We start from the raw sequence: 57,671 nt of genomic DNA on the forward strand, positions 1-57,671 counted from the left end.
CCAGCTCCCCTCAAGCGACTTCAACATGCTCCGGCTCCTGTGTGCGGTGGGGCGGTTCGGGGAACGTGGGCGGTTTGGGGGGAGACACGCACGACGGCGACGTGCCCGGCACCGGTCGCGCAGACGACCAGCCGGCCGGCACCGTCGCCCACGGTGACGGCGTGTGCCACGGCCAGGGCGGGGCCCAGGCAGCCGGTGCGCGGGAGCCGGTCTGGTGGGGAGCCATGGGCGGGGGCCGGGGGGCCGTCGGCGGGACCGGGGCCTGCCGGGGAACCGGTCGGCGCCCCGTCGGCTGGCTGGCGGGCGATGACGGCGACGACCGCCGACGCGACCGCCTCAGCAACCGGGGAACCGTCCAGGTCCAGGTGCACCCCGACGGACGGGTCCGTCGGCGCCGTCAGCTCAGCCAGAGCCGCGGTGAGCATGCGGTCGGCACGGGACCGCCCCGCCGCGTCCGCCAGTGCCGCGGGCGGTACGAACAGCGAGCGGGCCCGCAGCGTCGCCCGCACCGCCGAGCCGCGTGCCCGGGCCCCGGCAGGTGACTCCAGCGTGAGCACCGCGGCGCCCTGTTCTCCCCCACCGCCCCGGCCGTCCGGAACAGGTTCCTCGGCCGCCGCCAGCACCAGCGAGTCGGCGCGGCCCGACGCAAGCACGAGCGCCCCGGTGGACAGTGCGTCCACGGCGGCCGTACGGGCCGTGGCAACGGTCAGCGCGAAGCCGTTCAGGGCGAGTTCGACGGCCAGCCGGTTGCCGAGGACGTTGACCGCGAAGTACGGGGCCGAGGCGGGAGAGATGCCCGCCGCGCCCGACTCGGCGACGGTGGCGTCCATGGCCTCGAAGAGCCCGGCAAGCCCGGCGTTGGTGGCGAGCAGCAGCCCGCGCCGGTCGGCCGGGACCGCGTCGGGCCGGCCCCTGTCGGCGAGCGCGCCCCGGGCCGCGGCGAGGGCGTACTGGGCCGCCGCCGGAAGGTACTTGTAACCGCGCGGACCCAGCCGTTCCCGGTGGTCGAACCAGTCACCGGCACGAGGCATCGGTGCCCCACCCGCCGCCGAGGCCACGTCGGCCGTGTCACCCCAGGGCGAGACCACGCCCACCCCGGTGACGGCGAGTTCACCCACGGAAGCTGCGCTCACGCCGCCTCGCCTCCCTTACCCGCTTCTGGGCTCACCGGAGCGCCGGCCAGCACCACCGACGCGTTGTTCCCGCCGAATCCACAGGCGTTGACGAGCACCCGCCGGGCCGCCGCGGGTAGCCGCACTCCCTCGCCCTGCGGCAGAAGCACCTCGCACTCGTGGTCCTGCTCCCTGAGCGGGACGTTCGGCGGGACGGTGCCGTGGCGCAGGATGAGCGCCGCGGCCACGGCGGCCAGCGCGGCGGACGCCCCGCCCGCGTGGCCGAGGAGCGCCTTGAGGCTGTACAGCGGCACGTGCGCGGCCCGCTCCCCGAGGACGCGGTGCAGGGCCCGGCTTTCCAGGACGTCGTTGAGCCGGGTGCCCGTGCCGTGCGGCACCACGCAGCCGATGCCCTCGGGGGCGCCGCCCACGGCCTCGCGCATCGCCCGCACGATCTGCTCGCCGTCGGCCCGTGGGGCCGTCGGATGGTCTGCGTCGCAGCTCCACGCGACCCCGGACAACCGCAGCACGCCTTCTCCGTCACCGGTCAGGGCACCCCGCGCGCGGGCGTGCGCAGCCGACTCCACGATGAGAATTCCCGCGCCCTCGGCGAACACCGTGCCGCTCCGGTCGCTCTCGAAGGGCCGACAGTGCTCCGCGTCGACGGCACCGAGCCGGTTGAAGCAGCCGAGCGCCACCCGCGAGTACGCGTCGGAGCCGCCGGCGAGCACGACGTCCGCTGCGCCCGCGCGCACCAGGTCTGCCGCGATGCCGAGGGCGTACGCCCCGGCCGCGCAGGCGTTGCCGATGTTGTGGACCGTGCCGAACAGCCCGAGTTCGGCGGCGAGCGCCGTGGCCAGGCGGAACGGCGGCGTCCAAGCGCCGTCGTCGCCCCGCCCGCGCTCGTTGGTGCCGGGCTCGCCCATGCAGCTGCCCAGCACGACGGCCGTACGGGTAGCCGCGAGCGCCGCCGCGTCCAGCCCGGCGTTGGCCAGCGCCTCGGCGGCGGCGAGCGACGCGAACCGCGTCGCCCGGTCGGCCGCCAGGTCGGGGTCGGGCACCAGGCTGATCAGCGGCAGGTCCATGCGGGCGAGCGGGTCCGCCGGCCGGTCGGGCAGACGGGCGTCGGCCGCCGTCATGGCCTGCCACAGAGTGTCGGCACCCACACCGTGGCAGGTGACGGCGCCGACCCCGGTGACTACGACCTCGACCCCGCGGTTCATAGCGCCCGGCCCTCCAGGGCCGCGTTCATGCGGTCGTCGAAGGGCACCAGGGACCAGTCGCGGCGGTTCTCGATCACCGCGTAACCGTGGGTGATCCGGCCGGTCGCCGTCTGTACCAGCTTCCCGTCGCGCACCACGTAGGTGTCCATGCGTGAGTCGTAGGTGATGCCCTTGAAGACGTGCTCGACGGTTAGGACGACGTACAGGTCCTCCTCCATGCGGGCCTCGTCGAGGATCGTGATCCGTGAGTGCGGCACCACCGGGATCCAGTTCTGCTCGTCCAGCAGCGTCTTGATGGACACGCCGCGGTCGGCGACCAGCCGGTCCTTGGCCTCCTCCATTAGGCGCAGGTAGCCGGACATCTGCTGGCGCTCAGTGAAGTGGCAGTACCAGTACGGGATGCGGAACTTCCACGCGTACGCATTGCGCCCGGCCGTCAGCTCCTTGACCAGGTCGTCGGCGGCCAGGTCGGCCTCCACGAGCTCCGGCGTCCAGCCGGGCACCGCGGCGAGCCGGTCGACCGCGAACGGCGCGAGCGCGGTCGGCACCGGCTGCTCGCCGCCGCCGCGTGCGTCGAGGCGCAGCTGCACGCGGACGGTGGAGGTGACCGCCTTGAGCAGGGTCTCTCGCTGCACGTGCAGGGTGACGGCGAATAACAGCTCGTCGTCCTGGGCCCTACGGTGCGTCCTTACCTCGGCAACGGCCGTGTCGTCGATGTGGAATGCGTGCAGGATGCGGGTGTCGATGTCGACGATGTCGGTGCACAGGCCGTACATCTCGTAGATTGTGCCCGGGGCGATCCCGGACTGCCTGAGGTGGTTCAGTACGGCTTCCTCGACCAGGTAGTTGACATGCTTGAACCCGATCCAGGTGCAGATGTTGGAGCCTTCGTAGCGGGGGCGGATCTCCAGGGAACTGGGCTCCTTAAGGGCGAGGACCGAGGCCTCGAGGTCAGCGGTGTGGGTGGTCGTCACGTCGACTCCGGTGCGTAGTGGTGGGGCTGCGGAAAGGGTCGGCAAGGTGAGGCGGGTCAGAGGGCCGCGCGGGCGGCCGCCGTGCCCGGCACGAGGCCCGGGAATGTTTCGGCCAGCAGGGCGTGCACCGCGTCCGCGAACCTCCGCGGCTGCTCGGCCATGGCGAAGTGGCCGCAGTCGCCGAAGAGTTCGAACCGGCCGTCGGGCAGCGCCCCGGCCAGGGCGCGGGCGTCGTCCGGCGGGGCGGCGAAGTCCTTCGTGCCGGCCACCACGAGCACCGGCAGACGCAGCGAGGCGACGTCGAGGTCGGGGCTGCGCAGATACGCTCCGAAGAACTGCTGCCAGCCGTAGGGCCCGATCCGGTCCCGCACCCGCATGGCCATCGCGGCGCGCAGCTCGGGCGAGATGCGGTCGCCCGCGCCGATCCGCAGCCCCTCTTCGAGGATGCGGTGGAAGCCGCCCAAGTAGTACAGGGCGTCGTCCCAGGTGAAATCGCCCGGGCTGCGCCGGTGGAAGGGCGCGACGACCACAGCGGCGCGCGGCCCACGGCCGACGGCCCGGCGGGCCAGCACTTCCAGGGCCGGTCCCGCCGTGAAGGAGTGCACCACGATCGCGTCAACGCCGCCGGGCACCGCGTCGAGCGCCCGTTCCACGTGGTTCGCCGGGTCGTCGTGGACGCTCCAGCCGGGATCGCCCTCGGCTCCCCACGGCAGGACGCCCTCCCAGATCTCGATGCCGTCCAGGGCCAGTTCGTCGTACGGCCGCCACACAGAGGTGGAACCGGCCAGTCCGTGTAGCAGGAGCAGCCGTACCGGCGCCGGTACGGACCGGGCCGCGCGGCGCAGCCGGACGGAGGCCGTCCACCGTCCGCGCGGGACCGGCAGCCCGGTCACCGTGCCGCCGGTGCCCGGCCCGTCGTGCGTGCTCATCGCGCGCTGCCCACGGACTCGGCAGGCACCGCGCCAGGTGCGGACAGCAGCAGGGCGGCGCTCGCGTCGTCCCAGCCCGCATCTCCGGTACCCGCGCTGACGAGCACGAGGTCGGCGGGGTCGGGCCCGTGGCTGTCCAGCCAGACAGCCGCTGCCGCGCACTGCAGCACACCGAGCGCGCCCGAGGCGGGGCCGTACCGGGCGGACAGGTCGTGGACGGGCACGGTGCCAGCTCCGGCACCGAGGCCCGACGCCGGGGCCGTCACCCCGTCAGGGTGCTCCGGCGCGCACCACAGCCCGATCCGTCCGGCGTGCCGGGAGCGCACCTCGGCGACCGCGTCGGCATGGCCGCCCCGGCGGGCGTACGGGCCGACGGCGGCCAGTGGCGGTACACACCTGGCGCGGGCCGACGCGGCCGATTCCACGACCAGCGCGACTGCCCCGTCGAAGAGGTCGGGGACCGCGTCCGCATTCCCGGCGCTATGCCTCTCGGGTGTGCCCGTGACGTGCCGTACGGCGGGGTTGTCCGGCTCGACGCCGAGGACCAGGACGCGCTCGACCCTGCCGGCCGCGATCAACAGCCGGGCCCAGTTGACGGCGTCAAGGCCGGACGTCGGCCCGTTGCACAGCGTCAGGTTGGCGCCGCGCAGCCCGTGAGTGATGGCCACCCAGGAGGCCACGACGTTGCTGGAGGTAGCGGGCAGCATCATTGGGCTGGTCGCCAGGTAGCTGGATTCGGCGATGGTCTGCACGGTCTCGCAGACCGTGTCGGCGTTGCCGTAGTTGGTGCTGGCCACCACACCGACGCTCTCGCCGGGGACGGTGAGGTCTCCGGAGTCGTCGGTGAGCCCGGCCGCGCGCAGCGCGTCCGAGGCCGCCGCCATACCGAGCTTGGTGGCGCGGTCCTTGTAGCGCAGTCCGCGCCCCTTGAGCCGGGAGACGGGGTCGGATGCGCCCCGGTGGCCCGCGGGCAGCGGCCCGAGCAGGTCGCCCGGACCAGTCAGCCCACGCACGGCGGTGCCGAGCCCGGTGATCATGGCGTATGCCGTGCGTTCCGTACTCACTGGCCTCCTCCCTCGGGGTGCCGAGGGCCGGGGAAGTCCGCGACGCGCTCCACGACCGCGACCGCGTTGAGCCCCCCGAACCCGAACGAGTCGATCTGCGCCAGTCTCAGCGGCTGTTGCGGCCGCTCGGCGGTGCCCCGCACCAGGCGGAAGCCGGCCACGGCGTCCACGGGGTCGTCGAGATACACCGTCGGCGGGACTGTGCCAGTGCGCATCACGTCGACGGCGGCGATCAGGCTGTGCAGCCCGGAGGCGCCGGCGGTATGGCCCGTCATCGACTTGATCGCCGTCATGTACGGGGAGGGGCTCAGGCCCGCGAACACCGTGCCGAGCGCGGTCGACTCGGCCTCGTCGTTCAGCGGGGTGCCGGTGCCGTGCAGCATGACCAGGTCGATGTCCGCGGGCCGGACCCCGGCCCTGCGGTGCGCCTCCTGGACGGCGGCGGCGATGCTCTTCGCGTCCGGTGCCGACGGGTGGTATGCGTCGCAGTTGACCGCGACCCCGCGCACCCGGGTGTGCACCCGGGCGGCCGGTCCAGGCCCGTCGGCCTCCCGGCGTAGCACCACCGCTACCGCGCCCTCGCCCTGGAGCATCCCGCGCCGCTCCCGGTCGAACGGCCGGACGCGGTTGGGGGCTTCGGGGTAGCAGCGGTCGAGCAGCCCGTAGGTGCTCTCGGTGAGGGTGTCGACCCCGGCGACGACGACGGTGTCCGCCGCGCCAAGGTCGAGCAGGTCGGCGCCCAGCGCCAGCGTGTACAGCGACGCCGAGCAGGCGTTGGCCACGGTGTGGGTGTCCGCGGCGTTGAACCGGTGCCGCAGCATGGTCCCGAAGTGCAGGTCGGCCGCGTCGAACGGGATCCCTTCGCGCCACGACAGCTCCACCGAGCGCAGTTCACGCAGGGTGGTGCCCACCAGCACCGGCACCCCCGACAGGTCCTCGCCGAGTCCGGCGTCCGCCGCAGCGGCCGCCACCGCGCGTTCGAGCCAGCGTGTGGCCCGCAGCGGCTCGTCCACACCCGGTGCCGGACGGTCGTCGATCTCGTACGCCACCTGAGCGCGGAACTTCTCGCGGTCGTAGCCGCGCAGAGGGCCGAGCCCGCTGCGGCCGTTGACCAGCGAGTCGAAGATCTCCTCGACGCTGCCGCCGATGCTGGCGACGGCGCCCATCCCGGTCACGATCCAGCTCATGCCGCGCTCCCCACAGGCCCCGTACTCCCCGCGTCGCGGTACGCCCCGAGGATCAGTACGGCGTTGTTGCCGCCGAACGCGAGCGCGTTGTTCTGTACGACGCTCAGCTCTGCCTCCACGGCCTCGTTGGGCACGCAGTCGACGCCGCACTCCGGGTCGGTCTCGCGGTGGTTGACGGTCGGCGGGATGAAGCCCTCAGTGATCGCCAGGGCGCAAGCCGCCGCGGCGACCGCGCTGGCCGCGCCCATGCTGTGTCCGATCATCGACTTGATGGAGACCGTGCGCGGCATGGAGTCCTCGCCGAACACCTGGCGGATGGCGCCCGCCTCGGTGATGTCGTTGGCCTTGGTGCCGGTGCCGTGCGCGGAGACGAAGTCGATCTGGTCCGAAGTCACGCCCGCGTTGCGGTGGGCGATCCGGATCGTCCGCGCGATGCTGTCCCGGTCCGGGGCGACCGGATGCAGGGCGTCGCAGGCGAGCCCGTACCCGAGCACCTCAGCGTAGATCCGGGCCCCGCGGGCGAGCGCGGAGTCGAGGCTCTCCATCAGGAGGATGCCCGCTCCCTCGCCGGTGAGGATGCCCTCGCGGTCCTTGTCGAAGGGCCGGCACACCTCCGGGGCGATGGTGCCGAGCCGGTAGAAGCCGGTGAATGTCTTGCGGCAGGCCGCGTCTGCGCCGCCGCACAGGGCGATGTCGACGTCACCGCTGCGCAGGGCGTCGTAGCCGTAGCCGACCGCGTAGTTACCCGCCGCGCACGCGGTCGGGATCGTCACGGCCTCCACGTCCTCCAACTCCAGCTCGCGCATGATGCCGGCCGACAGGCGCCCGGCCGGGACGCGCCGGGCGACGGCCGGGTCGTACTCGCCGGGGCCGCCGCTCAGACCCGCGGCGACGAGTTGGTCGAGGTCGCGGGACTCACCGTCCGTGGTGCCCACCGACACCAAGGAGCGGCGGGCCCGCACGTCCGCCACGGTCAGGCCGGCGTCCTCGATCGCCATCCGCGCGGCGGCGGCCGAGAACTGGCTCGCCCGGCCCAGTTCCTTGGGGTCCTGCCGCGTGATCCAGCGTTCTGGCTCGAAGTCGGTGACCTCGCAGCCGTTGGCGTGGGCGAATCCGGTCGTGTCGAACGCGGTGATCGGCTTGACGCCGCTGCGTCCCTCACGGAGCCCGGCGGCGAAGGCCGCGACACCGATGCCGATGCTGGTGACCACGCCGAGTCCGGTGATGACCACCCGGCGGCCGACAGCCTCTGGGTGCGGGCGCCGGGGCTCGCCGTGACCTCTCTCGTCCGTGCTGATCGAAGCATTCATCGAAGCTCACCCATCTGGCGGTCGGGACGACGGATCAGCTCTGGGCAGCCTCGGCCACCACCGTGTACACGCCCTCCAGGTTGACCATGCGGCTGAGCTCGGCCTGGTCGATCGTCACGTTCTGGGTCCGCTCCAGAGCGGCGAGGATCTCGATTGCACGCAGCGAGTCCGCGTCGTGCTCCTCCTTGAAGAGGCTGGTCTCGGTGACCTCGTCCTCGTCGATCTCGAGAATGTCGCAGACGATTTCCTTGATTTGCTGCTTGCGGGCAGCGTCAAGGCCGTTCGTCAGGCTCACCTTGGTCATCTCGACTCCAATGGGGGATCGGTATCGGAGTCCGGTGACTCCGCCCATGTGATGAGTCGAGAGTGGAATCGGCTGCTATACGCGGCCTATACGGTCTCTGATCTCCCAGCCAGCCCAGCTGCGCGGCACGCAGGCCTGTCTGGAATCGGCTGCTGTGATTCCGAGGTCCGTAGTTGGTGTGGCGAGGACTGCTTGAGCTGGGGAGTTGGTGATTACCTGATAAGGAGTCCGGCGCTTGCGGGATGTTGGAAGCAGTGGTGATGTGGCGTCTGACCTGTGGTTGTTCGGGTTCGTTGATAACGGCGGTGTGGTGTTGGTGACGGTGTCCGGCATCTAAAGGGCTCACGCGTATTTGTTCTGGTCAGCGGCTTGGCACCGGGTCTGGTCTGCCGGTCCAGTACAGGGCGGTGTCGATGTGGCGTGCGGTCCAGCCGTCGGCGCGTGCTCCGCCGTGGTGCAGGAGGTCGTCGAGGAGTTGCAGGTAGCGGCCGTAGAGTCCCGGTGTGAGGGTGAGGGTGAGGGTGTCCAGGGCGTGTTGGACGCGGCGGTCGTAGACGGCCATCCGCTGTGGTGCCGCTGCGGTGAGGATGGCTGAGGCGAGGGCGTCGCCGGTGCGAAAGCCGGGCAGTTCCCAGATGATGCCGCGCCCTGCGCGGGCGACCTCGCTGCGCGGGAGAGTGGTGTCGCGGACGGCGGTGAGGCCCGCTCGGTGACTGCTCGTACCTGGGGGTCCGGCAGGGACATCAGCGCCGACACCCAACGGGTCTGTGCGGACAGCCGTTTCCAGACCACCAGGGCTGCGATGTCCGTCTTGCCGAGGCTGCCCGTGTGCTCGGTTCGCTGTGCGACCTCGTGGAAGACCTCGTCGTAGTGCGGTGAGACGCCGGCCAGGTAGCCGGAGCGGGCGGGGATCAGGACGTCCCATGCCCGGCCGCAGACAGCAGCGAACTCCTCCTGGGCCGGTGTACCCCTCATCTTCTTCACGTCCGCATCATGCCGTTGTCGCTGTTCGGCGGGTGCGGGGGCGTCTGTGTTCTTCGGCGAGGTGGTCGAGCTGGATGGCTTCGAGTGATTTTTTGGTGATGCGTTCGGTGCCGTCGCAGATGGCGGTGATGGCTGCGTGGCGGATGAGGCGGGCGAGGCTTCCGATGCGGCCGGCGGTGCGCTGGTGGAGGTAGGCGGCGTGGCGGGGGAGTGTGCCGGGTGGGTGCTGGGTCAGGTCGAGGGCGTTCTCCATGTCGGTGATGAGGTCGGTGAAGGGCCGGGTCTGGCCGTGGCGGGCGGGGAGGGGGCCGCAGGTGATGAGGCTGGCGCGGCCGGCGAGTTGGGCGCCGCGTACTCCGGCGAACAGCGGGGTTGAGGCGACATCGATGCCGGTGTAGACGAAGGTCACTCTGATGCGCTCGGTGAGGTCTTTCAGCAGGTCGGCGGCTTCGGCGCCGGTGGTGGTGCGCGGGTTGAGGCGGTGGATCTCGTCGATGAGGACCAGGCGGACGCCAGCCTGGGTGTAGGTGTGGCAGACGGCGTTGGTGATCTGGGCCTGGGTCATGCGGGTGGTGACGGGGATGCCGAGGTAGCGGGCGAATTCGGTGGCGAGGGTCTTGGCGGTGGCGCCGGGCGGCACCAGCAGGTACGCGACCGGTATCTGCTGGTGGGTGCGTCCGGGCGGGGCGGGGTGTTTGCGGGTGTGGGCGAGGTGGCAGGTGCGTCCGACTTCGAGGAGGGCGGTCGTTTTCCCGGCCGCGGCCGGGCCGGTGACGATCAGTGAGGGCCGGGCGGTGGTCTGCTGGTGGCGGCCGAGCAGCATCAGGGTGCGGACCTGGGTGGCGAGGGTGTTGATGGCGGGGGTGCGGACGGTGACGAACGCGGAGTGGTAGGCCAGGCGTTCATCCGTGCTGCGGAGTGCGTCGCCGGGTTGGGGCGGGGCGAGAGGCGGGGTAGTGGCGAAGTTGTGCCAGCCCTGCCAGGTGGTGATCGGCCACTGCGGATCTGCTGCGTGCGGGCCGGGCAGCGGTACCTCGGTGTCGGTGGTGGCGTGGTCGTTGCGTGCGGGGCTGGTCACCAGTTGAGGGCTTCCTGGGCGGGGTCGTAGAGGCCGAGTCCGGTGTACGGGACGGGCGCGTCGCCGTTGTCGACGGTTTCGTCGTCGCCGTCGGCCTGCTCCGGGTCGTTGGGCAGGGTGTCGAGGTCGTCGAGGCTGTCGTCGTCCCAGCTGTCGGCCTGCGGGTCCGGAGTGTGGGGAGGGCGGGTGACGGCCGTGGGCGGGGGTGTTTTCAGTGGTGCGGTGCGGGTGATCAGGCGCTGTTCGCCGGGGGTGGCGGTGCCGGTGTGGGCGCGGCGCATGAGCTGGTCGAGGGCGTCGGCGAGGTCGGCTTCGTGGGTATCGCGGTCGCCGTGGCGGGCGGTGATGGTTTTGATGTGCTGCCAGGTGGCGCTGTTGAACGGCTGGTGGATGTGGTCGCGATGGACCCACGGGATCTCTGCCAGGTGTCCGTCGGGCAGGCGGATCCAGACCTGGCGGGCGTCGTGGGGGTTGGTGTGGATCTCCCATTTGCCGCCGCGCGCGGTGACGGGGGAGGGCTGGCCGCGGTAGGGGGCGAGGATGTCCGCGTCGTAGGTGCGGTGGTCGATGCGGATGCCGCGTTCGGTGATGGCCTGCCAGCGCACCGGCAGCAGTTCGAGGTAGTCGCTGCCGCTCAACGGGAGGGGTACGTGGCCGGCGAGGGCGATGAGGGCGGCCCACATCTGGTTGGGGGTGAGCGCCTTCTTGGGCAGGGTGGGGTGGCACAGGCCTTCGTGGGGGCGGTGGTGGTAGTGGATCAGCCATTCGTCCAGCAGGTCCTGCAGCTGGGCGACGCTGAAGCAGGCCTCGGTTTCGGCGTCCGGTCCGCGGCGGGTGACGTCGGAGCCGGTGTAGCCGGGCAGGTGCTGGCACAGCAGGGCGTTGATGGTGCCGAAGGTGCGCTCGACGATGCCTTTGGCGGCGGGGGCGTAGGGCGGGGTGGGCTGGACGCTGATGCCGAGGGTTTCGCAGGCGGCGCTGAACGCCGTGGACAGGTAGACCTTGCCCCGGTCCACGACGATCGTCTCGGGCACCACGACCGGCCGGGCGGCTGCGCCCTGAAGGCGTTCGTCCAGACCCATCAGCCGCTGTAACTGGGGGAGTTGGGTGTGGGCGACGCGCAGTGCGTCGGGCCAGGTGGGGCGGGCCGGGTGGGGGACGGCCATCTCGGCGAGCAGCAGGGCGGCGTCGACGGCCTTGGTGCCGGCGGGCCGCAGGACGGCGGCGAGGATGGCGCGGGTGGCGACGTCGACGGCGATCGTGAGTTCGGGCCGGCCGGTGGTGCCGTCGTCGAAGACGGCCAGGACGTCCAGCCGCGTGGTGTCGACCTGAACCTGCTCGCCCGGCCGCAGCGCCACGGTCGGGGTGAACGCTCGCCTGCCGGCCGGGGTGGGGAGGGTGTTGGCGGGGCGGTGGGGGTGTTCGGCGGGACCGGCGAGCTGGTGGACGAGCCGGTAGAAGGTGGCCTGGGAAGGCATGGGCACCGTGCCGCGGCCGTGCCGGTCGGTAAGGATCTGCGCGACCAGGGGTGTCAGGCCCTTGACGGTGCCCTTGGAGCGGCCGCGCTGGCGGCGCAGTGCTTCCTCGATGGCGGCGATGACGCGTTCGTCGGTACGCCCGGTAGGGCTGGGACGGCGGGTGGTGCGGTGGTCGACCAGGCCCCACAAGCCCTGTTTGCGGTAGGCCAGGCGCATGCGCTGCACCGTGGTCCGGGAGACAGGTCCGAAGCCGATCGCGGTCAGCTCCGCCGCCTTGGCCTCCTCGCGCTGGGCGAGTGCGAACCGGTCGGGGTCGTATTCGGCCCGGGGCGCCCCGTCGCTGTCCGTCCCGCCGGGCAGGCCGGTCTCCACCTCGCGGATGTGCCGCTGCCAGGCCAGCGCCTTGCGCCGCGCGTCCTTGGGCGCGGTTTCGAACAGACCCCACTGCGTCACGGCCTGGGGCATCTCGGCGCCCACGATGGCGAAGGACGGGTCGGCGAACAGGTGTCCGGCCACGACCGTCTCGTCTTCGCCTGTTTCACCGGCGAGGTGGACCTGCTGCCCTGCCACAGCGATGACCTGCCAGACGCGGTCACGGAAGCGGACGTGCGCTCCGACCTGCAGCACCGGTCGGCCGCCACGCCGCACGCTCACCGCCCATCCCCGCTGCCCGGGCCGCCGCGGCCGTTCGCACCGCCGACGCCGGTACTGACGAGGACCCGCTCGTTAAGCGGTACGTCCAGGGGCGTGGTGAGGTGTCCGTGCCACAGGGCGTGGAAGACGGCAGGCAGGACTTCGATCGGGTCGCCCACCGCTTCGGCGCCCTCGATCAGCGGCCGCGGCTGTGCGAACACCTCACGTACGGCGGCCGCGAGACGGGGACGGCCGGCGTTGCGGGGATGGCGGTAGCCGGCCAGCCATTTTAGGTTCGCCGAAAGCGTCTTCTCCAGCAGCTCAAGGCGCCGGTAGCTCCAGCCGGCCTGCGCGCACGCCTCCTCCAGGACCGTCGCGGCCCGCTGCGCCCGCTCGCCGCCGGCCTCCGGGTGGCTGGGGCAGTCGGCCAGCAGGGCGGTGCCGTCGCGGTGGTGGGCGAAGAGCTGCGGCACCCACGAGCGGACCTGGCCGCGCGTGTCCCGCCACAGCAGACGGACCGGCCGTCCGGCCAGGCCGACCACCTCGGGGTCGCGGTCCAGCACCATCAGCTGCGTCCGCATCGCGGCCGACCTGCACGCCACATGCCGGCCGGTCGTGGCCGACCACCACTGGCCGGGCCCCCACCGCCGCCCCGGCACCACCGGGAACGCCGAAACCGGCTCCAGCTCCTCGAAGGCCACCGAGAGAACCGCGTCCGCCCACCGCTGCTGCACCACCTGCCCGATGGGGTCGACGAAGACCGCCTCCCACTCGGATCCGGTGTCCGTCTGCATGTGCTGTGAGCGGCCGCCCGATGCGGCCGCTGCGTCCTTGCTGCCCACGTGCCCCAGTCAAGCCCGTCCTGCCTGCGTGGCGGGCGGCTTCACGGATTTTGATCACGAGTGCAGGGCAATGAGGTATTGCCCTGCGGATGACGGTTCCGTGCACACCTCCCTGCCTCCTGGCACTTGTTCACCGCTCCTTTCCCGACCGCCCGTTGCGGTGGGCCGCGAGTGCCTCGGCCAGGACATCGGCCGGCAGGCGGATCCAGCGCGCCAGATCCTCCAGTGCCATCCCGGCCGTGAGGGCTGCTGCTGCGGTTTCCCGTACGGCCTGGTCGATCAGCGTGGCGGCATGGCCGAGGTTGCCCAGCAACTGCTGCGCGGCGTCGGCGGTCTTGCCGTACTGGGCACCGCGCAGCTGGGTCAGCTGCTCTTCGGCGTCGTTGATCAGGCTGGTGATCAGCGCCCGCTGCTCGGCCGGCACCGTAGAGCGCCACGTGGTGCCCGAGCCGGGCGCGTTGCGCTCCTTGGACAGGACGCGCAACTGTCCGGCCATGGTGGCGGGCTCGTGCTCCTGGCGCAGCCACCACGGATCGTTGCCGTAGCCGGGCGGGCCCCCCGCGCCGCGGCGGATGCGGATAACAGCGCCCATCCACGAGGTCAGCGGGCCGCCGTAGTCGGTGGCGGCAAGCGGCCCCAGCCACCCCCGCCCGACCAGCTCACCGAGCCGGCGGCAGAACGACCCATCGGCGGGCAGCGGCCGCGGCTGCTCGGCCCCGCAGTCCCTCCACACCAGCTCGGCCATGGCCGGGTCCAGCAGCGCGTCGGCCACGGCCACCACCTCGGGGAAGACGACCGCGTCCCGCCCCACGATCCGCCACCGCTCCAGCTCCGTCCCGGCGTTGCCGCCCGCGACCTGGTGCAGCCGCCGCGGCCAGATAACCTCCCGCTCCCAGTGCAGGGCCTGTTCCCACCACCGGGCGACCACCGCGTGCGCCAGCGCGAACACCCTCTCCGGATCTGCTCCGGCCCGTGCTGCGCGCCGCGCCACGCCCGTCCACCGCCGCTGCGCCGCGGCCACTTCCGGCACACCCCGCACGTCCAGGTGCTCCAGGGGCTGGTCGGCGTCCGCGTCCAGGAGCCACCGCCGGTGCCGGGCGCACACCCGCTCCCATCGCGGCGCGTACCGCACCACCCGCACGGCCGTCCCCGTGCGCCGGGCCGCGCACAGGCGGCAGCCGAAGGCGACCGGCCCGGCGACCGCGCCTCCGGTCCGCCACGCCGCCGCCGGCACTCCGTTGTTTCCGGCCGACAGCTTGACGTCCTCCTGTCCCCAGGACGGCAACGCCCGCGCTAGGACGTCTTCCTCGACGCCGCACAGGCCTGCCAGGAGCTGCCGTCCGGCTGCATTCAGCAGCACCTCGGCGTCGGCCCGCGCGCCTCCTCCGTCGTGCCCTGGCCGGTAGTTGCGCCACTGCCAGCACGACCGCAACACCTTCGCTTCCATCCCGTAGCGGCCTGCGATGCGGCAGATCAGCGACGAGGTCGTCTCCCCATGCAGGGGAGCTGTCCGCAGAAGGCCGGGATGATGGGGCACTCCACCACGGTCTCGTGTTCGGCGATCCGGGTGGGCGTTTCTGGGGAGCCTTGATCAGTTTCCGTCACCCGAACGGGTGAGCGGTGTATCGCTAACCGTAATCATGCGACAGGATGCCTGTCCGATTTACAGCCTGCCTGGTGGCGCCGACTTCTAACATGGCCTCAGGTACGGGGGAGCGAGTCTTGGGGAGGGGACGCGCGGGTGAAGGTTCTCAGGCCGACGCAGCCGACGAGCGAGCAGCTCACGGTGATCAACAATCACAAACCGGGGGTGTTCGTCGTACGGGGCGCCGCCGGCAGCGGCAAGACGACCACCGCCCTGTACCGGCTGAAGTTCACCGTCCGGTACTGGCAGCGCCGCCGCCGTGACGGCTTCATCGACGGCCCCGTCCGCGTCCTGGTCCTCACCTACAACAAGACCCTGCGCGGCTACATCGAGGAACTGACGAAGGAACAGATCAAGGGCAACGACGTCGAGCTAACGATCTCCACCTTCGCCAAGTGGGCCACCAACCGTGTGCCCTACGAGCGGATCCTTCAAGAGCACGAGCACAACGGAAAGCTGGACGCCCTGGCCGCGGCCCTGCCCCTGTCCGAGGACTTTGTACGCTCTGAAGTGGATTATGTCCTGGGCCGCTTCACGCCGGACCGCCTGACCGAGTACATCGAGTGCGAGCGGCAGGGCCGTGGCCGTTCCCCGCGCATGCCGGCCTCGCTGCGCCGTCGGCTGCTGGACGAGGTGATCGTTCCTTTCCAGGAGTGGAAGAAGGAACAGCAGGCCTGGGACTGGGCTGACCTGGCCAACGCCATGGCGGCCAAGCGCGCCGACGACCCGTACCACGTCGTCGTTGTGGACGAGGCCCAGGATTTCTCCGCCAACCAGGTCCGGGCGGTCCTCAACCACGTCACCGACGAGCACACCCTCACCTTCGTCCTCGACGCGGCCCAGCGCATCTACCCCCAGCGCTTCACCTGGGCTGAAGTCGGCTTGAGCGTGGGGCCGCACAACAGCAAGCTGCTGTCGAAGAACTTCCGTAACACCCGGCAGATCGCTGCCTTCGCCGCCCTCCTGCTGCGCGACGTAGAGACCACGGACGACGCCGCGATCCCGGATCTCTCCTCGTGTGGGGAGGACGGCGACAAGCCTTTGCTGGTCCAGGGGACCTTCACCCAGCAGATGGACCACGTGGTGCAGTTCCTCAACGACCTCGGCCCGGAGAACGACGAGTCCGTCGTCATCCTCCATGCCAAGGGCGGCGGCTGGTTCAGCGAGGTCAAGGCACGCCTGAATGCAGCCGGGCTGGCCTGGGTCCCGCTCACGCGTACCGGGGAATGGCCCACCGGCCCGGTGAACGTGGCGCTGTCGACCATGCACTCCGCAAAGGGTCTGGAGTTCGACCACGTGATCATCGTCGGCCTCAACAGCGAGGTCATGCCGCACGCCACCGAGCCCGGCGACAGCGAACGAGACGCCCACCTGCGCCTGCTGGCCATGTCAGCTGGACGCGCTCGCAAGACGTTGACCATCACTTACAAGCCCTCCGAGGCCAGCGACCTCATCGCCTGCATGGACCCGGACACCTATGACGTGAAGGCCGTATGACCACCACAAAGCCGAGTCCGCCCACATCGGACGGCGACATACACGCCGAGGGAATCAGCACGCTCATCCAGAAACGGAAGATCACCGAAGTGGTGCACTTCACCACCAACCGTGGTCTGCTCGGCATCCTCGTGCAGCGGCTGTGCAAAGCTCGGGCACTTCTTGCCAATGACGAGTACCTCGAGAACATCTACCACGAGAACACCAAGTGGCGTCGTGAGGATCCCAAGTACTGGTCGTACGTGAACCTCAGCATCAGCGAGCCCAACCACCGCTTCCTTCGCATCAGCAGCGAAGACTGGTGGGCGAACGAAGACCTGTTCTGGGCTGTCCTCAGCTTCGATCCAGTGATCATGACGCACCCCGGCGTCCTCTTCGCCCCAGGCAACATGGGATACGAAGGCATCACCCCCGTCGAGGGACTGCCCGGAGCCGAAGCCCTCTTCGCTGACCGCGTCCCTTATACCGGCACTACCACTGCAATGTTCGGGAAACGCAGGCCATGACGACAAGTACCTCGCCGGGCAACGACATCGCTCTTGGCCTGATCGCGCAGGACCTGATGTTCCTGCGACGCGTCATGCAAGGCGCCGTCGAGGCTGGTGATCGGGCGATCGTTCCCCTGATGTGCATGTACAACTACAGCTGTCTCATGGTCCACGAGTCCCATCGGGCGTTGCGGGCGATCGAGACAGACCTCGCCCAGACCCTCGTGTACGACTGCGCCGATGTCATCGAGCGCGCGCGTCACTCGGTGAAGCTCTTCGACGACACGCAGAAGAAACTGCCCGCCATCGGCGCGGACTTCGGACGTATCATCGAGGCTCATCGCGCAGAGTTCCTGGGCAACACCTGGCTGCCTCTGGCACGTCCGCTGGAAACGGACCTCGCCCTGTGGCGCTACCAGGGCAGAGTCATCTCAACCTCGCACGTCATGAACTTCTTCATGTCCTTCTCGCCCAGCCAAATCCACGACCCTCCCAGCCTTGGCCGCGAACTCCGCACCGTCGCCTCCGAAATATCGAGATACACGGCAGCAGCCACGGGCGAACTGGACTGGACAGGCACGTCCTTCATGGAAGTGATATCGAAGAGCCCGACGGCCAAGGACGTACGCGCAAAGAAGACCTATCAGAAGTCCTTTGATCCAGCTATCCCCGAAGAGATCAAAGCGGCTCTGACAGCATTCACATGCGCGCTCAACGTGGTCGACGTGCTCCTCGCGGAGGAGACCAACGGGCAGTCCGACGCCACCGTCGTGAAGCTGCGCTACGTCACACTGCATCACACCCTCTCGAGTCTGACTAAACTCGCCAACACCTATGGTTCGCAACTGCGGCCCTCCACACGCCAGACATTGGAGGCCATCCTCACCGCGCCGATGAGCCTGAAAATCATCCAGGCGAACCCGCAATTCCGTAACACGCTCGTCCATTACCGGCCTGACGGCCGTGTGCGGGACCAGCTGTCCCTTGACGCCCCGCTCTTTGGCCTGGTCAGCGCCTACTTCGGAGAAGACTTCACCTCCTTCACCGCAGGGCTTGCACAGCATGTGAGGTGTGTAGCTCAGCAAATGGAAGGTTGGTCGAACTGGTGAAGGCCTGACGGCAGCCGTATGACGCATGAGCCCCACTGGCTGCGGGAACACCGCTGTCCGGCCTGCATGCACTAGGACCTCGCCTGGCGGACCACCCGGTTGCCCTGGCTGGAGGACTGATGGCGCCCTAGCTTTATTGACCCGCAGGGTTGTTGACGCGGCTGATCGGTGGGTGGCCTGCGAGTGCGGTGTGGCTGCGGTGGTGGTTGTAGGTGTGGAGGAAGTCTGCCAGGGCTGCGGTGCGTTCGGTGTTGCTGGTGTAGGGCCGCTGGTAGGCCCATTCGTCGAGCAGGGTGCGGTTGAAGCGTTCGACTTTGCCGTTGGTTTGTGGCCGGTAGGCGCGGGTGAGTTTGCCGGTCGCGCCGAGGTCGGCCAGGGCATCGCGCCAGGCGAAGCTCTTGCGGTAGGGCCAGGCGTTGTCGGTCAGGACGCGTTCGATGGAGTCGATGCCGTGTGCGGTGAAGAAGGCTGCGGCCCGGCGCAGGAAGGCAGCGCAGGTGGCGGCCTTCTCATCTGCATGGATCTCGCTGTAGGCGAGGCGGGTGTGGTCGTCGACAGCGGAGTGGATGTAGTCGAAGCCCATGTTGCTGCGGGTGACGCGGCCGGCCTGGCGGCCCAGCACCTTGTGGCCGCCGCCGTCGGGGATGCGGCCGAGTTTCTTGACGTCGACGTGGATCAGCTCGCCCGGGCGGTCGCGTTCGTAGCGGCGGATGACCTGGCCGGTGGGCCGGTCCAGGAAGGCCAGGCGGTTGAGCCGGTGGCGGACCAGAATCCGGTGGGTGGTGGAGGCGGGCAGGCCCAGGATCGGGCCGATGCGGGCGGGACCGAGCTTGCGGTCCTGGCGCAGGCGGCACACCTGGGCCTCGGTCGTCGCCGGGGTGCGGTGCGGGGTCGTGCGAGGCCGGCTGGAGCGGTCGTGCAGTCCCTGCTCGCCTTCGGCCCGCCAGCGCCGGACCCACTTGTGGGCGGTGACGCGCGAGATGCCCATCTCGGCTGCGACATGCGCTACCGGACGGCCCGTGCGGACGCGTTCAATGAGAAGCCGCCTGCCGTGGACGGTCAGCCGGGCATTACGGTGGGACACGAAGACCTCCGTGCGGTGCAGTCCTAGACAGCTCCACCACACCGGAGGTCTTCGCCATGATCAAGCCCGGCCAGCGTTAACAACGCTCGTGATCAATACACCTAGCGCGCTGCAGCGGCGGACAGCTACCGCCATTGTCAGTGATGGGGCTTAACGTCACATCCACGACATCCCCGCCGCGCCCCACCGGACCCCACGTGGTCACTGACGAGCTTTGGGTCGGTGCGTTGGTCGCCCCCTTCTTCCAGGGGCCGCTACGAGGTGCATCGTTCGTACGACGGTCATGAGTTTGGCTCTGGCTGCTGAATCCAGTCGAAGTCGTTGCCTCACGTACGCAGGATCACCGAATCCATCGAGCCGGGGGCACTTCAAGTCCGCAGCGTGGGCGATACGAGCATCTACCCTTGTCCGGTGACTGATCAGCCTGAGGGCGGACGTTCCTTCGAGAGTGACATCCGCCGGATTAGTGGAGACGCCTTCGTCGACTGGATCCTCGCCGTCGAAAGCGGAAGCGGTGACCGAAGTCCGGAACAGCAACAAGTGATCTCGACGGTGCACCAGCTTGCGCAGGAACTGCCTGCGGACGTGTCTCTGCCAGCCCACTTTCGCTTGGCCCGTCTTCTGCATCCGAGCCCCGGTTCAGACACGCTGCTGGCCAATGACTTGCGGCTACTGGCCGGCGGGGCCCCACCGGTACTCCCTGAGCCAGCGGGCGATGCTGTTCTTGCCGCCCTTCAAGCGTGGGTAGCAGAGTGTTTCGGCGGGCTCCTCCTCGGTGATTCCGGGCTTGGGCTGGGTTGGTCTACCCCAGCCCGGGCCCGCCTCGATCGCATGGTTGCAGCTGACTCCACGCTGCCCTTCACGACTGACTCGACATCAGAGCAGAGTGTGTGGATCGACTCAAGCACCGGCGGGCAGACGATGCAGCTGGCAGGCGTTGGCCCAAGCATCGCAGTGGCCGCCTTCCGGCAGGCGGCATTGCGTAGGCCACCGCAGCTGGAGGATCTGCTGCAAGGCCTCCCGCAGGCACTCCGACAAGCACGCAACGCCTACGCAGAACAGGAGGTCCAGGCCACGGGTCTCGCGGGTCTGACAGGAATCCTCCTCCCGGACCAGAAACAGGAGATCATCACCAGTTGGGGGCGCGTGCGCGCCACCCGCAGAACCGACAACCTCCTCGCCCAACACGGAGGGGGAACTGCGGCCGCCGAAAGCCACCTTGACGACGGGACGGTGATCCGAAGCCAGGGCACCGGAGACCTGACCATCGAGTGCAGCGTGCCATGGGGCGCGAAGGTCACGCTGCATGCCGGGGACGAAACGCCCCCGATGCGCGCCACCACCCACCCAGGCAGCCACCAGGAGCTCGCGCGACGAGCCCAGCAGGTACGACTGGCCTTCACACTGACGATGAATAGTCCCAGCTCCCCTGCGCTCCTGCCTACCTGGTCCCTGATCGAGAGCCCGACTGCCCCCGCGAACGGCTTCTCCTACACCGAGCTTGCGCGGCTGCGTCACCGCACGCCTACACGCATCTCAGTCGAGCAGGCAGAGGAGTGGGAACGGTGGATCACAGCCCTGGATGCTGCCCCCCTTACGAACCTTGGGCACGCACCCCAACGACTGCTCAGAGCTGTCACCGAGCGCTTCGATTCCACCGACGCGCTGGTGGACGCCGTCATTGTCTGGGAATCCATCTTTGGCACCCACGCCGAAATCACCTTCCGGGTATGCGCCTCCCTGGCCCGCCTGCTCTATCCGACACTGGAAGAACGTCGTGCGTTCTTCAAATTGGCCAAAGGCGTCTACGACATGAGAAGCCGCATTGTCCACGGCGCACAAGACATCACGCCGAAGAAGATTGACGACGCTCGAGACCTGGCCATCACCACCGCCACGCTGGCTCTGCGCGAGCTCATCACAAACCGCCGTGACCTCCTAGAACTCCGCGACAGCCCCAAGCGCAGCGAACAGATCCTGCTCGAGTGACAAGGCGAGTTTTCTGGCCCAGTCAGGCAGCCCCCTCATGCCTGTTCTGTCAGCGCGTGGTGGACGGACTCACGGACCAGACGTGCCACGTCGGCTGCCGGGACCACCTGGTCCCACCGGTGCGCCTCCAGGCCGTGATTGCACGAGAGGGCCACCGATACCGAGCCGTCTGGTTCACTACGAGCATGACCGCGGTAGGGCTCCCACTCGCAGTCCGTATGCGCGTCGGGCTCGAGCAGGTCACGGACCAGCCGGGCCCGATGATGCGCGGGCAACGTGCTCTTGCGTCGGCAGTCGATGCAGCGCAGCAGGTGAGCCATCGCCCCGGGAGTCTGCAGGTAGTACCAGCCGCCGCTTTCCAGGGTGTTGCAACTGGCGCAGACCGGTCCGCGTACCTTTCCGTGCCCGGGCTCGTGGCAGTGGTCCCAGTAGTAGGCGCGGCGCGGTTCCTGGCACAGACAACACAGGTAGGCATCGGCCCGTGTGGCCGGTGACAGAGCGGTGTAGAGAGCATCTGATCACTGTTCACGCAGATGTGAGTGGGATGTCCGTTTCGATTCGCCAGGTTGGTACGGATTCTCCGGTCAGTTCGCGGGACATCTTGTTAGCCATCGCCCAGTGGATCATCGCCCGCGATCTCTGCGGTAGTGCTTCGTAGTCCCGTGCTAGACGGCGGTGCTGCATCAGCCAGCCAAAGGTCCGCTCGATCACCCACCGCTTCGGCAGCGGCTCGAACCCCTTCGCCCTTGGCCGCTGCACCACCTCGACATCGATACCCAGCCGGGCCCCGTGGTTGAAGATGCTGTTCTGGTAACCGCCGTCGGCCCAGACCTTGGTCACGCTGGGGTGTGCCGCGGACAGGTCGTCGAGCAGAAGCTTGCCGCCGGTGGTGTCGTGCACGTTCACGGCGGTGACGAGGACGGCAAGCACCAGACCGAGCGTGTCCGTGATCAGGTGCCGTTTGCGGCCTTTGATCTTCTTGCCGGCGTCGATGCCCTGACTGGTCTCGGGGACGTTTGCCGAGGTCTTCACGCTCTGCGCGTCCACCACGGCCGCGGTGGGTTCCGCACTGCGGCCGTGAGCCCGCCGGGTCTTGTCGCGTAACAGGTCGTGGACCTGCTGGGTGGTGCCGTCCGCTTCCCACTTCGCGTAATAGTCGTAGACGGTCTTGTACGGAGGGAGGTCGTGCGGCAGGTACTCCCACGGGATGCCGGTGCGGTTGACGTGGAGGATCGCGTTGACGATCTCCCGCAGATCGTGCACCCGGGCCGCGGTGCCCGGTCCATTCCGTCTCGCCCGCCAGGCGGTGAAGACCGGTTCGATCAAGGCCCAACGGGCGTCGGACACATCACTGCGATACGGACGACGAACACTCACGCCTCATCCAACGACCACCAACACCACCAGTCACAAAATCATCCCAGAACACCAACTACCTAGATCAGATGCTCTCTTAGCGCGGCTGACTTGCCCTTGGCGCTCTCGTGCGCAGCAAAGTTGCGCAGAGCGACCAGCAGGTTGATGGGGTCTCGATGCTGCGGGCTCTTCACGACCCTATAGAGGTAGTGCTCGGTGCCCACGACTTCCTTGATCACCTTGACGAGACCACCCTGGCCTCCCTTGAAGTCGAAGTATCCGCCCCCAGTGAGCAGGTACTCGCAGACCTCGTCGTTGAGGTGGCGCGGGAAGGGAACTCCGGTCTTCGCGCTGATCGTTGAGGTGTCATTGTTGACGGCCGTGATCAGGCAGTCGAGCATCAACTTCTCGAATGCCACCGCAGTCTTGACGAGGGCCGCTTCGTACACCCAGGTCAACGCCTGATCGGTCAGCTTGGCTTCCTCCGCCTCAAGCACAAAGTCCCAAATCCGCTGAGACGCCTGCATGAACATGTCTGCTGCGAGCTTCCCGCTCTTCTTCCTGGGCACACCAGGACGCTAGCCACTCCCACAGAAGCCCGCACGCCGTTCCCCGTCATGAACAACGGATACCCATCGTGGAAGGCCCCGTAGTTTAATTCTGGTCAACTTGTTCGACCCGTGTCGCGGCCGCCATCCCCCTGGGAGATGCAGGTGAACACGGGCCACTACCGGTCGAGCAGACCCGCCCACCGGCCGCACCGATGACAGGAATGGCATCTGCCGACGGGCGGGGCCGGTGCGGCCCGCTGAACGAGGAAGTCACCTTCAGCCGGTGACCAGCGACAGGCAGGCAGTGCCGCCCGTCCGTGAGGCGGTGAGGATGTCAACGTGCGATGCGGGCCCAGACCGTTTTGCCCGGGCCATCGGCTGGCACGGTGCATCCCCAGTCGTCGCTGAGGGCCTGGACGATGCGAAGTCCGCGGCCGGTTTCGGCGAGGAGATCGTGCTGTTGGGGGGCGGCGGGTACGGGGCTCGGGTCGGTGACGGTGCACAGGACTGCGTGGCGAGTGTGTGCCAGGCCGAGCCACCCGGCATCGTGTTCGTGGCCGGTCTGCAGGGTGTGGAGCAGGCAGTTTGATGCCAGTTCGCTGGCCACCAGGACGGTGTCATCCAGGCAGGTGGTCAGTTCCCACTGGCGGAGCGTCTGCGCGATGAACGTCCTGATGCGGACGAGAGCTCGGGGGTCGGAGCGGAAGCGGTGGGCGGCGAAAGCGGGGATTCCCAGGCCCATGGCCAGGCCCCAGTCGAGGGGTCTGGGGACGGGGTGCGCCGGCACATGGGCCTCCTCGCCTGCCGGGCTGGCGTGGTGCGCGGGGAGTGGTGTGCCATTTTCAGACACTGTGAAGAACACCCTTCCGGGGGACGGTATGTCGAAGCCTGAATCACTAGCATTCTCACCTACCGCCCGCCATGCAATTGCATATGGGATTGCATAGCGGGCGGGAGCTGAGCGTGGCCCGGGGGAGTGGCCTTGGGGAGGCTCCGGCTTTCGTGATGGGCAACGAGGCGTGAGGAGTGAGGGAACGGGATGCAGTACAGCAACGGCGTAGCGGCCGACCAGATTCCGGATGTCAGGTGGATCAAGGCCAAGGCGAGTACGGGGAGCGGCAACTGTGTCGAGCTTGCCTCCCTGCCGCAGGGAGAGGTGGCGGTACGCAATTCCCGACACCCCGACGGTCCCGCTCTGGTATTCACCCGCGAGGAGATCGCAGCCTTCGTGACCGGAGTCAAAGACGCAGAATTCGATCACCTGACTCCGTGATGCTCAGGGCATAGGTTGTTCAGCGGACATGCGGACCACACTCTGGGAGACTGGCCTCATCTGCCCATTCCCCTACAGGAGTTCGCATGTCCGCTGTCCACAAGGATCGTGAGTCGCCCGTCGCGCCGGTCCTGTCCATGCCGGGGCAGGACTCCAAGCGGGAGGCCGCGGCGCGCATGCTGGGGGACGAGCTGCGCAGGATGCGGCAGGAGCGGGGGCTGGCCATCAAGGACGTGGCGCCCGTCATCCGCGCCTCCATCTCCAAGATCAGCAGGATGGAGCGGGGCGAGAGCCCTCCGCGTGAAAGGGACGTTGTCGACCTCGCGCGGTTCTACGGCGCTGGCCGCGAGAAGCTGCTGGAGATCGAGCAGCTGCTGCGGCTGATGGAGGACAGCGCATGGTGGGAGCAGTACAACGACGTGACCCCCTCCTTCCTTAGGCGGCTCATCGGCCTGGAAGGCACCGCGGACAAGATCTACACGTACGAGAACCACGTCGTGCCGGGGCTCTTACAGTCCCCGGACTACGCCCGCGTGCTGGTGGAGGCCGCGATGCCCGGGGCGTCGGAAGAGGAGATCCTGCGGCGCGTGCAGATGAAGATGGAACGCACCAAGCTGCTGCGGAAGGGGCAGCCGCCTCAGGTGATCGCCCTGCTGGATGAGGGCATTCTGCAACGCCCCGTGGGCGGCGCCGAGGTGATGTGTGGTCAGCTCGAATACCTCAAGTGCGCCGCGGAGTCCAAAGGCGTCAACATCCGCATCCTCGAATTCGACAAGGGCGCCAGCGTGGCCCCGACGCACCCGATCACGCACCTGCGCTTCGGGGACGGCGGGCCGCCGGAACTGGTCTACATCGAACTGCTGGACAGTGCCTCCTATCTGACGAAGCCCGCGAAGGTGGACCAGTACCGGCACGTGCTGGCCCAGGTCAGCCACGCCGCCGCCTCGTGGAGCGACAGCAGAAGACTGCTGGACCAGGCGATTGCGCGCTACCGCCGGCTCGCCAGCGAAGAGCGTTGACCCCGGGCGCCTTGGACATCCCCCGGAAACGCACGTCCTGAAGAGCGGGTTTCCTTGATCGGATGGGCCAGTCCGGCCGGGGCACGGGGAACGTCACCTGAACGCCGTGCGGGCTCACGACACTCTGGCTCTGGTAGACCTGATGGCGTGCCTGAGAGAGATCCGGAACGCGTCGCTAACTTCGTCGTGCCCGTCGTCCGGGTGGAACGGCTGCCGGATCAGGTCAAGTACGTGGGTCTGGCGGGGACCGCGTTCCTCTTGGAAGGGACCGGCGGCCTCGCCATGACCGCCCGCCACGTCGCGGACGCCCTGGTGCTTGGTGAGGCCGCCGTCCTGTTCATTGGGAACGATGGAAGTTGGCAGCCAGCCGCAATCCAGGCAATCCACAAGCACCCCACGCAGGACGTGGCCGTACTGCGGCTGGAGCCAGGTGATTACCCCTCGCCCTTCACCCTGAGCCGCACCGACGAGCACGCGAGCCTGCACTACACCCTTTGGGGATATCCAGACGCGGTCTTGTACGAGATCGTTGGCCCCGATGACCGGGTGCTCCAGCGCCCCGACTTGGTGTACTCCGAGGGGTACATCCGTCGCCGGGTCTCCCGGACGCTGCCGGCCGTGCAAGGCGACCGCTTCTTCGAACTCAGCACCGTCTCCGGTGGAGGTTGTTCTGGGGCTCCGGTCATCTCGGGACGGATCGGGGACCACTGGAAGGTCATCGGGGTGTACGTCGGCCAGTGCCGCTCGCACACCAGCGACTTGGCCGTCGGCTACGCCGTCCGGGTCTCTGACCTCGACGCCGACGCGGCTGACTGGACAGCTCTGTTCAACGCCAGCGCTTAGAGATCGCGCGGATAGGTGCTCCGCGGCGCCAGAGTTCCCGGTGCCCGAGAAGCTCTGGCGAACGGGCCTACGAGTGAAGAGGTGAGATGTCAGGCAGGTGTCTGAGCCGGGTGTCTCTGCCCTGGTAGCGTTCACGGCATGTCTGCTGCTTCGTGTGCGGCCGCTTGCGCCGCAGTGACCAGGTCGTCCCGCTAGCGGCGGGACGTTCGACTCACACACTCTTCCTGGACGTCCAGCCGCTTCGTGATTCAGACCGGAGCGGCACGTTAGTGCTGCTCAGAACTTCTTCTGAGCGACGGAGCACCTGATGCTTCCAGGCATCCTTTCTCGCGGGCACAGCCCGTCCCCGGCACGCGCATGGCTGGTGCTGGGCGCGATGTCCATGCTGCAGTTCTTCATCGCGGTCGACGTGACCGTGGTCAACATCGCCCTGCCCTCGATCGGCGCTGACTTCGACGTCGACGAGCACGCTCTGACCTGGGTCGTGGTCGGGTACACGGTCACCGGTGGCGGGCTGCTGATGCTCGGTGGCCGGCTGGGCGACCTGCTCGGGCGCCGGCGCGTGCTGCTGCTCGGTACCGGCCTGTTCGGCGCCGCGTCCCTGCTGGCGGGCCTGGCTCCCACGTTTGCGCTGCTGGTGGTCGCGCGCTTGTTGCAGGGCGCCGGTGAGGCCATCGCGCTGCCTGCCGCGATGGCCACCATCGTCCTGATGTTCCCCGAAGGGCCACGCCGGTCGCGGGCCCTGAGCATGTGGGCGGCGGTGGCCAGCTGCGGTCTCGTGGTCGGGTTCGTCCTGTCCGGAGTCATCACCGCCCACCTGGGGTGGCGGTGGATCTTCCTGGTCTCGGTCCCGTTCATCCTGATCGTGCTGCTGGCGGCCGTCTTCCTGGTCGAGGGGGAACGGCCTGTGACCAAGGACGTTTCGCGGCTGGACCTTCCCGGCGCGCTGCTGCTGACCGCCTGCCCGCTGCTGTTCACCTTCGGCGTGGTCGAGGCCGGTGAACCCGGAACGCCCGCATGGGTGATCGTGGGGGCCTTGGCCGGGGCGATGGCCGCTGGGGCCGGGTTCGTGCAGATCGAGGCACGCTCGCGCAACCCGCTGCTGCCGCTGCGTTTCTTCGCCAACCGCACGCGTGTGGCGGCCAACCTGGCCACGATGCTGCTGAGCGGGGCGCTGTCGACCTCGTTCCTGCTGTTCACCTTGTATCTGCAGGACCGGTTGGGCATCGGCCCGCTGGGCGCGGGTCTGACGATGCTTCCTCTGGCCCTCTCGCTGATCGTGTTCTCCCTGCTCGTGCCCCGCCTGCTGGGCTGCTGGGGAGCACGCGCGTGCGTGCTCGCCGGCATCGGGTTCACCGCGGCCGCGATGGCAGTGATCGCGGCCATCGCGGCCCTGCGGGCAGACGGTGTAGCGATGATCCCGGCCATGCTCCTGATCGCGGCCGGGATGGGGTTTGGCCTTGTGGGGCTCCAGTACCTCGCGGTCAGCGGCGTCACTGAGGACGACGCCGGGACCGCCTCGGGCGTCCAGCGTGCGGCTGACCAGCTGGGCGGTGCGACCGGGGTGGCACTCTGCGTCGGGATCGGGTTCGCCCCGTCCCTGCACTCCCTCGATCCGTTCCTGGTCGCCACCCTGCTGGCCGCCATGGGGCTCGTGACCGGCGCGGTCGTGGCCTGGCGCATGCCCGCGCCCGCTCCCGCAACAGACCTGCAGGAACAGGCCGGGTGACTTTCGTCCCGCAAGGGTGTGCCGCCATGACAGTCGGGACGGCACACCCCTGCGGGACTTGCTGGTCAACGCCCTCTACGGCCGAACGAAGGTCACGTGCCCGTCCTGCCCGCATCCATAACCGACCCGTTGTGGGAGCAGTTCCAAGCCCTCCTGCCCAATCGGGCAGTGGCCGCTCATCCATTGGGCTGCCACCGCCCCCGCATCCCCGACCGGGTCGTGTTCGACAAGCTCCTGGCCCGCCTCGTGCTCGGAGGCACCTATCAGCAACACGCCGACCACACCTGCTCGGCAACCACGATGAGGGCCCGGCGGGATGAGTGGATCGCCCACAGTCTCTTCGAGCGGCTCCACCAGCTGGCGCTGGAGGCATACGACGAGGCCATCGGCCTCGACCTTGAGAACCTCGTTGTGGACGGGTGCATCGTGAAAGCCCCTGGCGGTGGCCAGAACACCGGACGCAGCCCGGTGGACCGAGGCAAGAGCGGTCTGAAGCGTTCGGTACTGGTCGACGGTGAGGGCTTGCCGTTGGGGTGGGTCCTGGCTGGCGCGAACCGCAACGACTCGCCGCTGTTGCGCCCCACTCTGGAGACCCTGCACCTGTTCGGATTCCGTCTGCCCCCGGCGATCACGGTGCACCTGGACGCCGGCTACGACTCACAGCCCACCCGGGCGCTGCTGGAAGAGCTGGGCTGCGCTGGGCGGATCACCCCGAAGGGGCAGTTCGCCCCGATCAACCACACCCACAGGTGGGTGATCGAGCGGACCAACTCCTGGCACAACCGGGGGTTCAAGGCGTTAGCGATCGTGACCGACCGGCTCGCGGTGGTGCAGAACGCATGGGTGGCGTTGGCCAGCGCGGTCATCGTGATCCGCAGGCTGCTACGCCGGGCCTGGACGGCCTACCGGTGGGATGCCCGCCCGGCCCGACGACCCTGACCTATCCGCGCGATCTCTTAGCCGCTGGCCTTTCACCTGTGGGCCAACACGCCATAGCAGGGCCAGCCTGCGCAGCCGCGTCGCGCCGCAGCAAGAGCAGGCAACGATGCAGGCCGGCAGCTGGTGTGGCACTGCCGGCAGCAGACCTCGGCGCTGCCTCGCCGCACGCGCGGGGCAGCCACGCACCCCCGCCGTCCATGAGCGTGGGACAGCTGCCCAGGCACAGGGATGGATCGAGCGGGTTGATGACGTGGGCCGCGCCCCGCTCGAGATCGTGGCCCTCCTCGGCGAAGGCTCCGGCGATGGTCAGCTGCCGGTGATCCTGAGGGTGTTGCAGCTCTGGTTCTAGAGTTGGGCGACCCCTCCCCACTCCATCCAGTCCTCCGGGCGCTGGTCTGGGGGAGGGGGCGGGGTGTCGGGGCGCCAGTCGACCACGTCGGTCAGCCCGGGCGGCAAGATCTGCATGCCGGTGAAGAACGCCTCGACCTCGCGCTGTTCGCGGACCCGGCCCCAGTTGCCGCCCGTGCTCTGCGCCATGAGGTCGGTTACCCCCTGGCGTACCGCCGGATTGTCGCTGACGAGTTGGCACATGACCATGAAGCTGCCCTTGGGTAGCTTGTCGGCGACCCTGCCCACCAGTTGTGCGGGTTCCTGTTCGCCGGGCAGGCAGTGCAGGACCGACACGAACAGGGCTGCCACCGGTTCGTCGAGGTGGATGAGCCGCTGGACCTCGGGATGCCCGAAGATCTCCTCCGTCTCGCGCATGTCGGCGCTGATGACGGCGGTGTTGCCGTTCTCTTCCAGGGTGGTGCGACCGTGCGCGAGGACGATGGGGTCGTTGTCGATGTAGACGACGCGGCAGCCGGGATCGATGTGCTGGGCGACCTGGTGCACGTTGTCCTGGGTGGGCAGCCCGGAGCCGTGGTCAAGGAACTGGCGCACCCCGTAGTCCTTGGCGAGGATGCGCACGACTCTGCGCAAAAAGGCCCGGTTGTTGAGGGCCAGCGCCTTGCTGGAGGGGGCGATCTCGAGTAGCTGGGCGCACGCATCGCGGTCGGAGGCGTAATTCTCCACTCCGCCCAGCAGCCAGTCGTACATGCGGGCAACACTGGGCGTATGGGCATCAATAGCGTGAGAAATCGGCTTCTCCCCGTGGACCATCCGCTCCCCTGGTTCTCTGCCGAGACTCGTCCGTTAGGTGGACTGACCATGCTAGAGAGCTGGTTTGGCGGGGACTAGTCCACGATCGGGCGATCTGGGGAGGGCGGGAGGGAAACTCCCGCCGGGGGAGAGAAACGAGCGCCCGCGCAACTGTGCAGGCCCTCTCGTGCGCCGCTGGAGAACCTGGGCGCTAGGGGCGGGGGGATGCGGCTTGGCGCAACAGGGCCCGGACCAACTGTGTGTCCAGGCCCATAAGGTCGGCCGCTGTGGAGATGGGAAGTTGCAGGTGACGGTGCAGCAGCACTGCGTCGTCCTGGCGCTGCTGCAGGCACCGGTGATCCGTGTCATCGGGGCGGCGCGGGCAGCGGCCGGTGCGGACGTCCAGGGCCTGGCACAGCACGTGCCAGGCCAGGGCCGCCGGGCAGGGGTGGCGCAGCATCTCGGCCCAGCGCACGGCGAGTTCAGCAAAGGCCGCCTCCACGACCTGCACCGCCATCGCACGGTTTCCGGTGCGGGCTTCGGTATAGCGGAGGTAGGCGGTGCGGTGCATCTGGCGGAAGGCCAGTTGGTCCAGTGGCAGGTCTCTGTCCGTGTCGCGCGCCGCCCGTGCGGGGGCCGGGTCCGGCGGCGCGGTCCGGTTCACGACGGCCTCTGCGTATCGTGCGCCGTGTCGTTGTCCGGTATGGGCGAGGGCATGCCCGCAGCGGGGAAGATGTCGTGCGAGACCAGCACGGCGTAGTGGACGTCCTCCCACAGTGGCCGGATCACGGCGGGATCGGCGGTCAGACGGCCCACGAGCAGTGCCGTGGTGGGCCAGTCGGGAATCAGATCACCGTCCAGGACCGCAGCGGCCAGCTGAGCCGGCAGGGTGGTTCCGGCACACAGCCCCTCCAGATCGGGACAGGCTGCAGCCAGGTACATCCCCCGCAGGGCCGCGTGCAGTCGGCCCGCTGCCGCCGTCACCGACTGACGTGAGGGATGCCGGATCCCCTTCGCGTCCTCCCAGAGGATCCTCAGTTCCGCCGGATCGCCGCCGAAGATCGTGGCCAGCATGTGCGCCACCGGCCACACGGGTGTGCGTTCACCGGCCAGGACCCGTGAGATGTAGGAGGACGACAGATCCGCCTGCCGCGCGGCCTCACTGATGGAAACCTGGCTCCGACGCTGCAGAAACGACAGGGCCGTTCCCAGGGCCCGGGCGGGCAGTAACGCACGGGGCGCCGCTCCAGGCCCGTCAGGCGTCAACTCCTGGTCGGGCACCGGGCGCTGGCGTCCGACCCGCTCGTGCCCCTGTTCTCGGGCGCGCCGTGACAGCAAGCGGCGCACCTTTGTCTCGCTCCAGTGCGAACTGGCAGCCTGCACGCCCACGCCCGCGGCCTGGGCCACCTCCTCCCAGCCCAGGCCCGAGCGGCGGGCGTCATGGACCGCCGCCGCGACGTAGCAGGCCACCTCGCGCTCCACGAGCGCGGCGCACTCCAGCAGCACCGGCAAGGAGGAGCGGTCGGCTTCCGCCGCGGCGAGCCGGGCCGTGAGCGCCTGCAGATCGCTGGCGATCTGCTGGGCCCACGGGCACAGCGCCGGCGGCAGGGGAACATCATGTCCGTCGCGCTGCCGCTGCGCTCGACGGCGGCAGGCGGCATCACAGTAGTCCCGGCGCCGTCCGGGGCCGGTCCGCTGCCGGAAGCGGCACCCGCAGAACCCGCAGCGGGCATAAAGGGGCGGTGGCATAGCTGAATCTCTCTCCCGCGTACCTGTCATGACGGTGCAGGGAGCACAAATCCCTGGGGACCTGTGCTCCCTGTGACATGGGTCGGCTGTGATCCGGGCCGAAGGCAGACAGCCTCCGGCGCCAGCTCACTCAGCCGTTCAGCTGCGGCGAACCCGCAGGTAGCGCAGCCCTGAACGCCGCGCGGCCACCATCACCACACCCGAGACCAGGCCAGCGCTGGTGGCCGGAATCGCTTCGGTAGTCATCACCCACACGAGCACCACCATGGTCATGACGAGACTCATGCACAGCCTGACATCCCAGACACACAGTGCGGTGGTTTCTGGTACCGCAGAACGCGGAATGCTAATTTCACGGGACGTCGAGGGCACTGTGAAGACGCCTCGGCTCTTTGAGTTGAACATTGATCCTCTTTTGTTTGGCTCGAACCGGCCCCGGGTTGCCCCCCGGGGCCGCCTGCATGTCCGGGCCAAGAAATGTGGGCCCTGCAGGCGGAAGAGAACGTACAGCCGTCATCCCGGCGTTCGCTACCGAAGTTGAAGTACCTGCAAAGCGCTGCGTCATGCAAAAGCCCTGGCCTCATTTCTGCCCGGCGAGGCATCCCGGAGCCGGCGACCTCCGGTCAATCAAGAACCGGTGCACATCCCGCAGAACACACAGCGGCGCTGATCGTTTTTCTCCAATTAAGCGAAAAGAACGGTCAGATCAGGGCTTTGTGTCCCTCGTGATGGTGATCTGTGGATACGCGCAGTCGGCTTGAGAGCGGTGCGACCCTTCACCCTAAAGAAGTAGATTAGAAGACCGGCGGAGCCTCTGATTCCGCAACGCTGCACGCGCAGATGCAAAACCAAAAGAGGTTGCAGAAGTAAATTGCTGCAATCTGCCGCGATTCGGCCCCAGGCCGATACGGGACGAGACGCTCTGGCGGCCCTTAAGCGGCACCCGCCCAACTCGGACGAACAGGTCAGCCCTTTGGTTCCGTTCGATCCCCCTTCTGCAGGGCCCCGCCGCATCACCAAATCCGCACGGCCCGCACACAGCCCGCTGCATCACGCCCGGGAGCGCCACGTCGGCGTCCATGGGCAACACGCCCTGCTTGCCCCCCCCCGGGCCGCGGTCCCCGTCTGCCTGCCGGTGCCCGCAAGGAGGGCTCCATCGATCGGCCGGCCCCATGGGGCAACAGTCCGTGGTGATGCCGCACATAGGGCAGGCGCCGCGGGCGAGAGACCGGACGTCAACCGACGGGACCGGGTAACCCCATGGAGTGGATGGGTCCATTCGAGCTGGTCACGTGGACCTTGCCGTCGGCAGGATGACGGAGCGCACTGTGCGGTACCCGCAGCTCGACCGGCACACGAGCCCCTGCCCGTGCACACCTGTCACCACCGTGCCGCCCAAGCCGGATACGTCGGCTTGCCCGCAGCACCGCACCGCGCTTTAGAGATGATCTCAATTGGCGTTGTGCGACGGAAGTGGCCGCCATGCTGGGGCCACTGGATGAGTCCGGTGGCCCCAGCCGGATGTGGTCAGCGAAGGTCGTTCAGGCGGCTGCTGATCTGTTCGTGGAGTTCGTGCGGCAGGTGGATGGCCCAGCGGTCGGCGGCCTCGGCGGCCAGGTCGCGGCTCCAGCGCCAGCTGTTGCGTGCCGCGGTGTGCACGTCCTGGTCATGGGCGGTAGCCGTGGTGGAGGCGTAGCGATGGCGGTCAGTGTCGGGCAGGTCCTGTTCGAGCGCGCGGCTAGGGCCTGTTCCGGAAGTGGGCCTGTAGAGCTGACTGCCGACCCGAGCGGGCGCCCGAGGGCGCCGCCCGGGAGGTGTCAGAGTTGACGGAAGTAGACCGTGAGTGGGTGGGGAGTGCACCCGAGCGCCTCGTAGAGGGCGCGAGGCGGTGCGTGGAACTGGTCTCCTCCGGTGCCGATCTCGACGACCTCGGCACCGAAGGCCCGCATCTGGTCGAAGGCGTGCTCGCACAGTGCCGTGCCCACATGGTGACGACGGTGCTGGGCGGAGACGGCGAGGATCGTGACCTCACCTTTCTTGCGGGCCGGGTTGACGCTCCACGCCACGTAGCCCGCGATGGCGTCTTCCGCTTCGGCGACGGCGACGTGCGTGTGCCGTTCGGGGGCGTGTAGTTTGGCGACCTGTTTGCGGTAGTCGTCGCGCCAGTTGCCGTGCTGAACAGCGAAGACGGTCTCGCCCATCAAGGGGCGGAAGGATTCCTCGTAGAACGGCCGGAACGTGTCGATGGTCAGTTCGGTGAGTGGTGCCAGATCGTGCTGGGTGAATGCGCGGATGAGCACGGAAGTGTGCCTCTCAGGCTGAGGGCTTGATACCCGGGCGGAACACGGACGTCGTTCGGCCTGCTCCCTGCCACAGATTTGGCGGTGAGACGGGCTCCTCAGCGACGTGTACGCCGGGCGTCAAAACACTCCATGGCCCGCATCGTAGGGCCTGGCGTGCACTCCCTCGATCACAGCCACTCTTTGATGGCTGCGATGAGGACGGTCGCCTCGTAGCGGACCGCCAGCTTGTCGTATCTCGTGGCAACGGCGCGGTGCCTCTTGAGGCGATTGATTCCGCACTCGACCGCGTGGCGATCGCGGTAGTCGAGCGGGTCGAACTTCGGCGGCCGGCCGCCGTGGGAGCCGAGCTGTTTGCGGTGACGCGCCTGGTCAAGCTTGTCCGGGATGATGCAGCGGATACCTCGTCTACGCAGGTAGGCGCGGTTCTTGCGGGAGGCGTACGCCTTGTCAGCACGCACGCGATCGGGGCGGATCCGTGGCCGCCCCGCCCCGACGCGAGGCACGCGAACTTTCTCCAGCACGGCCTCGAACTGCGGTGAGTCGCCACGCTGCCCGGCCGTCACCACGATCGATAGAGGCTTCTGGCCCTGCTCGACAGCCAAGTGCAGCTTGGTGGTGAACCCGCCGCGCGAGCGTCCCAGCCCGTGATCACGGGGCTCGGTAAAGACACCATCGGGTGGTTCCTTTTGCAGGTAGCCCCGTTTTCGGGCCCCGGCTGCATGCTGATGAGCGCGGCACACCGTGGAGTCGACACTCAGGTCCCACACGATCGCGCCCTTCGCATCGGCCAGGGACTGGAGCCGGGTGAGGAGCCGGTGCCAGGTGCCGTTCCGCTGCCACCGGCGGAACAAGTCGTAGACCCGGCCCCACGGCCCGTACTCGACGGGCACGTCCCGCCACGGAACACCGGTCCTGACCCGAAACCGTATGCCGTCGATCAACTGTCGCCGCGGCCAGACGGGCGGCCGCCCCGCCTTCGTCCCTGTCGGCAACAACGGCGCCAACACAGCCCACTGCTCATCCGTGAGATCTCCCCGCCCCATGAACCACGATCATTCACAGGTCAAGATCCACTTTCGATACACGGCCTAGCCGGCCACGTCACCGACCTGACCACCCCGATCAAGGAACTGACGGCAACCGCGACTGCCGACCGAGAGATCGCCGAACTGCTCCTGGGGACCCGCCTCCTCTCCCACTCCGGTGGGGCGATCGCCTACGTCACCACCCAAACCGCCGATTGAACCCAAGGCCCTGCAAGGGATCGTGATGGACGCACAGAGCTACACCGCCGCGCTCGCCGAACTGCGCACCGTGCGGGATGAGATCAAGAAGGCGCAGGCCGCACTGGCCAAGCTGGAAGCGGTGCGGGACAAGCAGATCACAGCGCTGGGCAGGTATGAGAAGGCGAAGGCGGAGCGGATCGCGCCCGCGGCCGGACTGAGCCTGGCCGAAGTTGTCACCCGGGCGCCCGCGCTGGCGCCCGACAGCCTCACCGTCGCCACCGACCCGGCACCCGGAACACCAGCGGCCACACCGGACCCCGCAGGCCAGCCCGCCGAACACACGCACACAGCGCCCCAATCTGCCGCTCCGGCCGAGGGCGCCCCGGCGCCCGCCATGCACCCCGCATCCCAGCCTGCCAGCCCACCGGCGACCGCCGTGCCCCCGCAGTCTTCCGCCCCGCCGCCCGCCGCCCTGGACGCACCGCGCACACTGCCCTCCATCCCCGAAGGCACTGCGGGGGACGGCTGGGTCACCCACACCAAGAACCTGGCCTCCACCCGCCCCAACTTCACCCAGCAGGCCCGCTCCACCGTCTTCCTCGACACCGACACCGCCATCCTGGTCCACCGCGACCAGACCCACCGCCTCGAGCTGGGATCCTGCTCGGCCGCCGAGATCCTCACCGCCGTCTTTAACGCGGTGCCCGCCGGGGCGGAGCGCATCTACATCACCGGCGGCGACCCCTGGCACCGCGACGTCGAGCGCTACCCCTACCTGCGCGACGCGGTCGCGGCCTGGCTTAACGCCCCCACGCCGGGCTGGCGCACCGACACCGGCCGCGGCAAAGACCGCATGGCCGGACACTTCGTCCACCCCCGCCACCCTGTCGCCCGCTACCAGCGCGAGAACGCCGAACAGCACGTCGAGATCCGCTCGATGGGAGAGTGGTTCGACCTGCAGGGCGACGAACCGGCCGTGGCCCGCGACGCGTTCGTCCTGCTCTGGCAGGCACTGCGCCGCCACTTCGACGACGCCGTCGTCATGGGCTCGCCCTCCCAGACCGGCCGAGACCTGTGGACGCGCACCATCCCCGCCCGCGGCCAGCACGCAGAGGGCTACCCCGTCCTCTCCGAGGAACTGCGCGGCCTCCTGCACGCCACCGCCGGCCAGGGCCGCACCGAACTGATCACCCCGCCCCGCGTGCCCGAACAGCTGCCCCAACTCGTGGAGTACGACCGCACCTTCGCCTACGCCAAGCACACCTGGAAGTCCCCGGTCGGCACCCCCCGGCGCATCACCGCTCAGACCTTCGCCTCCTGGTCCCACAAAGAGCAGACCAAGGCCCTGTACAGCTGCGGCCACTGGCAGGTGCGGGTCACCGTCCCCGACACCTGGAGCCACGTCGGGATCCTGCCCGCCGCCGCCCCCGGCGATCGCGCCTGGTACTACCCCAGCACGCCGGGGGCCACGTTCACGACCTGGGCGGGCGGACCCGAAATCCATACCGCCCTGTCCAACCCCATCCAGCCGTGGAAGATCGAAATCCTCGACGGCATCCTCTGGGACGACGGCAAACCCCTGGACGACTGGGCCAAAAAACTCAAAGAAGCCTGGACCAACCTCACCACCCAGGCCCACTTCCACACCGACCCGTCACAGGCCCGCGCCGCCCACCTCGCCTCCCGCGCCGTGCGCGCCATCCTCCTGTACGGGATCGGATCTTTTGCGCAGCGCCCCCGCATGGTCACCGGTACCACCCCCCGCACCCTGGAGCGCGAGGTGCCCCCGGATGCCGAAATCATCGGCTTCGACGACGAGCAGATCACCTGGCAGAAGCCCACCGGGTTTGCCCGCGACCCCAACGCCCACCCCGAATGGGCTGCTGCCATCTGGTCCGGGGCCCGCGCCGCCCTGCTCAGCCAGCGCCACCGCGAACAGGACACCTACGCCGGAGCGCTGCACACACCGCCCGGCAGTGTCGTCGCCTTCCGCACGGATGCCCTCTATCTCACCGGCGCCCACGACTGGCCTTACCAGCACCAGCCCGGCGACTACCTTCTGAAGGGGCACCTCACCGGCCCCCTGCCCGCACCCACCAGCGAAGAACAGCTCCTGGCCCTGCGCGATGCCGGACGCGCCGCCCTCACCCAGACCACCACGGGGACCTGATGCCATCGAGCAACCGCCGCCGCCCCGGCGCCCGCCCGGCGCCGGAGCTCAACGAGGCCGCCCAACTCACCGACCAGCTCCGGGGGATCGGCTACACCAAACGTGACATCGCTCGCATCATCAACCGCGATGCCTCCCTGGTCTCCCAGTTCTACACAAAACACAAAGGCGCCGCCTTCGTCCCCGCCCTGCGCCACGTCCTGGCCGCCGCCACCACCGGCGGCATCACCGAGGTGTCCGAACTCGCGGCTCTGGCCGCCCCTCACGTCACCCGCCGCACCACCGCCTCCGGCGCCCGCGCCCGGGTACGTGCCAAAGCCGTCCTGATCACCCCCACCGGCACCGGCACCGGCCGCGTCGCCGCCCAGGCCATCGCCTCCGGCTCCACCCGACTGCGCCCCCTGATCGCCGAAGCCGCCCGCCAGAACCTGCGCCTGGCCTTCACCGTCCGCCTCGCCAAGACCGGATTCGGGCACCCCTCCGGCAGCCGCACCGACTCACCCGGCATCCGCCGCGACGTCATCCAACGGGCCGACCACACCGAGGAACGCTCCTACGGATCGGCCACCACCGGCGGCTTCGACGCCACCGATTTCGCCCGGCGGGTGGATGCATCGGGCGGCGATGTCACCGCAGCCGTACACCAGTGGCTCGTGGAGAGCGGCCGCATCCACTCGGGCGCCCACATCACCCACCTTGAAGTGCGCACCTGGCGTCCACGCTGAGCTCCGTCGGCGCGCCGAGTCCTGTACTGCCCCGCATCGTGGGCTTCATGGGGTGGCAGTACGCGGGGCCCCTGTGCCACGCCCAGAATTGGCCAACTCGCCGCGCGAGTTGCAGGGGCGCTGAGTGGCGTGTGTGGGGTGTCGCACGGCCTGCTCCTCGTCCTCACCGGCATGCCCTGGTGAGACGTTCGCATTTGGAATGCTGTCGCCCTGTTCGCAGCGTGATGCCTGGGTTGCGCGCCTTGGTTGCGCAGGATCTCAGCCACACCGTGGACCCGGCCCCGTGCCAGGGAAACCCCTCGTGAAAACATCTGCACCGTAGGTAGCGTGTACAGCTCAGAATCCCCATAGCTCCTAGGAGTGCAGACGTGACTCGCCGTTTCCTGTCCGTTGCGGTCGCCATCACCGCAAGTACCGCGCTGCTGCTGACCGGCTGCAGCTCGGGCGGCGGTGACGACGACGCGCCCGACAAGATCAAGGGCGCCGGGGCAGACACGGACAGTTCAGCGTCCGCCGGCCCATCGGCGAAGCCGGGCGGAGCCAAGCGACCGGACATCACGCTGCCTAAGTCCTTCCAAGTCACCTTCGAGGGCTGGACGAACAGCGATCCGAAGCTGCAGGCCATCCTGGACGACGGCAAGGAGCGACTCCGTGCCTCCTACGCCGCGATCATCAACAAGGACCCGCAGGACGACGCCTTCACCTTCTACAGCGAGAGCGACGCGCTGCGGACCGGCACCGAGTGGGTCAAGGGGTTCACGGACAAGAACCTCGTCCTGATCGGCAAGGGCCGGGTCTTCCAGCCGCAGCCCCGCATCAGCCCGGACGGTTCCGGCACGCTCTTCTATTGCGTGGACGAGGGCAAGGGATCGACCAAGGACACCCAGACCGGCAAGGTCACCGCCACCCCCGCCGACGACGCCCTCGTGCTCTACCGCACCAAGTTGCGCAAGACCAAGGAAGGCGTCTGGAAGACCACGATGGTCCAGACGGAGCGCGGAGCCTGCAAGTGAGGAAGCTGCTCCCTCGCGCGGTGACGCTCACCGCAGCGTCCCTGGTGGTCACGCTGCTCACCCCCTCGGCCGCCTTCGCCTGGGGAACGGACCCGGGAGAGGGCGCCAAACCGCCCGCCGAGGACAGCGCCAAGGGCACGGCCAGCGGACCGGAACTGGGGGCCGAGGTCACCCGCACCCGCATCGTCGTCACACAGTCCGGCGGTGGCACGGCCAAGCCCTCGGCCGGCGGACTGACCGCTGTCGACCCGAACTGGAAACCCCCGGCCTGCTGGTACGAACCGCTCGCCACACCGCAGCAGCTCAAGGACGCGACGGAGAAGATGAAGAAGGGTGACCTGTTCTCCGTGAACTTCGGTCGCCGCTGGGGCAAGGACCTCCTCGTCGACGCGTTCGACAAGGGCGAGGCCACCTTCACCGACACCCCGACCAAGAACTACAACGTGGGCAAGAAGGGCATGTTCTGGCGCGCGGTGGCCCGCGAGGACCGCGCGAACGACCCCGAAATCCTGGACTGCTCGAAGAACTTGTTCTGGCAGAAGGCCGGCACCGTCCCCGACGACCCGAACGCTCCCACTCCCGCAGTACTCGCGGCCTACGCCTACGACAAGATCCGCGTCCCGGACACCAAAGTCGAGCTCAAGCCGCAGGGCAAGTCGACGGTGAACCTGCCCACCTGGGTGTGGCTGGACAAGGCCGTCTTCAAAGACGTCACGGTACGGGCCTCGCTGCCCCACACCGACCTGTACGCGGTGACGACCGCGAAACCGGTGGCCCTGCACCTGGACCCGGGTACCGGTGACGCGAGGACCTTCCCTGCCTCCGGCGACTGCCCGGTCAACGAGGACGGCTCCATCGGCACTCCCTACACCAAGGGCGCCGCCCAGCAGGACCCGCCGTGCGGCCTCGCCTACCTCCGCGCCACTAGGGACGAGCCGTACCAGCTGAAGGCCTCCGTCACCTGGGAGATCTCCTGGAAGGGAACCGGAGAGGCCCAGGGGAAGCTGCCCAACGGCACCTTCGAGACCACCCAGGACATCAACGTCCAGGAAATCCAGTCCATCAACCGCTGAGCGGTTATTCACCGCAGGCGCCCTGACCGTCAAGGGCCGCCGATCCAACCGGGGGATTTGAATCGTGTCGCACCGTCCGTCGGACTGGCATGTCCTGGATCTGGAGAAGGATCCGACGCCGGGTGATCCGCACCGGGTGCGTGCGCTGGCGAAGAGCTTGCATGACTTCGCCGACGATGTGAGTCGTGTCCTGCGGGACATCAAGGGGATGGCGGGCGAGGACGCGATCTTGCAGTGGGCGGGCAAGACCGCGGACGCGTTCACGGAGAAGTTCGAGGACGCCCCGGACAAGCTGAAGAAGCTCAAGAAGTCCTACGAGATGGCGGGCGACGCCCTGTCGGCGTACTGGCCGGAACTAGAGCGCGCCCAGACCCTGGCCGACAAGGCGCTGGTCAAGGGCCGCGAGGCCCAGGCCGATCTGAGCAGCGCCAAGTCCCGCCTCTCCTCGGCCGACTCCTGGGTGGAGAAGGCGGGCAAGGAGGCCGACAAGTACAAGGACGGCGGCTCCAAGGGCAAGGACGTGCCCAAGCCCGACGAGGACAAGGTGCGCGCCGCCACCCGCAACGCCGCCTCCGCCGAGAAGGCGCAGAAGTCCGCGCAGGGCGACGTGGATTCCGCCAAGAGCGCGCTGGACGCGGCGAAGAAGATGGCCGAGGACGCCCGCAAGATGCGGGAGGAGGCGGCCGGGACCGCGAAGCGGAAGATCGACGAGGCCTCCGACGCCGGTATCCAGAACCGCAAGTGGTGGGAGGAGATCGGTGACTGGGTCACCGACAACTGGGACAGCATCGTCGCGGTGTGCAAGGTCGTCGTCGCGGTGGTCGGGATCATTGCGATGATCATCGGTGGTCCGATCCTCGCCGCGATCGTCATCGTCGCGGGGGCGATCGTTCTGGCGGACACCCTCAGTAAATACGCGAAAGGCCAAGCAGGCCTGTTGGATGTCGCGTTCGCCGCCATGGACTGCATCCCCGGCATGAAGGGCATCACCACTGCCGCCAAACTCGGCAAGGGGTTGAAGGGGCTCAAGGGCTTCAAGTCGGCCCGTACCGCGCTGAAGGACGGTGCGAAGGGCGCATACAACCGGGCCAAGAGCAGGATCAAGGGCTGTGGTGACCCGGTTGATGTGGCCACCGGCCAGATGTACATGACCCAGATCGACGTCAGCCTGCCGGGCACCTTCCCACTGGCCTTCACCCGCCGGGTCGCCTCGGGCTACCGCAGCGGCGGCTGGTTCGGCCCGAGCTGGACCTCCACGATCGACCAGCGCCTCGAAGTCGACGATGACGGCGTCGTGTTCGTCACCGAGGATGGCATGCTGCTGGCCTATCCCCACCCTCAGGGCCCGGACACACCGGTGCTACCCGAGGCCGGGCCGCGCTGGCCGCTGGAGCGCCTAGAGGACGGCGCCTACCGCATAACCGACCCTCTAACCTGTCACCGTCGCCGCTTCGCCGCCCCCGCCGACGACGTGGCACTCCTGACGCAGATATCCGACCGCAACCACAACACCATCGACTTCATCTACGACGCCGAAGGCACACCGCAGGCGATCTGCCACAGCGGCGGATACCACCTGAGCCTCACTGTCGAGGACGAACGGATCACCAAGCTCAGCCTGGAGGCCGGCGCCGACACCGTGATCAAGCGGTATGGCTACACCGGCGGCAACCTCACCGCCGTCACCAACTCCTCCGGCTTGCCGCTGCGGTTGACCTACGACGAACAACTGCGCATCACGTCCTGGCTGGACACCAACCACAGCCGCTACGACTACCGTTACGACGACCAGGACCGCTGCATCGCTCAGGGCGGTGAGGCGGGCCATCTCGCCAACACCTTCACCTATGACGGCACCGATCCCGCCTGGCCCGGTTGCCGCATCACCGACGTCACCACGCCAGCCGGCTCCACCTTCCGCTACGTCGTCAACGACGCCTGCCTGGTCGTCGCGGAGATCGACCCGCTGGGCGCCAGCGTCGTCACGGAATACGACGCCCACCAGCACGTGATCGCTTCAACGGACCAGCTCGGGCGTACCACCAGACTCCAAAACAACGATCTCGGCCTGCCGGACACGGTGATCCGCCCTGACGGCGGCACCACCCGCTTCACCTATAACGACCTGAACCTCACCACGGCCGTGGAGCTGCCCGACGCCACCGTGTGGCAGTACACCTACGACGAGGTGGGAAACTGCACCGCCCTTACCGACCCCAACGGCGCGACGACGCGCTACGCCATCGGGCCGCGCGGCGAGGTCACCGCCGTCACCAACCCGCTCGGCGAGCAGGTGGAGGCAGTCTGCAACCAGGCCGGACTGCCGGTGACCGTCACCGACGCCTTCGGCACGGTGAGCCACCACCAGTACGACGCCTTCGGACGGGTGGTGGCAGTCACCGGCCCTACCGGCGGGGAGACCCGGCTGACATGGTCGGTCGAGGGCCAGCTCCTGTCCCGCACCAGCCCCGACGGTGCGACGGAGTCGTGGTCGTTCGACGGCGAGGGCAACTGCATCTTGTACACCGATCCGCTCGGCGCGACGCTCCGCTCCGAATACGGCCACTTCGATCGGCTGACGGCCCAGACCGGCCCGGACGGCACACGTCACACATTCAGCTACGACGCCGAGCTGAGGCTGACCGCTGTCACCAACCCGCAGGGCTTGATCTGGGCCTACCGCTACGACCCGGCCGGACAGCTCGTCGGGGAGACCGACTTCGACGGCCACACCAAGTCCTACGAGTACGACCCGGCCGGACAGCTCACCCGGAACACCAACGCCGCCGGGCAGGCCATCACCTACCGTTACGACTCCATCGGCCAGATGGTCGAGAAGGACATCGACGGCCAGGTCATCGCCTTCGAGAACGACCTGTGCGGCCGCCTGGTCCGGGCCACCAGCCCCGATGCCACCCTGCACTTCCAGCACGACGCCGTAGGCCGTCTCGTTGCCGAGACCATCGACGGCCGCACGCTCGCCACCTCCTGCGACGCCGCCGGCCGCCGCACCCACCGCACCACCCCCGTCGGCGTCACCACCGCCTATGCCTACGACAGGGTCGGCAACTACGAAGCCCTCACCGTGGCGGGGCGCGCCTTCTCCCTCCAGCACGATGCAGCGGGCCGGGAAATCCAGCGCAGCCTGGGCGACCGCTTCACTCTCGCCTTCGCCTGGGACGGGCACAACCACCTGGCCGGCCAGACCCTCACCGTGCCCGGCACCGCCCGCCCGCACATCCAGCGCACCTTCACCTACCGCGACGACGGACACCTGACCGCCGTCACCGACCAGGACACCGGCCGCCGCACCTTCACCCTCGACCAAGCCGGACGCGTCACCGCCGTCAATGCCGCCAATTGGAGCGAGACCTACGCCTACGACGACGCAGGCAACCAGACCTACGCCACGTGGCCCGACCACCACCCCGCAAACCAGTCCCGCGGCCCGCGCACCTACACCGGCACCCGCCTGACAAGTGCTGGCGACACCCGCTACGAATACGACGCGGCGGGACGCGCCATCCAACGGCGTAAACGACGCCTGTCCCGCAAGCCGGACGTCTGGCGCTACACGTGGGATGCCGAGGACCGGCTCACCTCCGTCACCACCCCCGACGGCACCCAGTGGCGGTACGTGTACGACCCGCTCGGCCGGCGTATCGCCAAACAACGGCTCACCGCCGACGGAAGCATCGCCGAGGAGACCCGCTTCACCTGGGACGGCAGCACGCTCACCGAGCAGTCGACCCACCTCGCCGGTTCCGCCGAACTGATCACCCTCACCTGGGACCACGACGGACTGGCACCCCTGTCGCAAACAGAGACGAAATCCCTCGCCCAGGCACCCCAGCAGGTCATCGACCAGCGGTTCTACGCCATCGTCACCGACCAGATCGGCACCCCCACCGAACTCATCGACGAAAACGGCCAGATCGCCTGGCGCGCCCGCACCACACTGTGGGGCACTACCGCCTGGAACCAGAACGCCACGGCCTATACCCCGCTCCGTTTCCCGGGCCAGTACTACGACCCCGAAACCGGCCTGCACCACAACTACTTCCGCCACTACGACCCGGAAACGGGCCGCTACCTCACGCTGGACCCTCTGGGCATCGATCCCGCGCCGAACCCGGCCGCCTACGTCGACAACCCGCACACCCAAGCCGACCCCCTCGGTCTCTCCCCTTGCGATGAAGCCGACGTCACCTGGGGCGGCCGCGTCCAGTACGGCGCACCCGGGCCGGGCGGTCGCGCCACCGGCATGCGCGCCCGCCTCGAGTCCGACATGACGGGTGGGACGACGAACCCCCCGGACAAGGTCCCCGGCTACGAGAAATACAAGAAGCTCAACAAGACCCACCTGCTCGGCGCCCAGATCGGCGGCTCCAACAAGGACCTGCGCAATTTCGTGACCATGCACCGGAACGCCAACTCGCCGGTCATGAAGAAAGTCGAAGACCAGCTCAGAACCGCAGTGGACGCGGGTGAGACCATCGACTACAAGGTCACGCCCGTCTACCGGACCAACGACCCCAGCGACGTCGTCCCCGTGGCACTCACTTTGGAGGCGCACGGCAACCGCGGCTTCTCCTTCACCCCCTACGAAGGCGGCAGCAGCACCAACAGCGTCACTATCTTGAATGTCCCCAAGCCCAAATAAGCACCCCTCAGGGAAAGGAAGCCGACCCCGATGCACCCCGCCGTGGAACGCCTTGCCGCTCTCGTTCCTCCCCCCGGCCCCCGCCGCTCACGAGACTGGGCTGCCGCCGAGCAGCGGCTCGGCACCGCCCTGCCGCAGGATTACAAGGAACTCGTTGAGACCTACGGAGGCGGGGTCTTCGACGAGACCATCTGGCTCCTGGACCCCGCTTGCCCGGACGAGGACTACAACCTCATCGACCAGGCCACGGAGCGGGCAGAAGTCCTGACCAACTTGTGGGAGACCGAAGCCAAGCCGGCACAACTGCAGGACGGCAGCCAGGCTCAGGTCCTGCCCTGGGCCTACATCGAGGGAAGCGGCGCCTACCTGTACTGGCTGCGACGGCCGGAGCAGAAGCCCGATGAGTGGGAAGTCATGTTCAACGAGGGCCGGGGACCGGAATGGGAATACCACCCCCACCAGTGCGCACCCTTCCTCCTGTCCGTTCTGACCGGAGAGGCGGACACGGTGTACTTCCCCGACTTCCCCCCTGCTGAGCATCAGTTCGACTCCAATGACGACATCCTCTAAAACCCCGGGGCCGCTCTGCCTCCCAGTAGCCGCAGTAAGGGTTGTCTGCTGGGCTCATCGAGTGATGTCCGGCTGCCGGCTTCACGGTGAGTCTGCTGGCCAGAGCGATGGGTCCACAGGCGGTGACCGCCGCAAAGCCGCAAAGCGGCAGCGTTGCGCGAGCGCGCTCAGGTCTGTTCCGGCAGCTGCCAGCACGTTTCGCCTGCTTCGGGGTCACGGCGCCAGGACGCCAGGGTGCGGATACGGGCGAGCTGGTCGAGGAGGTCCGTGCGAGGCCCGGGAGCGGTTGCGCACAACCAGGTGAGGTCGTCGGCGCAGGCGCGGCCGAGACTGGCCTCGGTATGGACCGCAAGGATCAGGGCGGCCAGCTGTACGGACGGCGGGGCCTCGCGAGGAACTGTCAGGGGGACGGGGTGCAAGGCCCAGTGAGCGGCCCGCGCCCGTTCCTCCCGGCCGGGCGCCTGGGCAAGCACCGCGGCGTCCGTCTCGTACCAGCTGCGGCACTGCACCTGATACTCCTCACCGGCAAGGCCCGCGAGCATCGCTCGTGCTTCCTCGGCGGAACGTTCCAGATCGATCAGCTCATCGGAGATGTCTGCCACGGACACGGATCCTAGGCCGGGCTGCTCGCTTTCCTGTTCGACGTGCTGGTCGTGTCTGACATCGTGCTGGCACGATCCGCCGGTACGACCTTTGCGCTCGCCCGGGTGACGCTCCATCCGAACCGCCCTCGTCGGCCGGCGGATCCCGGTATCACCGGACCGTGATCACCACCTGCATGCGCGCGGCTTTGGCCGCAGCCTTCCTCGCCCTGCCCCTCGCCACAGCGTCCCCGGCCTCCGCCGCCGACGCAGATCTGGTCGCGCTCCCGATGACGCTGAAGCAGGCGATCGCCGCTCTGCCGATGGCCGCGGAGTCTCGGGAGGGGTACCAGCGCTCCCGGTTCCGGCACTGGACCGACGAGGACCGCGACGGGTGCGACACCCGCGAAGAGGTCCTCATCGCCGAGTCCCGTACCGCCCCGACCATCGGAGCGGGCTGCAAGGTCATCGCCGGGGAGTGGTTCTCGTTCTACGACAGCGAAACCGTCACCCAGCCCCGCGGTCTGGACATCGACCACATGGTGCCGCTCGCCGAGGCCTGGGACTCCGGCGCCAGCACCTGGAGCGCCAGGCGTCGCCAGGCCTACGCCAACGACCTCGGTGACGAGCGGTCCCTGGTGGCCGTTAGCGCGCGCAGCAACCGCTCGAAAGCCGACCAGGACCCGTCTGAGTGGCAGCTGCCCCTCGCCGACGCCCGCTGTACGTACACCGCCGGCTGGCTAGCGACCAAGCTCCGCTGGAACCTGTCCGTGGACAAGCCCGAGCGACATGCGTTGCAGGAACTGGCGGCCGGATGCGGGCAGGAAACGGTGGAGTACGAGCCCGCTGACTGACCATCCCAAGACCTGCGTGTGCTGGCGGCAGGCACGGCGCCTCGTGGAGCGGACCACAACTATCCGGTCACCTTGTGGATGTTCCTGTGTGCGGATAGTGCAACGGCGGCACGAACTGAACGATGTCTGCGGCCTTAACTCATATTTGCACCGCTGACGGGAGGGGCTAGTTCCGTCCCGTGTAGTACGGGTGTTCGGGGGAAGCTCGCGTGATCTGTGCGGACCCTGTGGCAACTTGTGGGCGCCTCGTGACCGCTGGGGTCTGCGAGAAGTGTCTTCCTGTGGGGGGAAGCCTTGAATCAACGCACCAGTGGTGCGCGTATTTCGCGTGCCCGAAAGAGAGCCCGACTCGCCACGGCAGCTGCCTTGGCCACCACTGCCCTGACGGTGTCCCTCCTGCCGGCCGCCGGCGCCTCCGCGGCCGACGACCCAGGTTCGGCCTCGGGCAAGGACGCTCCGACCTTCACGATGCCCGCGGTGAAGGTCGGAGCGAACAAACCGGTCGCGCCCCAGGCCGAGCGCACACCGTCGGAGGAGGTGGCGGCCTCACCACGTACAAGTACAACAACAACGACATCCGCACCCAGACCTCCTACCCCGGCGGCACCGTGCAGAGTGTCGACGTCGACAAGTCCAGCCGCCCCGAGAAGATCAAGGCGACCTCCGGCGGCAGCACCCTGGTCGACCTGACCTATACCTACGGTTACGGCACCGCCGCCAAGACCGACGGCGACAAGATCCGCACGCGGACCGACGCGGTGACCGGCATGAAGACCAGCTACGCCTATGACGGCGCCGGCCGCTTCTCCTACGCCGAGGAGAAGAAGGGCTCGACCCTCAACTCCTCCTGGCAGTACTGCTACGACCTCGCAGGCAACCTCACCAGCCAGGGCACCGCCGAAGGCTGCCCGCGCGGCACCACCTACACCATCAACGACGCCCAGCAGATCACCGCGAAGAACGACTCGACCACGAACTGGTCCTACGACGCGGAAGGCCACGAAACGGCCGGCGCGTCCATATCCGAGGGCACCCGCACCGGGGAGAAGTGGTCGGATCACAGCCAGCTCACCTCACTGACCGTCGGCGGCAAGACGTACGAGGGCCGCTACGGCTCGACCGACCAGAGCGAGCGCATCAAACTCGGCGACACCTCCTTCCACAACGGACCGCTGGGCCTGTCGGCGACCTCAACGGCCAGTGTGGACACGGGATTCAACCGCGAGCCCGGGGGCACGTTGAACTCCATGACGCGGGACGGGAAGACGTACTTCTACCTCACCGACGCGCTCGGCTCGGTCGTCGCGGTCACCGACGAGTCCGGCGAGAAGGTCAACTCTTACTCCTACAGCCCGCGGGGCGTCACCCGCTCGGTGAGTTCCGAGAAGACTCCTCAGCCCTACCGTTTCGCCGGCGGCTACCAGGACCCGACCGGCCTCTACCATTACGCGGCCCGCTACTACGACCCCAACATCGGCCGCTTCACCCAGCGTGACCCCTCCGGCCAGGAGCAGAACCCCTACCTCTACGCCGAAGGCGACCCTGTCAACCGGATCGATCCGACCGGGTTGTTCAGTTGGTCGGATGTCGGTTCTTCGATTGGCGGTGCTGTTGCAGGCCTTGCTGCCGGAGCAGCTGTGGGGGCGGCCTGCGTAGGAACCGCTGGTGCTGGCTGTGTCGCTGCCGGTGTGGTCACGGGAGCGCTGTGGGGTGGGGCCGGGGCCGGTCTCGGAGCCAAATTGGGCGGCGGTGATGACGAGGACGCAAAGAATGCGGTACTCGGTAGCGTCATCGGTGGTCTCATCGGCGGGGCGAAGGTGTAAGCCCTACAACAACCTGTGGAGACAAGCTCCATGACGGAAAAGCATAAGAACGGGATCGGGTGGGGGTTCGTCCTTGCGGCCACTCTCTTGGGGGTCTTGCTGGGCGTGCTCTTCAGCTTGTTGTTCGGCTTCATCGGAGCGCCTTGGCAGGCAGCGCTTGTTCTTGGCGGCATCGGCCTCTTCGTTGGTGTCGTTCAACCATGGCTCAATGCAACGGCGAGACGTGCCATGCGGGACCAATAGGTTCTCTGCCCATGGCAGGCTGATCCTCATGTCCCACCGTCATGCCCGGCTGACCCTTCACGGCAGGCGGCTGCTCGTCGAACGTGTCCGCTCCGGGCGTCCCGTCGCGCACGTCGCCACGGAGATGGGCATCTCCCGTCCCACGGCCCACAAGTGGATCCGGCGCTGGCACCACGAGGGGCGAAAACGGACTCATCGACCGCTCCAGCTGGCCCCGCACGACACCACACCGAACCACCGCCACCATCGAAGCCCGTGTCTGCCGGCTGCGGCAGGAACGCAAGCTCGGTCCCGCCCGCATCGGCCCGACCCTCGGCCTGCCCCCATCGACCGTGCACCGCATCCTGACCCGCCACGGCCTGAACCGGCTGGCCTTCCTGGACCGGCCCACCGGCCAGGTCATCTGCCGCTACGAGCGCGAACGGCCGGGCGAGCTGATCCACATCGACGTCAAGAAACTCGGCCGGATCCCCGACGGCGGCGGCCACAAGGTGCTGGGCCGCCAGGCAGGCCGCGCCACCCGCAACAATGTGGGCTTCGACTACGTCCACTCAGCCGTCGACGACCACAGCCGCCTGGCCTACAGCGAGATCCACCCCGACGACCTTGAAGTACGCACCTGGCGCCCGCGTTGACCAAGTGCCCGCAGCGTTCGCCGTGAGCAGGCACGTATGTCGTTCCGAACGGCCGGTTCCCGGCTCGGAGTTATACCGAGCCGGGAATCGGGTGCTGCCGTGGTGGGGATGGGTTATTGGACGCTGATGCCGAAGCGGAAGCCCTCGTTGGGGATGCCGTCCTTGCCCGGCTGGAACACGGTGGTCGGCTCCTTCGGGCCGCTGGTCAGGGTGGTCCAGGGCAGGGAGTAGACCGCGCCCTTGGCGGCCGGACCGAACGGGGTGCCGATGTAGAGGCTGGTCGGCGTGGCCGTGAGCGTCGTGCCGAGGTACTGGTTGGTCTTCTTGGGGCCGGGGATGCCGTTGCTGCCGATCTCGATCCAGCGGTCGCCGTCGCCGGGCTTGCCGATGGCCGAGTAGGTCTGCACGGCGCCGGTGTTGCTGATGCCTTCGAGGTCCTCGCCGGGTGAGCCGACGGCCAGGACCAGGTCGAAGCGGCCCGGGATCTTGCTGGGGGCGCGGTTGGCGATGGCGACGCGCTCGCCGAAGTGGTCGTAGGTCTCGGCACCGCCCGCGGTGTCGGCCTCGTTCTGGTTGACCGTGTTCATCTGCGAGACGGAGGCCAACTGGCTCCCGCTGCCGTCGGCGGCGAGGCCCAGGATGTGAGTGTGTCCCGCTTCCTTCTTCTCCGCGCCGCCACCTGGGGGCATGATGCCCTCGCCCGGAGAGCCGACGGCGAGAGCGGAGGACGTGGCCGTCCTCTCACCCTCGCCCCGGTACGCGGTCATGGACAGGGAGTAGCCGAACTTATCGCCCGCCTCGGCGCCGCCGGAGACATAGCTCTTGTCCTGGTTGATGCTTGCCGTGTACGTGGGCTTGGTCCCGGGCTTGGCCGGGTGGCGCAGCACGCTCACATTGCCGGCGTCGGCCTTCGTGCCGATGGACTCGCCGGGGGCGCCGATGGCGATGTAGTTGGCGTCCGACGCGACTGACCAGCCGTGCTGGTCGCCGGCCTCGACGGCGCCCGCGGCCCCGCCGTTGCCCTGTGTGATGCCGAAGCTGGTGTCGCCGGTGATGTATACGGACGAACCGGCGTCCTTGGCCGCGCCGATGGACTCGCCGGGGGTACCGGCGAAGATGAACGGGTTGCCGGTGTGGGTGATCCCGGCCGTGACCGAGTAGCCGAGCATGTCCCCGGCTTCGGCGACGGAGCTCTTCAGGGCGCCGGTGCCCGCGCCCTGCTCGAAGTTGGTCGACACCCGGCCTTTGCCGAGGCCGGTGGGCGAGCCGTAGATCACGGACACCATCCCGGAGTCCGCCTGGCCCTTGAGGTCCTCGTAAGGAATGCCGACGACCAGATCGGTGTAGCCGTCCTTGTCGTAGTCGACGGTGGCCAGGGCGTGCCCGAACCGGTCGTTCGCCTCGGCCCCACCGGGCACGAAGGACAGGCTCTGGTCGATCTGAACGCTGCCCTTGCCGCCGCCGTACACGACGCTTACGGAACCGGCCTGCTTGATGCCGCTGACAGTGTTGTACGGGTCGCCGATGGCCACGTCCTCTACGCCGTCACCGTTGAAGTCGACGAAGCCGGCCTGGCCGGTCTGCTCGCCGACCCAGACGGCCAGGTCGTCGGTGCGGGATGCGATCGCCTTGGTGGACTTCTGGTCGGGGACGATACCGAAACAGCCCGCCTGATCGGAACGGGAGGCGACGGCGGCGATCTGCGGACGGTCCTCGCTGCCCACGGCCAGGGGCGCGCCGGCGTCGCCCGCGCAGATCGCGTTACCTGCTGTGCCGGTCAGCTCCACATTGGTGGCCTCGGGGGCGGCCGCGGTGAACGTGCCGTGGTGCACGTCCAGCGGCGACCAGTCGGTCTTGGTGCGGCCGTAGCCGGTGGTAGTCAGGCTCTGGCCCGCCTCTGCCGGGGCGGATGCGAGGGCCGCGGGGGTGACGTTGGTGACTGGCGCGGACAGCTTGGCCAGGACGACATCGCGATCGCTGCGGGGTACCAGCTGGACGACCTCGCGTTCGGACCCGGCCTTGCTGGTCAGGTCGGTGCGCCCGATGACGGCCTTGGTGGGCGACTGGGGGGCGCCTTCGGGGACGTCGATGGAGGCGGCGGGGTGCTGGGCGAAGCAGGACTTGGCGGTCAGCAGCCACTGCGGGGCGACGAGGGCACCGGTGCAGGCGCGGTCACCGCCCCCGATGTCCAGGCGCGCGGTGTAGGCGCGCAGGTTGTTGGGCTCTTTGCCGCCGGTGACGGGGTGGGCGGGCCCAGCGGCGGCGAGGGGAGTGGCGACGACGGCTGCCGCGATCAGGGCGGCAAGCCCGTTACGCCGGCGGGGAGTTGACTTCATGGGGTGTGCGTTCTCCGGCGAGCAGGGTTACTTGGAGGTGCGGATCTCGACGAGCATGTGTTCACGGCCGTCCGGGTCTGCGGTTTCGCCCACCGGGGTGAAGGTGTTCTTCGTGATGTCGAGGTTCTTCTCCCGGCCGCCCACGGTCATCGTCACGTCGGTGTCGTAGCTGTTGCCCTTGATGCCGAACACGGCAGGGATCTCCAGGCTCAGATGGCCGGTGTTGCCTATGACGCGGAAGCAGACCTTGTCCTTGCTGCGCGCCCAGATCTCCAGCAGGCCCTCCTGGCTGCCGCACTCGGCCAGCATGATGTGTCCATCGCCGCGCTTGAGCAGGATGCCCTTCTCCTGCTGAATTCTGTCCGCCTGCGGGTAGTTGAAGTCCTCCACCGCGTACCCGGGTGTCACCTCGGCGACGGAGGTTGCTGCGTTGGTCGACTCAGCCGGACCGGACACGGACCACGCTATGGCTGCGGCCGCAGCGACGCCTCCCGCCATAAGGGTGCGAGTGATGAGTTTCATGCGTTTCCTCTGCGTAGGTTAGATGCCACCCGCACTCGCCGTGTCACCCACAAAATAGGGCGCCACGTCATGGCGATAGGCGTTTCGAACAGCCTCAGTGGCACATGCACTTAGCCAGCCCGGCCCCATCGGGCGAATCAACTACAGGCAAAGTGCGAGCAAAGAAGAGCTGCTGGCCGATACTGCCCAGCCGCGTTCGGTGCGGCAGCGATGTGCGCTCCCCGCCCCGCCGCTAGTGCGTGACCTGCACATTCAAATCCACAGCATGATCACATGTCCAGAAGGGCATATCGGACTTATGTGATCTGAAGTGGGCATTACGCCTGGGTGAAGTGACGCAGATGGCGCCTGTTGTGTCGATTCGCACAACAGGGTCACTCAGGAGCTGAAATGCCTGTTTCGGGGGTTGGTCACGAAAGCGTCACGAATCCGTTGCGGCGCGTCGCTCGATATTTATTGAACGACCTTGCTGAATCGCAGGTGGCGGGCCTGTAATTGGGAAACGGGGCCTCTTTGGAGGCGAATTGAGACCCCGGCTTTACTTCACCGGAATCGCTGTGTGAAGATCCTTTGGGCGGCGCGATAGGCCTCGGGCAGGGACGGGCTCAGACGGAAACGCCACGGCCAACAGCCGATTCTGTCGTTCCAGGCGCAGACTGCCGAGACCCCCTAGAGGAAGAGGAGCGGCGGCCTTCTGTCTGTCAGGTTCGTGTCTGTGCAGAACTTCTGAGGGGATGGCACCGTCAGCCCGGGGGCAATGAGGTGGAGTTGACTCGTAGCAGGCCGTACTGCTTCACCGCCGACTGCGCTCTCAACGCGGCGCCTTCCCAGCTCCCGCATCAGCTATGCAGAGGGGCTGTCGCGTCAGTGATCACCGACCTGCCATATCGGCATGCATGACGAGGACAACATTCAGATGCAGACAACGTTTTGGAGCAGGCGCCACGTCCTTGGTGTCCTCGGCGCTGCCACCGCCATGGCAGCTTCGCCTCTGGCATTCACACCGCTGGCCCGTGCCGCCGAAGGCGAAGTGCCCGACCCGCTTGCGCTTCCGGACACCGAGCGCGCGAGAGCGGTCAAAGCATGGATCACGGGCGGCAGGGCCACCCGGGCCGCCGCAGCCGAGGTGCTGACCGGCAGTGACGCCGACATCCGGTCCTTCCTCACCGAGCAGCTGCCAAAGACGACCATCGAGGACAACCGCGTTGCCATCCTGACCTACCTGGCCAATGCCGGTAAGGGGATGCGCAGGGATGCCACAGCTGCCCTCGATCGCGGCGATTCGGCGATCGCTGCGTTCATCAAGGACGGTTTCAAGCGAGCTGTCAGGGAAGACCTTCAGGTGGCCACCGCAACCATCATCAACAACGGTGGCAAGGCGGTGAAGCGGGCAGGCGCTGCCGCCATGGACGCCGGTACCCAGCAGGCTCTCGAAGACTTCCTCACCAAGGGGCAGTTCACCGCTGACTTCGAGGACATGCGGGTGGAGATCACCAAGATGATGGTCGACGCCGGTCCTGAAGTGACAAAGTACGCGGATCGCGCGCTCAGTGGCACAGATGAAGACGTGTTGTGGTTCCTCAATACCGGGCAGCACATCGCCCGGGCCCGTGACCAGGAGAAGGCGACGATCGAGGAACTCGTCACGGTGGTGGAACGGGAAGGAAAGCGGGCGCGGGCCAAGACCGACCTGGCGGTCGAAGCCTCGGAGCGCGCTCAGACCGCCGCCCAGAAGGCGAAGGAGGCAGCCGAGAAGGCTGCGGCGGAAGCCAGGAAGGCCGAGAAGGACGTCGCGAAGTCCGGCGCGGCGGCGCGCAAGGCGGCCAACGCCGCCAGTGGCGCGGCGGACGCTGCCCGGACAGCCATCCGGGCATCCAACGCTGCCGTGGAAGCCTCCCGCCGCGCGTCCTGGGCTGCCACCGCCGCATCCCAGGCAGCCGCCACCGCCGGTTCCGCGGCTTCCCGCGCCTACAACGCAGCGATCGCCGCCTCGAAGGACGCCTCCCGGACCAATGCCGCGAAGAACGCGGCCCTCGCGGCGCGGAACGCGGCCGGCCGGGCGCGATCGGCGGCCAAGGCCGCCGATCAGGCCGCTAATGCTTCCGCGCAAGCCGCCAGCGCCGGCTTCGCGGCGGCCTCCGCTGCCCGCAACGCCGCTGCCGCCGCCAATGCATCCGCGCAGGCCGCGTCCGCCGCGGGCAGCGCCCAAAAGGAGGCAGCAGAGGCCAAGCGTCAGGCGGCCATCGCCTCGGCAGCGGCAAGCCAGGCCACCAACGCGGCGTCGGCGGCGCAGTCACTGGCCAACACGGCTGCATCTGCAGCACGTACCGCCCGCGATGCCGCCAACTCCGCTGCGGACCATGCGGACAAGGCGGCAGACGCCGCCGAGGAGGCCGTGAAGCACGCGGGGAAGGCCATCGACTACGCGAACAAGTCCAAGGCCTACGCAGCCGCAGCCATCAAGGCAGCCAACACCGCCACCAAGGCCGTTGAGAAAGCCCTCACCGTAGAACAGAAGGCCCGCGAGGCCGAGATGGCGAGCCTGGAGGAAGACCGCAAGCAAGGACTGCAGGAGGCCAGGGAACTCGCCCGTATTGAAGCGGAAGAGCTCGCAGCCACCCAGAACAAGCGCGCTCAGGCGGAGCAGACCAGCCAGGCCATCAAGGATCTGATCACCAAAGCCGAGCAGGCGCTGGCCGCCGACGACCTGGCCCTGGCCGCCACACTCGGCCGGAAGGCCGCCGTCGGCCTCCTGGACTCCAGGGGAGTATGGACCCGCGAAGCCGCCCAGTTTGCTCTGTCGGGAACAGACAGCGATGTCCACAGCTGGATAGACCTGGACCGGGCTCTTGCCGAAGGCCAGGACAACCGGGAGACCATCTTCTACATCGCCCAAGTATCCGACCCGGTCGTGGCGGATGCGGCAGCCAAGGCCCTCGGCAGCGACAGTTCCCAAGCCGAAGGGGACTTCATCACCTCGGGCGTGATCACGTCGAGAGCGGAAGAACACCGCGTCCAGATCTTCCGCATCCTCAACAGCAAGCCGGGCAAGGCCATCACGGCCGCAGCCAATGCCGCACTTACGGCTGACACCCCCCAGGCACTCCAGAGGTTCTTCGACCACGACCTCGCCGAGGCGGTACAGGAGGACGACGCGGTGACCACAGCAACGGTCATCGCCTCCGGAGGCGCGTACGCCAAGGCGTACGCGGACGTTGCCATGGAGGGCCCGACGTGGATGCGACGGCGGTTCGTCGACATCGTGCAGTACCAGGCCGCCCAACTCGACCTCGAATCCGCCGGCCACGCGGCGGCCATCCGGGCAGCAATCGCGGCCGCCGCGAAGATCGCCCATCAGGCGCAGAAGGACGCAGCACTAGCCTCCAAGGCAGCAGCGGACGCGTGGGATGCCGCAGCCGAGGCAGCAAAATGGTCCGACAAGGCGATCGCCTCAGCGCGCAAGGCCGACGACTCTGCCAAGGAAGCCAACAAGCACGCCAATACCGCGGACAAGTCGGCTTCCGACGCCCAGGCATCCGCGAACAAGGCCACCAAGGCAGCGGCCACAGCCCGTGGCGCATCGCGCGCGGCGAACTATTCAGCGAACAAGGCCCTCGACTCGGCCCGCAGTGCCAGCAACTCCTCCTACCGCGCCCGTGCATCAGCCGCGAGCGCGCGACAGTCCGAGATCCGGGCCGGCCAGGACGAACGGGCAGCGGCAGCCGCCGCCACTGACGCCCGACGGATCGTCATCGAGAAGCGAAGCGCGGAAATAGCAGAGGCCGCACGGGAAGCGGCGAAGAAGGCCGACGAGGACAAGAAGAACAAACGCAACCCTGCCGATTCCCCCAAGCACGACCAAGTGAACCCCAACGGGACCGGGGCCGGGAAAGAAAAGTGGTGGGAAGACGCAGGGTGGTGGGCTGACGCGTTCAACAACGTCAGCGCCGCCACCGGACTGGTCGCGGCAGGCCTCGGAGCGATCAGCCTTGCCTTCCCCCCGGCTGCCCCGGTCACCGGCCCGATCGCATTGACGCTCGGCGGCATCTCTGCCGTTTCCGCTGGTCTCGGAGCCATCTTCACCGGGGTCGAACACGGCTTCGGCAGCAGCGAGTTCGTCCACGGCGCAGGCGACGCAGCGTTGGGACTGCTGACCCGAGGAGCGGGCACAGGGCTGAGGATCGTGAAGAAGACACCCAAGGCAATCAAGAAGGTCACAGAGTTCGCCGGAGACGTCGCCTCCCCGATCATCAGAGCCCTGTCCTAGCCACAGCAACTGACACGACCACACCGGAAACCGCCTGGGTCCGCGGATCACAGCCTCGATCCCACCCGACGGCGGGAAACAGCCGCGACCGGCCCCCAGCTGCACTGCCACAGGCTGGCTGCCCGCATCGTGCCCAACGGCCGCGGGCAATCAGCCCGGTGATGCCGACGCCACGTAGTACGACAACAAGCCCTGCAGCCAGCCCTCTTTCCGGCCCGTCGCTCGATGCCGTTCATGTGGACCACTGTCCCGCAGCCCAGCGCCCGAGCGCTGCCTCAGTGGCCTTACGTTTCCCTTCCACCCACACCAGAGAGAAGAAATGACCTCACCACGCAGGTGGGCGTTGCCCGCCCTCCTCCTTACCGTGGTCCTCACCGGGACCAGCACCGCCGGCGCCGCTGGTAGTCAGACCGCACAGGCCCGTGCGTCTGTCACTGGGGCTGTGAGCGAGACCGCAGATTCGGCCCACCCCGCCGCTCCCTCAGCGATCTTGCAAAGTGCCGCCTTCACTGCCGAGGACTCCTGCTCCCGGCTCCCCGCCGGCGCCCGCGCGCAGGTGCCCAACGCTGTCACCGCGTGCGTGAGTGTGGACGGTACGCCCGGCAAGGCGAGCACGACAGCCCCCAAGCAGGCCGCTGCTGCCGCCCCCTCTGCCGACGAAGCGGCCGGTTCCGGCACCGACCCGGAGTTCGAGCCGGAAGGCGACGACCCCGAGCCGCCTCCGCCCTCGTGCGTGCTGACCAATCCGGGGCAGTGGAGTTGGAGTCGCACCGGCGGCATGTGCCTGAACGGTGCCGAGGTCACCTACACGCTTTACAATAAGTCCGGCAAGGCCGTGGGCACTGGTCTCATCGAGGTCGACTCCACACTCGCCACCTCGTACAAGTCGCTGGACCTCAACGAGACGATCACCGCCAGGCTGGTCCGGGTCACCGGCGATGTGAAGAGTCTTGTGGTGAAAATGCAGGTCAGCTGCGGCGCCGGGTGTACGACTAAGACGAAGCAGCCGTGGTTCGGCAGCACCCCCATGACGCCCGGTGGGGTGAAGACCGGAAAGACCAAGTACAGCGGTGACGCCTTCGCGGCGAACACCACCCGTTCTTCGTTCCAGACCAGCTACAAGATGTACGTGATGATG

The 57,671-nt window shown here is 68.3% G+C and carries 48 protein-coding genes and 3 pseudogenes (2 of these 51 running past the window's edge); 20 read left to right on the forward strand and 31 right to left on the reverse strand.

The genetic code is table 11. From position 1 onward, the window contains the following. From ACFVYR_RS20635 to ACFVYR_RS20700, 14 genes are all read right to left on the reverse strand, one after another. A protein-coding gene (locus tag ACFVYR_RS20635) for an SDR family oxidoreductase (RefSeq protein WP_384251013.1) crosses the window boundary here: on the reverse strand, positions 1-27 show its 5' end (the start). Its footprint begins 789 nt before the window's first position; the window shows 27 of its 816 coding nt (coding positions 1-27); its start codon is at positions 25-27; the stop codon falls past the left edge of the window. Then, complete coding sequence (locus tag ACFVYR_RS20640) at positions 21-1,133, reverse strand: beta-ketoacyl synthase N-terminal-like domain-containing protein (protein WP_384251016.1); 1,113 nt, start codon at positions 1,131-1,133, stop codon at positions 21-23. The genes ACFVYR_RS20635 and ACFVYR_RS20640 overlap by 7 nt, the downstream gene beginning before the upstream one ends. Then, the gene (locus ACFVYR_RS20645) at positions 1,130-2,335 is read right to left on the reverse strand and encodes a beta-ketoacyl synthase N-terminal-like domain-containing protein (protein WP_384251018.1); all 1,206 of its coding nucleotides are present in this window, start codon (positions 2,333-2,335) and stop codon (positions 1,130-1,132) included. The genes ACFVYR_RS20640 and ACFVYR_RS20645 overlap by 4 nt, the downstream gene beginning before the upstream one ends. Continuing rightward, positions 2,332-3,309 carry an acyl-CoA thioesterase gene (locus ACFVYR_RS20650; RefSeq protein ID WP_384251021.1) on the reverse strand — a complete coding sequence of 326 codons (978 nt, stop codon included), beginning with the start codon at positions 3,307-3,309 and terminating at the stop codon, positions 2,332-2,334. The genes ACFVYR_RS20645 and ACFVYR_RS20650 overlap by 4 nt, the downstream gene beginning before the upstream one ends. A gap of 56 nt (positions 3,310-3,365) precedes the next feature. Further along, positions 3,366-4,238, reverse strand: a complete 873-nt coding sequence (locus tag ACFVYR_RS20655; protein WP_384251023.1) for an alpha/beta fold hydrolase — start codon at positions 4,236-4,238, stop codon at positions 3,366-3,368. Then, positions 4,235-5,302: a beta-ketoacyl synthase N-terminal-like domain-containing protein gene (locus ACFVYR_RS20660; RefSeq protein ID WP_384251026.1), complete on the reverse strand. Its 1,068-nt coding sequence runs from the start codon at positions 5,300-5,302 to the stop codon at positions 4,235-4,237. The genes ACFVYR_RS20655 and ACFVYR_RS20660 overlap by 4 nt, the downstream gene beginning before the upstream one ends. Next, positions 5,299-6,489, reverse strand: a complete 1,191-nt coding sequence (locus tag ACFVYR_RS20665; protein ID WP_384251028.1) for a beta-ketoacyl synthase N-terminal-like domain-containing protein — start codon at positions 6,487-6,489, stop codon at positions 5,299-5,301. Before ACFVYR_RS20665 ends, ACFVYR_RS20660 begins: the two co-directional genes overlap by 4 nt. Next, a complete protein-coding gene (locus ACFVYR_RS20670; protein ID WP_384251030.1) occupies positions 6,486-7,799 on the reverse strand; it encodes a beta-ketoacyl-[acyl-carrier-protein] synthase family protein in 1,314 nt (437 codons plus the stop codon). The genes ACFVYR_RS20665 and ACFVYR_RS20670 overlap by 4 nt, the downstream gene beginning before the upstream one ends. Positions 7,800-7,833: 34 nt before the next feature. Further along, a complete protein-coding gene (locus ACFVYR_RS20675; RefSeq protein WP_384251033.1) occupies positions 7,834-8,103 on the reverse strand; it encodes an acyl carrier protein in 270 nt (89 codons plus the stop codon). Between the two features lie 361 nt (positions 8,104-8,464). Continuing rightward, positions 8,465-8,863 carry a hypothetical protein gene (locus ACFVYR_RS20680; RefSeq protein ID WP_384251035.1) on the reverse strand — a complete coding sequence of 133 codons (399 nt, stop codon included), beginning with the start codon at positions 8,861-8,863 and terminating at the stop codon, positions 8,465-8,467. A gap of 231 nt (positions 8,864-9,094) precedes the next feature. Continuing rightward, the gene (locus ACFVYR_RS20685) at positions 9,095-10,078 is read right to left on the reverse strand and encodes a TniB family NTP-binding protein (RefSeq protein ID WP_384251251.1); all 984 of its coding nucleotides are present in this window, start codon (positions 10,076-10,078) and stop codon (positions 9,095-9,097) included. Positions 10,079-10,161: 83 nt separating this feature from the next. Next, positions 10,162-12,297 carry a Mu transposase C-terminal domain-containing protein gene (locus tag ACFVYR_RS20690; RefSeq protein ID WP_384251038.1) on the reverse strand — a complete coding sequence of 712 codons (2,136 nt, stop codon included), beginning with the start codon at positions 12,295-12,297 and terminating at the stop codon, positions 10,162-10,164. Continuing rightward, the gene (locus ACFVYR_RS20695) at positions 12,294-13,118 is read right to left on the reverse strand and encodes a TnsA-like heteromeric transposase endonuclease subunit (protein ID WP_384251040.1); all 825 of its coding nucleotides are present in this window, start codon (positions 13,116-13,118) and stop codon (positions 12,294-12,296) included. Before ACFVYR_RS20695 ends, ACFVYR_RS20690 begins: the two co-directional genes overlap by 4 nt. 130 nt (positions 13,119-13,248) lie before the next feature. Continuing rightward, complete coding sequence (locus ACFVYR_RS20700; protein ID WP_384251042.1) at positions 13,249-14,655, reverse strand: DNA-binding protein; 1,407 nt, start codon at positions 14,653-14,655, stop codon at positions 13,249-13,251. A gap of 204 nt (positions 14,656-14,859) precedes the next feature. Here ACFVYR_RS20700 and ACFVYR_RS20705 point away from each other — a divergent pair, with 204 nt between their 5' ends. From ACFVYR_RS20705 to ACFVYR_RS20715, 3 genes are read left to right on the forward strand one after another with little or no spacing between them, the layout of a single operon-like run. Beyond that, positions 14,860-16,260, forward strand: a complete 1,401-nt coding sequence (locus ACFVYR_RS20705) for a 3'-5' exonuclease (protein WP_384251045.1) — start codon at positions 14,860-14,862, stop codon at positions 16,258-16,260. Then, a complete protein-coding gene (locus ACFVYR_RS20710; RefSeq protein ID WP_384251047.1) occupies positions 16,257-16,766 on the forward strand; it encodes a DarT ssDNA thymidine ADP-ribosyltransferase family protein in 510 nt (169 codons plus the stop codon). Before ACFVYR_RS20705 ends, ACFVYR_RS20710 begins: the two co-directional genes overlap by 4 nt. Further along, positions 16,763-17,857, forward strand: a complete 1,095-nt coding sequence (locus tag ACFVYR_RS20715) for a hypothetical protein (RefSeq protein WP_384251049.1) — start codon at positions 16,763-16,765, stop codon at positions 17,855-17,857. Before ACFVYR_RS20710 ends, ACFVYR_RS20715 begins: the two co-directional genes overlap by 4 nt. Before the next feature lie 133 nt (positions 17,858-17,990). Here the strand turns inward: ACFVYR_RS20715 and ACFVYR_RS20720 are convergent, their stop codons facing one another. Then, complete coding sequence (locus tag ACFVYR_RS20720; protein ID WP_384251051.1) at positions 17,991-18,941, reverse strand: IS481 family transposase; 951 nt, start codon at positions 18,939-18,941, stop codon at positions 17,991-17,993. A gap of 411 nt (positions 18,942-19,352) precedes the next feature. On the opposite strand from ACFVYR_RS20720, the gene ACFVYR_RS20725 reads away from it, so the two are divergent. Beyond that, on the forward strand, positions 19,353-20,930 hold the full coding sequence (locus tag ACFVYR_RS20725; RefSeq protein WP_384251053.1) for a hypothetical protein: 1,578 nt from the start codon (positions 19,353-19,355) through the stop codon (positions 20,928-20,930). Between the two features lie 35 nt (positions 20,931-20,965). On the opposite strand, the gene ACFVYR_RS20730 is transcribed toward ACFVYR_RS20725, so the two are convergent. The 5 genes and pseudogenes from ACFVYR_RS20730 to ACFVYR_RS20750 all read right to left on the reverse strand — a co-directional run bounded on the left by ACFVYR_RS20730 (position 20,966) and on the right by ACFVYR_RS20750 (position 23,624). Further along, on the reverse strand, positions 20,966-21,250 hold the full coding sequence (locus tag ACFVYR_RS20730; RefSeq protein ID WP_384251056.1) for a hypothetical protein: 285 nt from the start codon (positions 21,248-21,250) through the stop codon (positions 20,966-20,968). 48 nt (positions 21,251-21,298) lie between these two features. Next, a pseudogene (locus ACFVYR_RS20735) lies at positions 21,299-21,427 on the reverse strand (endonuclease domain-containing protein); the annotation flags it as partial. A 28-nt stretch (positions 21,428-21,455) separates the two neighbouring features. Then, on the reverse strand, positions 21,456-22,307 hold the full coding sequence (locus tag ACFVYR_RS20740) for an IS5 family transposase (RefSeq protein WP_384251058.1): 852 nt from the start codon (positions 22,305-22,307) through the stop codon (positions 21,456-21,458). A gap of 59 nt (positions 22,308-22,366) precedes the next feature. Then, positions 22,367-22,855: a hypothetical protein gene (locus ACFVYR_RS20745; protein WP_384251061.1), complete on the reverse strand. Its 489-nt coding sequence runs from the start codon at positions 22,853-22,855 to the stop codon at positions 22,367-22,369. Between the two features lie 316 nt (positions 22,856-23,171). After that, entirely contained in the window at positions 23,172-23,624 is a 453-nt protein-coding gene (locus tag ACFVYR_RS20750) for an ATP-binding protein (RefSeq protein ID WP_384251063.1), read from the reverse strand. Positions 23,625-23,876: 252 nt separating this feature from the next. Between ACFVYR_RS20750 and ACFVYR_RS20755 the strand changes: the two genes are divergently transcribed. The 5 genes from ACFVYR_RS20755 to ACFVYR_RS20775 all read left to right on the forward strand — a co-directional run bounded on the left by ACFVYR_RS20755 (position 23,877) and on the right by ACFVYR_RS20775 (position 28,640). After that, a complete protein-coding gene (locus ACFVYR_RS20755; RefSeq protein WP_384251065.1) occupies positions 23,877-24,110 on the forward strand; it encodes a DUF397 domain-containing protein in 234 nt (77 codons plus the stop codon). 86 nt (positions 24,111-24,196) lie between these two features. Next, positions 24,197-25,129: a helix-turn-helix domain-containing protein gene (locus tag ACFVYR_RS20760; RefSeq protein ID WP_384251067.1), complete on the forward strand. Its 933-nt coding sequence runs from the start codon at positions 24,197-24,199 to the stop codon at positions 25,127-25,129. Between the two features lie 147 nt (positions 25,130-25,276). Continuing rightward, a complete protein-coding gene (locus tag ACFVYR_RS20765; RefSeq protein ID WP_384251069.1) occupies positions 25,277-25,972 on the forward strand; it encodes a serine protease in 696 nt (231 codons plus the stop codon). Between the two features lie 376 nt (positions 25,973-26,348). Beyond that, positions 26,349-27,701 carry an MFS transporter gene (locus ACFVYR_RS20770; RefSeq protein WP_384251254.1) on the forward strand — a complete coding sequence of 451 codons (1,353 nt, stop codon included), beginning with the start codon at positions 26,349-26,351 and terminating at the stop codon, positions 27,699-27,701. A 96-nt stretch (positions 27,702-27,797) separates the two neighbouring features. Then, a complete protein-coding gene (locus ACFVYR_RS20775) occupies positions 27,798-28,640 on the forward strand; it encodes an IS5 family transposase (RefSeq protein ID WP_384251071.1) in 843 nt (280 codons plus the stop codon). Positions 28,641-28,985: 345 nt separating this feature from the next. Here ACFVYR_RS20775 and ACFVYR_RS20780 read toward each other — a convergent pair whose 3' ends face one another. From ACFVYR_RS20780 to ACFVYR_RS20810, 7 genes are all read right to left on the reverse strand, one after another. Then, positions 28,986-29,801, reverse strand: coding sequence for an SAM-dependent methyltransferase (locus ACFVYR_RS20780; protein ID WP_384251073.1), 816 nt, complete (start codon positions 29,799-29,801; stop codon positions 28,986-28,988). A 190-nt stretch (positions 29,802-29,991) separates the two neighbouring features. Then, entirely contained in the window at positions 29,992-30,444 is a 453-nt protein-coding gene (locus ACFVYR_RS20785) for a hypothetical protein (protein WP_384251075.1), read from the reverse strand. Next, complete coding sequence (locus ACFVYR_RS20790) at positions 30,441-31,529, reverse strand: helix-turn-helix domain-containing protein (RefSeq protein WP_384251078.1); 1,089 nt, start codon at positions 31,527-31,529, stop codon at positions 30,441-30,443. The genes ACFVYR_RS20785 and ACFVYR_RS20790 overlap by 4 nt, the downstream gene beginning before the upstream one ends. Positions 31,530-31,667: 138 nt before the next feature. Beyond that, positions 31,668-31,802 (reverse strand): hypothetical protein, encoded by a 135-nt coding sequence (locus ACFVYR_RS20795; RefSeq protein ID WP_384251080.1) that lies wholly within the window; start codon positions 31,800-31,802, stop codon positions 31,668-31,670. A 1,254-nt stretch (positions 31,803-33,056) separates the two neighbouring features. Then, positions 33,057-33,389 (reverse strand): hypothetical protein, encoded by a 333-nt coding sequence (locus tag ACFVYR_RS20800; protein WP_384251082.1) that lies wholly within the window; start codon positions 33,387-33,389, stop codon positions 33,057-33,059. Beyond that, positions 33,347-33,829: a GNAT family N-acetyltransferase gene (locus tag ACFVYR_RS20805; protein ID WP_384251084.1), complete on the reverse strand. Its 483-nt coding sequence runs from the start codon at positions 33,827-33,829 to the stop codon at positions 33,347-33,349. The genes ACFVYR_RS20800 and ACFVYR_RS20805 overlap by 43 nt, the downstream gene beginning before the upstream one ends. 170 nt (positions 33,830-33,999) lie before the next feature. Beyond that, positions 34,000-34,875, reverse strand: a complete 876-nt coding sequence (locus ACFVYR_RS20810) for an IS5 family transposase (protein WP_384251087.1) — start codon at positions 34,873-34,875, stop codon at positions 34,000-34,002. A 226-nt stretch (positions 34,876-35,101) separates the two neighbouring features. Between ACFVYR_RS20810 and ACFVYR_RS20815 the strand changes: the two genes are divergently transcribed. The 6 genes from ACFVYR_RS20815 to ACFVYR_RS20840 all read left to right on the forward strand — a co-directional run bounded on the left by ACFVYR_RS20815 (position 35,102) and on the right by ACFVYR_RS20840 (position 45,272). After that, positions 35,102-37,228 (forward strand): hypothetical protein, encoded by a 2,127-nt coding sequence (locus ACFVYR_RS20815; RefSeq protein WP_384251089.1) that lies wholly within the window; start codon positions 35,102-35,104, stop codon positions 37,226-37,228. Beyond that, entirely contained in the window at positions 37,228-37,953 is a 726-nt protein-coding gene (locus ACFVYR_RS20820) for a helix-turn-helix domain containing protein (RefSeq protein WP_384251092.1), read from the forward strand. The genes ACFVYR_RS20815 and ACFVYR_RS20820 overlap by 1 nt, the downstream gene beginning before the upstream one ends. 368 nt (positions 37,954-38,321) lie before the next feature. Beyond that, the gene (locus ACFVYR_RS20825; protein WP_384251094.1) at positions 38,322-38,966 is read left to right on the forward strand and encodes a hypothetical protein; all 645 of its coding nucleotides are present in this window, start codon (positions 38,322-38,324) and stop codon (positions 38,964-38,966) included. A gap of 20 nt (positions 38,967-38,986) precedes the next feature. After that, complete coding sequence (locus ACFVYR_RS20830) at positions 38,987-40,039, forward strand: hypothetical protein (RefSeq protein WP_389612228.1); 1,053 nt, start codon at positions 38,987-38,989, stop codon at positions 40,037-40,039. A 64-nt stretch (positions 40,040-40,103) separates the two neighbouring features. Next, complete coding sequence (locus ACFVYR_RS20835; protein ID WP_384251099.1) at positions 40,104-44,702, forward strand: DUF6531 domain-containing protein; 4,599 nt, start codon at positions 40,104-40,106, stop codon at positions 44,700-44,702. 30 nt (positions 44,703-44,732) lie between these two features. Beyond that, positions 44,733-45,272: an SMI1/KNR4 family protein gene (locus ACFVYR_RS20840; protein ID WP_384251101.1), complete on the forward strand. Its 540-nt coding sequence runs from the start codon at positions 44,733-44,735 to the stop codon at positions 45,270-45,272. A gap of 167 nt (positions 45,273-45,439) precedes the next feature. Here ACFVYR_RS20840 and ACFVYR_RS20845 read toward each other — a convergent pair whose 3' ends face one another. After that, positions 45,440-45,874 carry a hypothetical protein gene (locus ACFVYR_RS20845; protein ID WP_384251103.1) on the reverse strand — a complete coding sequence of 145 codons (435 nt, stop codon included), beginning with the start codon at positions 45,872-45,874 and terminating at the stop codon, positions 45,440-45,442. 161 nt (positions 45,875-46,035) lie between these two features. Between ACFVYR_RS20845 and ACFVYR_RS20850 the strand changes: the two genes are divergently transcribed. Together ACFVYR_RS20850 and ACFVYR_RS20855 are read left to right on the forward strand one after the other, a co-directional pair. Then, positions 46,036-46,707 (forward strand): HNH endonuclease family protein, encoded by a 672-nt coding sequence (locus ACFVYR_RS20850; RefSeq protein ID WP_384251106.1) that lies wholly within the window; start codon positions 46,036-46,038, stop codon positions 46,705-46,707. A gap of 539 nt (positions 46,708-47,246) precedes the next feature. After that, positions 47,247-48,530, forward strand: a pseudogene (locus ACFVYR_RS20855) (RHS repeat-associated core domain-containing protein); the annotation flags it as partial. 3 nt (positions 48,531-48,533) lie between these two features. Here ACFVYR_RS20855 and ACFVYR_RS20860 read toward each other — a convergent pair. Further along, positions 48,534-48,728 carry a hypothetical protein gene (locus tag ACFVYR_RS20860; RefSeq protein WP_389612232.1) on the reverse strand — a complete coding sequence of 65 codons (195 nt, stop codon included), beginning with the start codon at positions 48,726-48,728 and terminating at the stop codon, positions 48,534-48,536. A 73-nt stretch (positions 48,729-48,801) separates the two neighbouring features. Here ACFVYR_RS20860 and ACFVYR_RS20865 point away from each other — a divergent pair. Next, positions 48,802-49,378: pseudogene (locus tag ACFVYR_RS20865) on the forward strand (helix-turn-helix domain-containing protein); the annotation flags it as partial. A 143-nt stretch (positions 49,379-49,521) separates the two neighbouring features. Here the strand turns inward: ACFVYR_RS20865 and ACFVYR_RS20870 are convergent. Next, positions 49,522-51,744: a trypsin-like serine protease gene (locus ACFVYR_RS20870; RefSeq protein WP_384251108.1), complete on the reverse strand. Its 2,223-nt coding sequence runs from the start codon at positions 51,742-51,744 to the stop codon at positions 49,522-49,524. Between the two features lie 27 nt (positions 51,745-51,771). Next, entirely contained in the window at positions 51,772-52,200 is a 429-nt protein-coding gene (locus ACFVYR_RS20875) for a hypothetical protein (protein WP_384251111.1), read from the reverse strand. Positions 52,201-53,158: 958 nt separating this feature from the next. On the opposite strand from ACFVYR_RS20875, the gene ACFVYR_RS20880 reads away from it, so the two are divergent. Next, the gene (locus tag ACFVYR_RS20880) at positions 53,159-56,533 is read left to right on the forward strand and encodes an ALF repeat-containing protein (protein WP_384251113.1); all 3,375 of its coding nucleotides are present in this window, start codon (positions 53,159-53,161) and stop codon (positions 56,531-56,533) included. Between the two features lie 442 nt (positions 56,534-56,975). After that, positions 56,976-57,671, forward strand: partial view of a hypothetical protein gene (locus ACFVYR_RS20885; protein WP_384251116.1) — the 5' portion only. Its footprint extends 567 nt past the window's final position; 696 of the gene's 1,263 nt are visible here — the first part of the coding sequence; it begins with the start codon at positions 56,976-56,978; its stop codon lies beyond the right edge, outside the window.

The organism is Streptomyces sp. NPDC058284 (genome assembly GCF_042881135.1).
Lineage (GTDB): Bacteria > Actinomycetota > Actinomycetes > Streptomycetales > Streptomycetaceae > Streptomyces.

Bases quoted from the DNA above. Each gene is read 5' to 3' on its own strand.
- ACFVYR_RS20645 (WP_384251018.1), bottom strand. From the start codon at position 2,335: ATGAACCGCGGGGTCGAGGTCGTAGTCACCGGGGTCGGCGCCGTCACC.
- ACFVYR_RS20655 (WP_384251023.1), bottom strand. From the start codon at position 4,238: ATGAGCACGCACGACGGGCCGGGCACCGGCGGCACGGTGACCGGGCTG.
- ACFVYR_RS20665 (WP_384251028.1), bottom strand. From the start codon at position 6,489: ATGAGCTGGATCGTGACCGGGATGGGCGCCGTCGCCAGCATCGGCGGC.
- ACFVYR_RS20670 (WP_384251030.1), bottom strand. From the start codon at position 7,799: ATGAATGCTTCGATCAGCACGGACGAGAGAGGTCACGGCGAGCCCCGG.
- ACFVYR_RS20675 (WP_384251033.1), bottom strand. From the start codon at position 8,103: ATGACCAAGGTGAGCCTGACGAACGGCCTTGACGCTGCCCGCAAGCAG.
- ACFVYR_RS20710 (WP_384251047.1), top strand. From the start codon at position 16,257: ATGACCACCACAAAGCCGAGTCCGCCCACATCGGACGGCGACATACAC.
- ACFVYR_RS20715 (WP_384251049.1), top strand. From the start codon at position 16,763: ATGACGACAAGTACCTCGCCGGGCAACGACATCGCTCTTGGCCTGATC.
- ACFVYR_RS20730 (WP_384251056.1), bottom strand. From the start codon at position 21,250: ATGGCTCACCTGCTGCGCTGCATCGACTGCCGACGCAAGAGCACGTTG.
- ACFVYR_RS20755 (WP_384251065.1), top strand. From the start codon at position 23,877: ATGCAGTACAGCAACGGCGTAGCGGCCGACCAGATTCCGGATGTCAGG.
- ACFVYR_RS20760 (WP_384251067.1), top strand. From the start codon at position 24,197: ATGTCCGCTGTCCACAAGGATCGTGAGTCGCCCGTCGCGCCGGTCCTG.
- ACFVYR_RS20770 (WP_384251254.1), top strand. From the start codon at position 26,349: ATGTCCATGCTGCAGTTCTTCATCGCGGTCGACGTGACCGTGGTCAAC.
- ACFVYR_RS20780 (WP_384251073.1), bottom strand. From the start codon at position 29,801: ATGGTCCACGGGGAGAAGCCGATTTCTCACGCTATTGATGCCCATACG.
- ACFVYR_RS20790 (WP_384251078.1), bottom strand. From the start codon at position 31,529: ATGCCACCGCCCCTTTATGCCCGCTGCGGGTTCTGCGGGTGCCGCTTC.
- ACFVYR_RS20795 (WP_384251080.1), bottom strand. From the start codon at position 31,802: ATGACCATGGTGGTGCTCGTGTGGGTGATGACTACCGAAGCGATTCCG.
- ACFVYR_RS20810 (WP_384251087.1), bottom strand. From the start codon at position 34,875: ATGGGGCGGGGAGATCTCACGGATGAGCAGTGGGCTGTGTTGGCGCCG.
- ACFVYR_RS20815 (WP_384251089.1), top strand. From the start codon at position 35,102: ATGGACGCACAGAGCTACACCGCCGCGCTCGCCGAACTGCGCACCGTG.
- ACFVYR_RS20820 (WP_384251092.1), top strand. From the start codon at position 37,228: ATGCCATCGAGCAACCGCCGCCGCCCCGGCGCCCGCCCGGCGCCGGAG.
- ACFVYR_RS20840 (WP_384251101.1), top strand. From the start codon at position 44,733: ATGCACCCCGCCGTGGAACGCCTTGCCGCTCTCGTTCCTCCCCCCGGC.
- ACFVYR_RS20870 (WP_384251108.1), bottom strand. From the start codon at position 51,744: ATGAAGTCAACTCCCCGCCGGCGTAACGGGCTTGCCGCCCTGATCGCG.
- ACFVYR_RS20880 (WP_384251113.1), top strand. From the start codon at position 53,159: ATGCATGACGAGGACAACATTCAGATGCAGACAACGTTTTGGAGCAGG.